This is a genomic window from Picosynechococcus sp. NKBG15041c, from assembly GCF_055380235.1.
On sequence record NZ_AP040363.1, the window covers coordinates 574,947 to 632,617 of the forward strand.

Annotated in this window: 50 protein-coding genes (2 of these 50 cut by a window edge); 24 read left to right on the top strand and 26 right to left on the bottom strand. The window is 51.5% G+C overall.

Annotation, left to right across the window (positions count from 1 at the left end; translation table 11 throughout):
- From nusA to recO, 6 genes are all read left to right on the top strand, one after another.
- A protein-coding gene (nusA, locus tag ACZ45B_RS02830) for a transcription termination factor NusA (RefSeq protein ID WP_024544927.1) crosses the window boundary here: on the top strand, positions 1-821 show its 3' portion. The gene continues 400 nt to the left of window position 1, outside the view; 821 of the gene's 1,221 nt are visible here — the last part of the coding sequence; its start codon lies beyond the left edge, outside the window; its stop codon occupies positions 819-821.
- Positions 822-872: 51 nt separating this feature from the next.
- The gene (locus tag ACZ45B_RS02835) at positions 873-1,127 is read left to right on the top strand and encodes a YlxR family protein (RefSeq protein WP_024544928.1); all 255 of its coding nucleotides are present in this window, start codon (positions 873-875) and stop codon (positions 1,125-1,127) included.
- A gap of 236 nt (positions 1,128-1,363) precedes the next feature.
- The gene (infB, locus tag ACZ45B_RS02840) at positions 1,364-4,282 is read left to right on the top strand and encodes a translation initiation factor IF-2 (RefSeq protein WP_024544929.1); all 2,919 of its coding nucleotides are present in this window, start codon (positions 1,364-1,366) and stop codon (positions 4,280-4,282) included.
- Between the two features lie 179 nt (positions 4,283-4,461).
- Positions 4,462-4,551, top strand: a complete 90-nt coding sequence (petN, locus tag ACZ45B_RS02845; protein WP_071990922.1) for a cytochrome b6-f complex subunit PetN — start codon at positions 4,462-4,464, stop codon at positions 4,549-4,551.
- A 322-nt stretch (positions 4,552-4,873) separates the two neighbouring features.
- Positions 4,874-5,560 (top strand): deoxyribose-phosphate aldolase, encoded by a 687-nt coding sequence (gene deoC, locus ACZ45B_RS02850; protein ID WP_024544930.1) that lies wholly within the window; start codon positions 4,874-4,876, stop codon positions 5,558-5,560.
- 46 nt (positions 5,561-5,606) lie between these two features.
- Positions 5,607-6,425, top strand: coding sequence for a DNA repair protein RecO (gene recO, locus ACZ45B_RS02855; protein ID WP_464675023.1), 819 nt, complete (start codon positions 5,607-5,609; stop codon positions 6,423-6,425).
- 55 nt (positions 6,426-6,480) lie between these two features.
- On the opposite strand, the gene ACZ45B_RS02860 is transcribed toward recO, so the two are convergent.
- Positions 6,481-7,602, bottom strand: coding sequence for a hypothetical protein (locus tag ACZ45B_RS02860; RefSeq protein ID WP_024544931.1), 1,122 nt, complete (start codon positions 7,600-7,602; stop codon positions 6,481-6,483).
- Between the two features lie 99 nt (positions 7,603-7,701).
- Positions 7,702-9,309: a PhnE/PtxC family ABC transporter permease gene (locus ACZ45B_RS02865; RefSeq protein WP_236612384.1), complete on the bottom strand. Its 1,608-nt coding sequence runs from the start codon at positions 9,307-9,309 to the stop codon at positions 7,702-7,704.
- A gap of 97 nt (positions 9,310-9,406) precedes the next feature.
- Between ACZ45B_RS02865 and psbX the strand changes: the two genes are divergently transcribed.
- The 4 genes from psbX to ACZ45B_RS02885 all read left to right on the top strand — a co-directional run bounded on the left by psbX (position 9,407) and on the right by ACZ45B_RS02885 (position 11,557).
- The gene (gene psbX, locus ACZ45B_RS02870) at positions 9,407-9,526 is read left to right on the top strand and encodes a photosystem II reaction center X protein (protein ID WP_024544933.1); all 120 of its coding nucleotides are present in this window, start codon (positions 9,407-9,409) and stop codon (positions 9,524-9,526) included.
- A 140-nt stretch (positions 9,527-9,666) separates the two neighbouring features.
- Positions 9,667-10,560, top strand: a complete 894-nt coding sequence (locus ACZ45B_RS02875) for a Ycf66 family protein (protein WP_024544934.1) — start codon at positions 9,667-9,669, stop codon at positions 10,558-10,560.
- 39 nt (positions 10,561-10,599) lie between these two features.
- Entirely contained in the window at positions 10,600-11,130 is a 531-nt protein-coding gene (locus tag ACZ45B_RS02880) for a TolB family protein (RefSeq protein ID WP_038027752.1), read from the top strand.
- A 211-nt stretch (positions 11,131-11,341) separates the two neighbouring features.
- Complete coding sequence (locus tag ACZ45B_RS02885) at positions 11,342-11,557, top strand: hypothetical protein (protein ID WP_024544936.1); 216 nt, start codon at positions 11,342-11,344, stop codon at positions 11,555-11,557.
- Between the two features lie 19 nt (positions 11,558-11,576).
- Here the strand turns inward: ACZ45B_RS02885 and ACZ45B_RS02890 are convergent, their stop codons facing one another.
- Positions 11,577-12,671 (bottom strand): YheT family hydrolase, encoded by a 1,095-nt coding sequence (locus tag ACZ45B_RS02890; protein ID WP_024544937.1) that lies wholly within the window; start codon positions 12,669-12,671, stop codon positions 11,577-11,579.
- An 18-nt stretch (positions 12,672-12,689) separates the two neighbouring features.
- On the bottom strand, positions 12,690-14,390 hold the full coding sequence (locus ACZ45B_RS02895) for an ABC-F family ATP-binding cassette domain-containing protein (RefSeq protein ID WP_029681660.1): 1,701 nt from the start codon (positions 14,388-14,390) through the stop codon (positions 12,690-12,692).
- 72 nt (positions 14,391-14,462) lie between these two features.
- On the opposite strand from ACZ45B_RS02895, the gene ACZ45B_RS02900 reads away from it, so the two are divergent.
- Positions 14,463-15,125, top strand: coding sequence for a class I SAM-dependent methyltransferase (locus tag ACZ45B_RS02900; RefSeq protein WP_024544938.1), 663 nt, complete (start codon positions 14,463-14,465; stop codon positions 15,123-15,125).
- A 7-nt stretch (positions 15,126-15,132) separates the two neighbouring features.
- Here ACZ45B_RS02900 and ACZ45B_RS02905 read toward each other — a convergent pair whose 3' ends face one another.
- The 9 genes from ACZ45B_RS02905 to ACZ45B_RS02945 all read right to left on the bottom strand — a co-directional run bounded on the left by ACZ45B_RS02905 (position 15,133) and on the right by ACZ45B_RS02945 (position 22,272).
- Entirely contained in the window at positions 15,133-16,074 is a 942-nt protein-coding gene (locus tag ACZ45B_RS02905; RefSeq protein WP_029681661.1) for a glycosyltransferase family 2 protein, read from the bottom strand.
- Positions 16,075-16,104: 30 nt separating this feature from the next.
- Positions 16,105-16,677, bottom strand: a complete 573-nt coding sequence (gene lepB, locus ACZ45B_RS02910) for a signal peptidase I (protein ID WP_024544940.1) — start codon at positions 16,675-16,677, stop codon at positions 16,105-16,107.
- A gap of 29 nt (positions 16,678-16,706) precedes the next feature.
- The gene (locus tag ACZ45B_RS02915; protein ID WP_024544941.1) at positions 16,707-17,078 is read right to left on the bottom strand and encodes a hypothetical protein; all 372 of its coding nucleotides are present in this window, start codon (positions 17,076-17,078) and stop codon (positions 16,707-16,709) included.
- 140 nt (positions 17,079-17,218) lie between these two features.
- A complete protein-coding gene (lptB, locus tag ACZ45B_RS02920; protein WP_024544942.1) occupies positions 17,219-17,962 on the bottom strand; it encodes an LPS export ABC transporter ATP-binding protein in 744 nt (247 codons plus the stop codon).
- A gap of 3 nt (positions 17,963-17,965) precedes the next feature.
- Positions 17,966-18,436 (bottom strand): LptA/OstA family protein, encoded by a 471-nt coding sequence (locus ACZ45B_RS02925; RefSeq protein WP_024544943.1) that lies wholly within the window; start codon positions 18,434-18,436, stop codon positions 17,966-17,968.
- Between the two features lie 124 nt (positions 18,437-18,560).
- Positions 18,561-19,772: a molybdopterin molybdotransferase MoeA gene (locus tag ACZ45B_RS02930; RefSeq protein WP_024544944.1), complete on the bottom strand. Its 1,212-nt coding sequence runs from the start codon at positions 19,770-19,772 to the stop codon at positions 18,561-18,563.
- Positions 19,773-19,820: 48 nt separating this feature from the next.
- On the bottom strand, positions 19,821-20,402 hold the full coding sequence (locus ACZ45B_RS02935) for a DUF4126 domain-containing protein (protein ID WP_096416564.1): 582 nt from the start codon (positions 20,400-20,402) through the stop codon (positions 19,821-19,823).
- A 138-nt stretch (positions 20,403-20,540) separates the two neighbouring features.
- A complete protein-coding gene (locus ACZ45B_RS02940; RefSeq protein ID WP_024544945.1) occupies positions 20,541-21,326 on the bottom strand; it encodes a DUF1350 family protein in 786 nt (261 codons plus the stop codon).
- Positions 21,327-21,354: 28 nt separating this feature from the next.
- Positions 21,355-22,272, bottom strand: a complete 918-nt coding sequence (locus ACZ45B_RS02945) for a DUF6282 family protein (protein WP_236612387.1) — start codon at positions 22,270-22,272, stop codon at positions 21,355-21,357.
- Between the two features lie 135 nt (positions 22,273-22,407).
- Here ACZ45B_RS02945 and ACZ45B_RS02950 point away from each other — a divergent pair, with 135 nt between their 5' ends.
- The 4 genes from ACZ45B_RS02950 (at position 22,408) to ACZ45B_RS02965 (ending at position 24,745) form a co-directional block, all read left to right on the top strand.
- Positions 22,408-22,524, top strand: coding sequence for a photosystem II reaction center protein I (locus ACZ45B_RS02950; RefSeq protein ID WP_015132356.1), 117 nt, complete (start codon positions 22,408-22,410; stop codon positions 22,522-22,524).
- Between the two features lie 148 nt (positions 22,525-22,672).
- The gene (locus ACZ45B_RS02955) at positions 22,673-22,960 is read left to right on the top strand and encodes a hypothetical protein (protein ID WP_024544947.1); all 288 of its coding nucleotides are present in this window, start codon (positions 22,673-22,675) and stop codon (positions 22,958-22,960) included.
- Between the two features lie 192 nt (positions 22,961-23,152).
- Positions 23,153-24,367, top strand: a complete 1,215-nt coding sequence (locus tag ACZ45B_RS02960) for a DUF3747 domain-containing protein (RefSeq protein WP_464674974.1) — start codon at positions 23,153-23,155, stop codon at positions 24,365-24,367.
- Positions 24,368-24,745, top strand: coding sequence for a VOC family protein (locus tag ACZ45B_RS02965; RefSeq protein WP_029681664.1), 378 nt, complete (start codon positions 24,368-24,370; stop codon positions 24,743-24,745).
- Between the two features lie 3 nt (positions 24,746-24,748).
- Here the strand turns inward: ACZ45B_RS02965 and ACZ45B_RS02970 are convergent, their stop codons facing one another.
- Positions 24,749-24,985: a hypothetical protein gene (locus tag ACZ45B_RS02970; protein WP_024544951.1), complete on the bottom strand. Its 237-nt coding sequence runs from the start codon at positions 24,983-24,985 to the stop codon at positions 24,749-24,751.
- A gap of 155 nt (positions 24,986-25,140) precedes the next feature.
- Between ACZ45B_RS02970 and ACZ45B_RS02975 the strand changes: the two genes are divergently transcribed.
- Positions 25,141-25,473 (top strand): DUF3082 domain-containing protein, encoded by a 333-nt coding sequence (locus ACZ45B_RS02975; protein WP_024544952.1) that lies wholly within the window; start codon positions 25,141-25,143, stop codon positions 25,471-25,473.
- Between the two features lie 60 nt (positions 25,474-25,533).
- On the opposite strand, the gene ACZ45B_RS02980 is transcribed toward ACZ45B_RS02975, so the two are convergent.
- Complete coding sequence (locus tag ACZ45B_RS02980; RefSeq protein ID WP_024544953.1) at positions 25,534-26,850, bottom strand: sensor histidine kinase; 1,317 nt, start codon at positions 26,848-26,850, stop codon at positions 25,534-25,536.
- 48 nt (positions 26,851-26,898) lie between these two features.
- Positions 26,899-27,378, bottom strand: a complete 480-nt coding sequence (gene ispF / locus ACZ45B_RS02985) for a 2-C-methyl-D-erythritol 2,4-cyclodiphosphate synthase (RefSeq protein ID WP_024544954.1) — start codon at positions 27,376-27,378, stop codon at positions 26,899-26,901.
- Between the two features lie 166 nt (positions 27,379-27,544).
- Between ispF and ACZ45B_RS02990 the strand changes: the two genes are divergently transcribed.
- The 4 genes from ACZ45B_RS02990 to mnmE all read left to right on the top strand — a co-directional run bounded on the left by ACZ45B_RS02990 (position 27,545) and on the right by mnmE (position 31,691).
- Positions 27,545-29,062 carry a hypothetical protein gene (locus ACZ45B_RS02990; RefSeq protein ID WP_038027754.1) on the top strand — a complete coding sequence of 506 codons (1,518 nt, stop codon included), beginning with the start codon at positions 27,545-27,547 and terminating at the stop codon, positions 29,060-29,062.
- 161 nt (positions 29,063-29,223) lie between these two features.
- Positions 29,224-29,754, top strand: a complete 531-nt coding sequence (locus ACZ45B_RS02995) for a hypothetical protein (protein WP_024544956.1) — start codon at positions 29,224-29,226, stop codon at positions 29,752-29,754.
- A 71-nt stretch (positions 29,755-29,825) separates the two neighbouring features.
- Complete coding sequence (locus tag ACZ45B_RS03000) at positions 29,826-30,293, top strand: single-stranded DNA-binding protein (protein ID WP_024544957.1); 468 nt, start codon at positions 29,826-29,828, stop codon at positions 30,291-30,293.
- Positions 30,294-30,296: 3 nt separating this feature from the next.
- Positions 30,297-31,691 carry a tRNA uridine-5-carboxymethylaminomethyl(34) synthesis GTPase MnmE gene (gene mnmE / locus ACZ45B_RS03005; protein WP_024544958.1) on the top strand — a complete coding sequence of 465 codons (1,395 nt, stop codon included), beginning with the start codon at positions 30,297-30,299 and terminating at the stop codon, positions 31,689-31,691.
- An 8-nt stretch (positions 31,692-31,699) separates the two neighbouring features.
- Here mnmE and ACZ45B_RS03010 read toward each other — a convergent pair whose 3' ends face one another.
- The 6 genes from ACZ45B_RS03010 to ftsH all read right to left on the bottom strand — a co-directional run bounded on the left by ACZ45B_RS03010 (position 31,700) and on the right by ftsH (position 46,631).
- On the bottom strand, positions 31,700-33,139 hold the full coding sequence (locus tag ACZ45B_RS03010; RefSeq protein WP_024544959.1) for a CmpA/NrtA family ABC transporter substrate-binding protein: 1,440 nt from the start codon (positions 33,137-33,139) through the stop codon (positions 31,700-31,702).
- 37 nt (positions 33,140-33,176) lie between these two features.
- Positions 33,177-35,093 (bottom strand): 1-deoxy-D-xylulose-5-phosphate synthase, encoded by a 1,917-nt coding sequence (gene dxs / locus ACZ45B_RS03015; protein WP_024544960.1) that lies wholly within the window; start codon positions 35,091-35,093, stop codon positions 33,177-33,179.
- 186 nt (positions 35,094-35,279) lie between these two features.
- Positions 35,280-43,436 carry a hybrid fatty acyl-AMP ligase/type I polyketide synthase gene (locus ACZ45B_RS03020; RefSeq protein WP_024544961.1) on the bottom strand — a complete coding sequence of 2,719 codons (8,157 nt, stop codon included), beginning with the start codon at positions 43,434-43,436 and terminating at the stop codon, positions 35,280-35,282.
- A 164-nt stretch (positions 43,437-43,600) separates the two neighbouring features.
- Positions 43,601-44,506, bottom strand: a complete 906-nt coding sequence (locus tag ACZ45B_RS03025) for an alpha/beta fold hydrolase (protein WP_024544962.1) — start codon at positions 44,504-44,506, stop codon at positions 43,601-43,603.
- A gap of 56 nt (positions 44,507-44,562) precedes the next feature.
- Complete coding sequence (gene yidD, locus ACZ45B_RS03030) at positions 44,563-44,802, bottom strand: membrane protein insertion efficiency factor YidD (RefSeq protein WP_096416602.1); 240 nt, start codon at positions 44,800-44,802, stop codon at positions 44,563-44,565.
- Positions 44,803-44,807: 5 nt separating this feature from the next.
- Entirely contained in the window at positions 44,808-46,631 is a 1,824-nt protein-coding gene (gene ftsH, locus ACZ45B_RS03035; protein ID WP_236612392.1) for an ATP-dependent zinc metalloprotease FtsH, read from the bottom strand.
- Between the two features lie 321 nt (positions 46,632-46,952).
- Here ftsH and ACZ45B_RS03040 point away from each other — a divergent pair, with 321 nt between their 5' ends.
- Together ACZ45B_RS03040 and ACZ45B_RS03045 are read left to right on the top strand one after the other, a co-directional pair.
- Positions 46,953-48,605, top strand: a complete 1,653-nt coding sequence (locus tag ACZ45B_RS03040) for a mechanosensitive ion channel family protein (protein ID WP_024544965.1) — start codon at positions 46,953-46,955, stop codon at positions 48,603-48,605.
- Positions 48,606-48,673: 68 nt separating this feature from the next.
- Positions 48,674-49,963, top strand: coding sequence for a DUF3747 domain-containing protein (locus ACZ45B_RS03045; RefSeq protein ID WP_024544966.1), 1,290 nt, complete (start codon positions 48,674-48,676; stop codon positions 49,961-49,963).
- A 97-nt stretch (positions 49,964-50,060) separates the two neighbouring features.
- Here ACZ45B_RS03045 and ACZ45B_RS03050 read toward each other — a convergent pair whose 3' ends face one another.
- Positions 50,061-50,705 carry a hypothetical protein gene (locus ACZ45B_RS03050; protein WP_464674980.1) on the bottom strand — a complete coding sequence of 215 codons (645 nt, stop codon included), beginning with the start codon at positions 50,703-50,705 and terminating at the stop codon, positions 50,061-50,063.
- A 311-nt stretch (positions 50,706-51,016) separates the two neighbouring features.
- Between ACZ45B_RS03050 and recN the strand changes: the two genes are divergently transcribed.
- A complete protein-coding gene (gene recN, locus ACZ45B_RS03055; protein ID WP_024544968.1) occupies positions 51,017-52,786 on the top strand; it encodes a DNA repair protein RecN in 1,770 nt (589 codons plus the stop codon).
- Here recN and glmM read toward each other — a convergent pair whose 3' ends face one another.
- Complete coding sequence (glmM, locus tag ACZ45B_RS03060) at positions 52,787-54,193, bottom strand: phosphoglucosamine mutase (protein WP_029681666.1); 1,407 nt, start codon at positions 54,191-54,193, stop codon at positions 52,787-52,789.
- Between the two features lie 183 nt (positions 54,194-54,376).
- Positions 54,377-54,982, bottom strand: coding sequence for a Uma2 family endonuclease (locus ACZ45B_RS03065; protein WP_024544970.1), 606 nt, complete (start codon positions 54,980-54,982; stop codon positions 54,377-54,379).
- A gap of 213 nt (positions 54,983-55,195) precedes the next feature.
- Between ACZ45B_RS03065 and ACZ45B_RS03070 the strand changes: the two genes are divergently transcribed.
- A complete protein-coding gene (locus tag ACZ45B_RS03070; protein ID WP_024544971.1) occupies positions 55,196-56,587 on the top strand; it encodes an NAD-dependent malic enzyme in 1,392 nt (463 codons plus the stop codon).
- A gap of 113 nt (positions 56,588-56,700) precedes the next feature.
- Here the strand turns inward: ACZ45B_RS03070 and pheT are convergent, their stop codons facing one another.
- Positions 56,701-57,671, bottom strand: the final stretch of a protein-coding gene (pheT, locus tag ACZ45B_RS03075) for a phenylalanine--tRNA ligase subunit beta (protein ID WP_024544972.1). Its footprint extends 1,456 nt past the window's final position; the window shows 971 of its 2,427 coding nt (coding positions 1,457-2,427); its start codon lies beyond the right edge, outside the window; it ends in the stop codon at positions 56,701-56,703.

The following is a 57,671-nucleotide window of genomic DNA, read 5'->3' on the forward strand; positions in this document are numbered from 1 at the left end:
TCCAAAAGCTACGGGATCAGCAGCGCAAACTGGTTCAGGAAGAATTTCAAGAACTTGAAGGGGAAGTGCTCCAAGCCCGGGTACTTCGTTTTGAGCGCAATTTTGTCGTCATGGCGGTTACCAGTGCCTTTGGCCAGCCGGAAACCGAAGCGGAGTTACCCCGCCGAGAACAGCTCCCCAATGACAACTACCGCGCCAACACCACTTATAAGGTTTATCTCAAAAACGTCAAAGAAGGCTCCCATCGAGGACCGCAGCTCGTCGTTTCTCGGGCCGCTGCAGATCTCGTGGTTTATCTGTTTGCGAACGAAGTACCAGAAATCGAAGAAGAAATTGTCCGTATCGTCGCGGTCGCCCGGGAAGCAAATCCCCCCAGCCGCTATGTAGGCCCCCGGACTAAAATTGCCGTCGATACCCTTGAGCGGGACGTAGATCCAGTCGGTGCTTGTATCGGGGCGCGGGGTTCTCGAATTCAGGCGGTGGTCAATGAGCTGCGCGGCGAAAAAATCGATGTGATCCGTTGGTCTCCTGATCCTTCGACCTATATTGCGAATGCCCTCAGTCCAGCCCGGGTTGATGGGGTAATTTTGGTCGATGCAGAAGAGCGGCAGGCCACAGTACTTGTTCCCGAAAATCAACTGAGTCTCGCCATCGGGAAAGAAGGGCAAAATGTTCGTTTGGCCGCCCGTTTGACGGGATGGAAAATCGATATTAAAGACAGTGCTAAATACGAGGCGGAACAGCAGCAAACCCCCGCTCCAGAGGTTGAAGTGGCGATGCCAGAAGCACCGGTAGAAGAAGCCGCATCGACGGAAGTCTAAGGGTTGAGAACATTTGCTTGAGATCAGGCGATCGCCCCAGGAACGATTACTATGGAACCAAATCTACGCCGCTGTGTAGCCTGTCGAAAACTAGCCCCGAAGGAATCTCTTTGGCGAGTCATTCGAGTCTATCCATCCCAGCAGGTACAATTAGATCGGGGTATGGGGCGTTCTGCCTATCTCTGCCAGGACCACCGTTGTTTGGAAATGGCCCAGCGTAAGGATCGGCTCGGGCGATCGCTCAAAAAAAATGTCCCCCCCACTATTTATCAAACCCTTCAAGAACGCTTATCTTCCCTAGATTAAGACCTGAGGGTCTGGCCCAAAATCCTCGGCATATATCTGCTATAGATCAAGGATTTTAAATAAAATTATTCTCAAAATTATTCAGATCAAATTTTTATTTTTACTGTTGAACTCTAGTGCCCCCGGAGGCCCCTCCATTCTTCATTTTTACCTAAGCTAACTGGATTTAGATTGCCACAATCCAGGCCTATCCCCCACCCCCATCCGTACGACTAGCAATTTAAGGACATTATTGAATGAATAACGAAAAAGTTAGAATTTACGAACTCTCAAAGGAATTAGATCTCGAAAACAAGGATATTTTAGAATTTTGTGCTCAGCTGGCCATCGATGTGAAGAGCCATAGCAGTACCATTACCGTTGAAGAAGCAGATAAAATCCGGGCGATCGCCACACAAAAGCGCCCCCATCCCCCGAAGGTCCAGCGTCCCCAGAAAAAGAAAAAGCAAGAAATTCTCTCTGTACAACACCAATCTTCGACAGAGCAAGCGCAAACTGGTACTTCAACTGTCGCTACTCCCCCCAGTCCCCCAGCCCAATCTCCCAAAAAATTAGAACGCCCTAAACTACAAGCTCCGCCGCCCCGGAGTGCTGCTGTGCCAAAACAGGACACAACCCCAGTTGTTGCGCCCCCCCCCAAAGCAGAAACAACCAACCCCCCAGCCGAACCAGCTCCAGCCGTTGCTAAGCCGAAGCTCATGGGCCCTCCCCCGCGGCCAGTCGCTAAATCTGCCACCAAAGCCGAAGGCTCTCCAGAACAGGCGAGCGGTGCAACCCAAGCGGATGTCCGGGCAAAATCTCTGTCAAAAAATACCGCTGAGCCCCCTGCAAAACCACCAAAACTCCGGCCCAAGCCCCAAATTGTTGGTACTGTTAGCAAAAAAGTAGCTGCTCCCGTACCTGCAATCGAGCCTGACCTAGATGAAGAAGTAACCGCAGCTCCAGACCTCGATGGAGATGACGGGGCAACCCCAGACGTCCTACTCGCTCCCCCCAAGCGTCCCGTCGCAAAACCGAAGAAAACCATTGGTGGGCCCATTAAGCCCGGTAAACGCAAAGTCTGGGAAGAAGAGGAAGAGGACGAATCAGAGGCGAATAAAGCAAAAACCACCAAACTTAAGCGTCGTCCAGTTGTCATTGATGATGACGATGATGATGAGTTCGGTACATCTCTCAATAACAACGCGGATATTCCCTCCGTTAGTCTGTCAATCGCACGGCCTCCGAAGCCAAAGGATCTATCTGCTGGAGCGCCCAGTAAGCCAACCCCCTCTCGGCCTAAAAAGCCCGCCGCAAAGCGAGGGAGTGGTGGCAGCCATCAGCAGAAAGAACAACGACGCGATCGCCGGGAAGTCCAAGCCCCGCCCACCGAGATCTCACTCACTGAAACCATGACCCTGCGGGAAATGGCAGAGGTCCTTTGTATCCCAGAAACAGATATTATCCGCCGCCTCTTCAGCAAAGGGATTGCGATTAATATCACCCAAACCCTGGACTATGACATCGCCCAGATGGTAGCCGAGGAATTTGAAGTGAAGGTTGTTGTGGCAGATGTAGAAGCCGCTGCCACCAAATCTACCGAAATGGTTGAGTTCGACGATCTAGAACACCTCCAGCAGCGTCCTCCCGTCGTGACCATCATGGGACACGTTGACCACGGTAAAACGACTCTCCTCGACTCGATCCGCGAAACTAAAGTCGCCCAAGGGGAAGCTGGTGGGATTACCCAACATATTGGGGCATACCATGTGGACATCGAACACAATGGTAAACCGGGACAAATTGTCTTCCTAGATACCCCTGGCCACGAAGCCTTCACCGCTATGCGTGCCCGGGGTGCCAAGGTTACAGACATTGCGATTCTTGTGGTTGCCGCCGACGATGGCGTTCGTCCCCAGACCCTGGAGGCTATCCGCCATGCCCAAGCCGCAAAAGTGCCCATCGTTGTTGCCATCAACAAAATGGACAAAGTCGGCGCAGAGCCTGATCGCGTAAAACAGGAACTCTCTGAACAGGGACTCCTTTGTGAGGAATGGGGCGGTGACACAATCATGGTTCCCGTCAGTGCATTGAAGGGCGAAAACCTCGATACATTACTGGAAATGATCCTGCTTGTATCGGAGATCGAAGAACTCTCTGCCAACCCCGATCGCCTCGCAAAAGGCACAATTATTGAGGCCCACTTGGACCGCGCCCGCGGGCCTGTGGCCACTCTCCTCGTCCAAAACGGCACATTGCGCGTGGGCGATATCATCGTTGCGGGCTCTGTGATGGGCAAAATCCGGGCAATGATTAGCGATCGCGGCGAAAAAGTTATTGAAGCGACACCTTCCTTTGCCGTGGAAATTCTCGGCTTAAATGAAGTCCCTGCCGCTGGGGATGAATTTGAAGTTTATCCCTCCGAAAAAGAAGCCCGGGCGATCGCCGACGAGCGGGCCGAAGGCAAACGTCAGTCCCGTCTCCAACAGGCGATGTCCTCCCGTCGGGTCAGCCTCAGTAGCCTTTCTGCCCAAGCCCAGGAAGGGGAGCTCAAGGAGCTCAATCTTGTCCTCAAGGGTGATGTTCAAGGTTCCGTTGAAGCAATTCTCGGCTCTTTGCAGCAGCTCCCCCAAGATGAAGTTCAGATCCGTGTACTCCTGTCGGCACCTGGTGAAATCACCGAAACTGACGTAGATCTCGCCGCGGCCAGTGGTGCAATCATCATTGGCTTCAACACCACCCTAGCCCCGGGTGCTAGACAGGCCGCTGAGCAGGAAGGGGTTGATATCCGTGAATACAACGTTATCTATCGTTTCCTAGAAGAGATTCAAGGGGCGATGGAAGGTCTGCTCGATCCCGAAGAAGTAGAAGAACCCTTAGGTCAGGCGGAAGTGCGGGTCGTCTTCCCCGTGGGCCGTGGTTCCGTAGCTGGTTGTTACGTCCAGTCCGGCAAGGTGGTACGGAACCGGATGATCCGCGTCCGCCGTGGCAACACCATTGTTTATAACGGCTCCCTCGATTCCCTGAAACGGGTCCGGGAAGATGTGCGGGAAGTCAGTGCTGGCTATGAATGCGGCATCGGCGTTGATAAGTTCAGTACCTGGAAAGAAGGGGACATCATCGAAGCCTACGAAATGATCTTCAAGCGCCGCACCTTGGCTGGCCGCACCAGCTAATTGACTTTCATGAAACAGAAGTCATTCTAAACTTGCTGCAATACCTCTCAGACCATGGGGGGTATTTTTTTTGTGGGCGATCGCCTGGGAGCATTAGCCCGGAATGACCGGGTTTTGGAGCGACTCTTTGATAAGATATGGGATGATTATTCTGTTGCAATATCAAGGCGTTATTAAAAATGGATGTTCTTTCTTTAGGTTGGGGCGCAATGCTCGCTCTCTTTACTTGGTCGATCGCCATGGTTGTTTGGGCACGTAACGGTTTCTAGGATTGTGGAAACAGTTTTTTTAAATTCGCTTTTTTTGGGAGCCCTTGCCCTACTTCTGCTGGTCAGCGGTGGCATCTCCTACTTGACCTTCGTGGAATGGCGTGATCGCCGTCGTCAGGATCGCGATAAACGAGGCCAATGAATGTCCTTTGCCCATGGCTCATCTGGGTTGGTTTTTCAGACCCATCTTGATAAAGATCAATAATCTCCTGCTCAACCAGGGGATTTTTTTATGGCGGCTACGGGGTAAAGTTTCCAAAACTATGCTCCCAGAACAACGATTATTTCTGCCACAATCAAAAGAGCCCCCTCCCCAAAAACCATGGTCATTCCCGCGAACGAAATTGATTTAGCCCAATATCTTGAACATTCCCTGCTGCATCCAGCGGCAACCTATGAGCAGGTCAAAGAATGCTGCCAAGTGGCAGAGCAATTTAACTTCCCGGCCGTCTGTCTTTACCCGACAGCGATGCGGACTGCCCGGGATTTTTTGAAACAACGCTCGATTCAACTGTGCTGCGTGGTGGGATTTCCGGCTGGGGCACACACCATAGGCACAAAACTCTATGAAGCCCAGGAAGCCGTCGAAAATGGTGCCACAGAGTTAGATCTGATGTTAAATCTGGCCCTGCTCAAAATGGGAGACTCGGAAAAGCTCTACCAGGAAGTGGCCCAAATCGTCGAAATGACCAAGGTTCCGATTAAAGCCATTTTAGAAACAGCCCTGTTAACGGACACAGAAAAACGCCTTGCTGCGGAAGTTTGCCTGGATGCTGGAGCCAGTTATCTGAAGACTTCAACGGGTTGGTTCGGGGGCGCCACCACCGCTGATGTGAAGCTGCTCTATGGGATTACGAAAGGAAAAATTGGCATCAAGGCAGCTGGGGGCATTAAAACCGCAGATCAGGCGATCGCCCTCATCCAAGCTGGGGCAAACCGCTTGGGTACATCCCGCAGCCTCAGCATCATTCAGGAACGGGAACGGCAGAGCGATGATGAAGCTTGGTAAAAACGGGGTTACTGTTGACCTAAGCCAAGCCGATGGGAAGCGGTAAATTATCATGTCTTTTAAAGTCACTGGCATCATCATCAAAGGAGCCCCCCTGGGGGAAGCAGACCGCCTCGTGACCATTCTCACGCCAGACCAGGGCCTTGTCAGGGCCGTCGCTCCAGGGGCCAGACAGCACCGCTCAGCTTTGCGAGGCCGGACAGAACTGCTGGTGGTGAATGATTTTTTGTTAACTCGGGGGCGATCGCTCGACCGAATTCAACAGGCAGAAACGATCACTTCTTACGCTGGCCTAAGCCGTGATTTTGCAAAACTAGCGGTGGGTCAGTACCTGGCAGAAGTGGTGAATCACCTCGCCGTGAGCCAAACGCCCCAGCCAGAACTATATGCCTTGCTCTTAGAACACCTAAGGCGAATTGAGCTTATTGAGTTAACACCTCCAGAAAGGGTTTCCCAGGTGATTGCTCACCTCACCCAAGGCTTATTTCATCTCGTGGCGATCGCTGGTTTTGCGCCTCAAGTACAGCGCTGCAGTGTGACCCAAGTGGCCATTGAACCGAATTTTGCTGATCCCCGTTGGCGCATCGGCTTTAATCACGAGATGGGGGGGATCATGACCCTGGGGTCAGGGAATATCCCCCCGGATCAACGCTTAACGGCCCTAGAACTAGACCTCTTACAGATATTACCGGACCGTGATTTACCTGGCTTACAACGTTGGTCTGTCGATGAACAAATGATTTTTCCTTTAGAAACGGCTTGGCTCCGGGTGGAAAATTTATTGCGGCAGTATCTTGAACACCACATGGGCAAACGTCTCAAGTCGGCGACCCTCATCGATACCCTAGCGCCCCTCGCTTTTTAGGGACAATATTTTAGGAATGCTCCCTTGCATGGGATCGCTAACTATCAGGATTTCCCTAGGGCGACCCCACACCTGGGGGATTTGTGATGGTCTCGGCAACTTGGGCCGCTTGGAAGCGCTGCTGGGCGATCGCCAAATTTTCCCTATAGTTGATGAGTTTTTCCTGGGCAAAATCATGGTAGAAATCCGAAGGAGGAATTGCTTCTAGGGTTGCGATCGCCCCTTGCCATTGCTGGACGATTTCTTGCCACTGGGCTGCCCCAAGGGACTGATTTTCAGCAAGTTGAGCAGCCTTGGCCGCTTGGGAAAGACCATTGATTAGGGCAGCGAGGCTAGCATCGAGGGATTGATAGTCCAGCAATTGCCCTTGAATCTCCGCAGCCCGGGGCGACCACTGGGGAATGTCTTCTAAGGTGGCGATCGCCTCGCGTAAATTGGCTTGAGCTTGAAAAATTTCTTGGCCGGAAGGGACTTCAGGGGCGGTAAATAACTCTCGAGCGGGGGCGGCCAGTTGACTCGCCCTTATCAAAGGTTGACAGGGCCCAACCACACAAGGACGGCTCAAAACATAGCCTCCTGCGCCAATAATTGCGACTAAAATACCAACCCCCACAAAAACGAGACCCTTCTTTTTGGGGCGATCGCCGATGGTTTGTACCGATGCGGCCAAATCATCCGGGGTGGCATCAGCAGAGATCAAGCCCTCAAAGTCCTTTTGAATTTTTGGTTCCGCCTCAGGTACTGTCTCTGCTTCCCCATTCGTCTCAGCAAAAAACGGTTCAGCGAGGGTGTCAAACCCAATATCTGTGGCAAATTCTGTTTCCAAGTCTGCCCCGTCCAGGTCAGTTTCGGGGAACGGGGGGAATGTCGGGGAGCCCATTTCGCTAGCATCTAAAAGGTAGAAGGCATAGGGTTCACTCGCACCAATGACCCGCAAGTAAATGCCGACCTGGGGCTGTTCAGAAAAACTTGCGGCCTGGAGGCGATCGCGAATCAGCCGAAAAATTGGCCGTTGGGCCACCGCTGCCGGAGCCGAATGCTGCACGAGGACAAGGAGTTCTCCCGCCTTAAAAACACACCGCACTTGTACCGGATTTGTGGGGAAGTATGACGCCTCGAGTTGGGCGCGGAGATCGACCTGTAAATCCTGGAGATTTAGCGGTGCAACATCGGACATAACCGGAACAATAGCCTATGGACTTGAGACGCCACCGTAAGTAAAGCTCAAAAAAAAAGTCTTGTCAAAAGCCCCGGGCGATCACCTGTTTTTCAACACCTAGCAGGTCTTCTGGCGCAAAAAACTACTCAAACTATCCACCGCACAGGTCAGCAGTAGAAAGCAAACGAGAGTTACACTCACCCCCGCATAGTTAAAACTACTCAATTGCTCCGTGAGTAACCGTCCCAGACCCCCTGCCCCCACCAAACCAACGATCACGGTCTCCCGCAGACACACTTCCCAGCGATAGAAGCTATAAGCAATAAAATTTGGCAAGGTCAAGGGTACAGTGCCGTAGAGCCACACATTAATTTCAGTACTCCCCAGATTTCGCAAAGCTTTGAGGGGTTCAGGGGGCACATTTTCAATTACCTCGGTCATCAAGCGTCCTAAAATCCCGAGGTTATGCAACCCCAGGGCGATCGCCCCCGGCAAAATTCCCGGAAACATCACAAACACAATCACCAAAGCCCAAATCGGCGCGGGAATGCTGCGACAGAGCAACAGCGATAGATGGCTGAAAAAATGTACAGGCCAAGGGAAACTTCCCTGATTTTTTGCAGCCAAAAAAGCGAGGACAAAGCCCCCGAGGCCCGCCAAGGCGATCGCCAAAATCGACATTTCTACAGTTTGTACACAGAGAATTCCCAACTGTTTTAGTTGGGCCCCATCCAGTTGGAGTTGTTGGAGCTGTGTCGCCACCTCCCCCAAAAACCGTTGGCCCCGACCAGACCAGAGCCGGGCCCAATCTGGGGCAATGTACCAAAAACCCCAGGTCACCAATCCTAAACCCAGGACCATCGTTCCCAAGAGCCAGTCACGCCGCCGGACCCCCACTTTGTACTGACGACTATTGAGGTCTAAACGGCTGGTGCAACCCAATCGCACCCGCAGGAGACGACTCGTCCAATCGACGATTCCATTGAGGGCAATCAAAGCGTAAAACAATGTCCAAAGCTGCCCATAACGCAGGGACTGTAAACTGAGGTAAATTTCATAACCCAGGCCCCCCGCCCCAATAATCCCTAGCACCGCCGCCGAGCGTAGGGAGCATTCAAAGCGATAAAAACTATAGGACAACAGGTTAAATAGTGCCTGGGGCAAAATACCATACAAAAAAGCCTGGGCCACGGGGACACCGCTATGGATGAGCGCCGTAAATCCTTGCCTTGGGGTTTCATCAATGATTTCTGCAAAAATTTTCGCGACGATCGCCCCAAAGGGAATGGCGATCGCCCCCAGGGCCACCACCGAATCTAGACCCCAAAAGTTGATCAAAATCAAGCCCCACACCACCTCATGGATCGCCCGGGGAATTGCCAAGATCGCCCGAATCGTCCCATATCCTCCCCCCTTAGCGCCGGGAAAAGCCACTTCCCAAAGTAATTGGGCACTGAGTAAGCCAGCGAACATGCCCAGCACCAAGCTTAAAAAAGTGCCACAGACCGCATAGGCAAAGGTCGTCAAGGTGGCCCGGAGGGTCAATGCGAGAAAATCCACCGTTAGATCTGGCTGGAGAGCAGCCCCAAAAAATCGTTGTAAATTGGCCCAACCTTGGAGATTGACGGCAGCCCCCCCCCGAAAAATGACATCTAACAAGCTGAGGGCGATCGCTAGGGCAAAGCAGCCATATCCCCAAGTCTGGGGTCGGATATCTCGGGGCAAGGGTGGGGAGATTCTAAATATCAGTGGCAAGATCCGGCGGAGAGTATGGCAAAATTATCAACAAATAATTATTAAACACATTAAGGAAACCTTCATTATGACTCCCTCTTTGGCAAACTTTTTCTACAGTCTCTTAGCTGGCACTTTGGTGGTAGTCATTCCCGCCACCGCATTTCTAATTTTCATCAGCCAGCAAGACAAAATCAAGCGTCAATAAATTTCCCCCACACGGGCAAGCTAATGGAGGTGGGCCTTACCCTCGGGCTGTCCACCTCTATTGTCATTGAATAAGATATCGTAGAGGCTGGAAACGGAAGCCGTTACTATAGGTAGTAGTAGAGTCAAGGGAGATCAAAGATGGTTAATTTTGGGCTAAATTCCGCCAGCATTTTAGGGATCGCGTTGGCCGCGGCAGGAGCATCCCTCTATTTTCTCCGGTCGGTGCGCCCAGAACTCTCCCGGGACCATGATATTTTTTTTGCAGCTGTTGGTTTGCTCTGTGGCTTTATTTTACTTTTCCAAGGTTGGCGCCTAGACCCCATTCTCCAGTTTGGGCAATTTCTCCTATCTGGCTCGGCAGTATTTTTTGCCATCGAATCGATCCGCCTCCGGGGACTGGCCACAGAGCAGGCCCGTCGCAATACCCCCATCGTGGATGATGAGCGACCGGTCAGTCGAGTTTACAGAGCAGAACTAGACCAGATTGAGCCCTACCAAGGGGAAGAACGCTATGAACGTCGCCTACGGGGTTATCCGGAACCGCGCTCCAGCCGCAGTCGTGGTTATGAAGATGAAACGCCCCGGGGCAGTGGTAGCCGTCCCAGTCGCAATCGTCCTCCCAGTGATTATGGCGATCGCCCCAGCCGTCCTACCCCCCCGAATCGCCGCCCTAGTCGCCCTGCCCCCCCAAACAATCGCCGTCCTCGCCCAGACCGATATGATGATGCCTATGGTCAGGAAGGAAGCGTGACAGATGTGTGGTCTGAGGATGCATGGAATGAAGGCGATCGCCCAGTAGAGGATGCGCCCCGTCGTCCCCGTCGCCCCCGTCCGGAGGATGACGCGCCCCGCCGTCCCCGTCGCCCTCGCCCCGATGCCTATGGGTCAGCCGATGACGAAGTGGCCACCGTTGATTATCAACCCATCGATGGGGGCTTTGGGGACGATCAAGATTGGGATGATCCGGCCCCGGACATGCCCGATGCCCCTGAAGGCGATCGCCCAAATAACCCCGTAAATTTCGACTATTAGGATCTGGCTTAAAGTTCTTTGTTAGGTCTATCAATTGACGTGCCTAGGCCAATTCTCCGTTTTTTCTGGCTCCTTACGCTCCTCCTGGGGCTGGGAGGCTGCTCCTTTGGAAACACACCCCTGACTCCGGTTTCCCTGAACAGCCGTTTTCACGATGAACAGCCGGCCCTGAGTGGGGATGGCCGCTGGCTTGCCTTCATTTCTAATCGCCATGGCACCAGTGAGCTGCTTTTTTATAATCTAGAGCAACGGCAGTTCGTCGAGCTCCCCAATGTGAATCAAAACAATGCCATTTATGAGAGTCCGAGCCTCAGTCGCACGGGACGGTATTTGGTTTACCTATCGAGCCCCCTCGGAAAACCCGATATTATTCTCTATGACCGGGCAACCAAGCGGTCTGATATTTTGACCCAAGGTTACCAGCACTGGGTACGCAACCCGAAAATTAGTCCCGACGGCCGTTATGTGGTGTTTGAATCGGCGCGCCGGGGCCAGTGGGATATTGAGGTGCTAGACCGAGGCCCGAATATTGAATTTGATCTCCCCCAGGAGGTTTTGATCAATCCCTAGATCAGGGTAAGAGGTAGAGAAATCATTGTGGAGTAATGTAATTTTTTTTCAGGTTGACAAGAAAATTAATCGGAGTATGATTTTACATAACTTAATCTTGTCATTGTAAAATCTTAGTCTGGACTACCCCGCCTTAGCCCCACAGACAGACAAGCATTCTGTTCCAGGCGATCGCCTAATTGTTAGCAACGTCAGCTAGTGCATCTGAAATATGATTAATCCATCGATTTTGAGCCTTGGTATTGCTGCGGGAGCGACCTGTTTAAGCGTCTCCAGTAAAGAAGAAATTGTTAAAGTTGCCACCGGCTTTGTCGCCGTTCTTGCCGGTCTTCTAGCCCTCTGTTATGCGCCCTGGGAAATTAAGGTTTTGGTTGTGGTCGTGCCGGTGATTATAGAACGCCTCAGAGCCCGCGCCTCCGGTCAATAGGGTTCAAAATTTTTATCTTTTAATTTGACGCGATCTCATTAGAAGCTCCCACCACCGCTTTTTTATTCTGGGGATCGAGACGTTGGTCAAACCAGTCTAAGATTCTTTGCCATGCCCACCAGGGATCTGAGTCGCCCCAATGGTCTTGGCATTGGCGATCGCTAACATAGCCCACATGACCCCCAAAGCGAGTAATCCGAGTATCAAGATTTTTATTTTGGCGACTCACCGCCTCTAAGTCGTCCACCAAATCCGGGACAAACAGCGGATCATCCGCTGCATACAAAATAAACGTGGGTCGCTGTAAATCACCTAAAAAATATAGGGGGCTGGTGGCTTCGTAATAGTCTTTTGTGGTCGCAAATCCCAGGGGCGGGATCACCAAATACTGGTCAAATTCCCGAATTGTGGTTGCTTTTTCGATCATCTCTGGTTGGAAAGAATCAGGATGGTATGTGTGCAACTGCCAAGCGAGTTTTTGTAAATTTTTGGCGATCGCCTGCTCAAAGTTGCGCTTGAGGGGGTGTTGTTCCAGATAAGACAAAGAACGGTGCGATTCTAAACTGGGGCAAATGACGGCCCCCGCCAGAATATCTCCGGGTTCTAGACCGAGAGACCGCAGATTTAATTCCTGGGCTTTTTTCAAACCCCAGAGTGCTAACTGTCCCCCGAGGGAGTAGCCCGTAAAGAAAAAGGGGGGTTTTAACCCCAGGTGTTGTTTCCCCTGGGCGGCCAAGCGCACAAAATCTTCCCCCTCATACAGGCCATCACTGGTCAGGTCTGGCGAGAGGGCGGCAGTTTTGCCATGGGCCCGCCAATCGAAGAACAAAATTCCGTAGCCTGCCTGGTGAGCTTTGTGGGCTAGAATTTCGAGAAACCACTGGTCTTCAAGGCTGCCCGTAATCCCATAGGTGGCAACAATGGTTCCTTTCGTTATTTGGGGTTGGCTGTACTGGCAAAAAAGGGGAGTTTGGTTCGCCCCGGTCAGGACCACATCCTGAAATTCGGGGGGACTATCCTTGGTTTGCGATCGCCACCGTTTAGCAGCCCCAAAAGCAGTGTAGATGGTTATCGCAACGCCAGACCGTAACCAGAGGGGCGGTTGATAAAACATAAATCAAGGCTTAATTACTTATTTATTACCAGCTTTTTTTGCCAATTGCTTTGCTTTTTTCGCCGCTTTCTTCGCTGCTTCCTGTTCTGTTTTGAGGCGCTGGCGTTCAGCTGCTTTTTCCTGTTCGATTTTTTCGAGATAGTAATGGTAGTCGCCGTTATAGACAACAAACTCACCATCGCGAATTTCGACGATTTTATTGGCTACCTGGGAAATAAAGTAACGGTCATGGGAGACGATCGCCACCGTGCCGTCGTATTCCTTGAGAGCATCTTCGAGCATCTCTTTGGCAGGAATATCAAGGTGGTTGGTGGGCTCATCGAGAATCAAGAAATTGGCTGGGGTGAGGAGCATTTTCGCCAGGGCAAGGCGAGCTTTTTCGCCCCCACTGAGAGCTCCCACTTTCTTAAAGACTGTATCGCCACTGAATAGGAACTGTCCCAACAACGTCCGTACTTCGCCGTTTGTCCAATCGGGGACTTCATCATGGATCGTATCCATCACGGTTTTTTCGAGATCTAGAGCTTCGGCCTGATTCTGCTCGAAGTAGCCAGGGATAATGTTGTGGGTTCCCAGTTTGACACTGCCTTCATCGTAGCTTTCCATGCCCATGACCATCCGTAGGGTGGTGGACTTGCCACAACCATTGGGCCCCAGGAAGGCAATGCGATCGCCCCGTTCGATTGCCAGATTTGCCCCCAGGAACAAAAGTTTGTCATCGTAGGTATGGGTGAGGTCTTTGATCGTCACCACCTCTTGGCCACCCCGGGGGGCTGGGGGAAATTTAAACTTGAGGGTACGCACATCACTAATGGGCGCTTCAATGCGTTCCACTTTATCGAGCAATTTCTCGCGGCTTTTTGCCTGGGTGCTGCGGGTGGCACTGGCCCGGAATTTTTCGATAAATTCTTGCTGTTTGGCTAAATCTTTTTGTTGCCGTTCAAAGGCAGACAGTTGAGCGTCTTTATTTTCGGCTTTCTGTTGGAGGTATTGGGAATAGTTGCCCAGATAGGTGGTGGAAACTCCCCGCTCCGTTTCGACAATTTTGGTGCAGAGGCGATCGAGAAATTCCCGGTCATGGGAAATAATCACCATCGGCGTTTTTAGGCCGCGCAGGTAATTTTCGAGCCATTCAATGGTTTCTAAATCTAGGTGGTTGGTCGGCTCGTCCAGGAGTAAAATATCGGGTTCCTGGAGCAGGATTTTACCTAAACTGATTCGCATCTGCCAGCCGCCACTAAAAGAGCTGACCAGGCGATCGCCATCCTCGATTTCAAAGCCCACTTCCGGGAGGATTTTTTCAATCTGCGATTCTAGACGGTAACCGTCGAGGGCTTCAAACTTCCGTTGGGCCCGGTCAAGCTGGTGAATCAGATCATCTAAATCTGCATCAGGCTCGGCCATCTCATGCTGGATCCGGTGCATATCATCCTGCACAGCGTTGGCTTCTACGAACACCGTCCACATTTCTTCGCGTACGGTGCGGGTCGGTACCACATCAAATTCTTGGGTCAGATGGGCGATGCGCAGATCAGCAGGACGCACAATTTCCCCATCGGTGGGCTCAATTTCCCCCATAATGATCTTCATCTGGGTCGATTTTCCGGCCCCATTGACCCCCACGAGGCCAACCCGTTCGCCAGTTTTTACTTCCCAGTTAATGTCCTTGAGAACTTCGCCGGTGGGATAAATTTTGCGGATGTGCTCAAGTCTCAACATTTAGAAAGAACTCCTGTTTGGGATTAGCATCAGTCTATAACAAATTGTAAACTTTTTTCGTTTCTCCCCATCATGACCCGTAGCACCCTCAATCTTGATGAAAATCTTTATAACTATCTATTGAATATTTCCTTACGGGAACATCCCATTCTTCAAGAACTGCGGGAAATCACCGCCCAGCATCAAGCGGCCCAGATGCAAATTGCCCCGGAACAGGGTCAATTTATGGCCTGGCTCGTGCAATTAATGGGGGCAAAGAAAACCTTAGACATTGGCGTTTTTACCGGATATAGTGCCCTCGCTGTGGCGATCGCCCTCCCCCCAGATGGCCAAGTCATTGCTTGCGATCGCGACCCCAGGCCAACGGCGATCGCCCAAACCTACTGGAAGAAAGCCGGAGTTGCCGACAAAATTGATCTCCGTCTTGCCCCGGCCCTAGACACCTTGGCGCAACTCCTTGAGCAGGGGGCCGCAGAAAGCTTTGATTTTGCCTTTATTGATGCGGATAAGGGCAACTACTTAAACTACTTTGAAAAATGCTTCGCTTTGGTGCGACCCGGGGGCGTTATTGCCATTGATAATGTGTTGTGGTCCGGGCGGGTCGCCGACCCCCATGACCAAGACAAGCGCACCCTAAAAATTCGCGCCTTTAATGAATTTTTGCATCAAGACTCTCGGATTAGTTTAACGGTGTTGCCCATGGCTGATGGTCTGACCTTAGCCCGGAAGTTGTAGGGATTTTTTAGGGATTTTTTCCAAAGCCCACCGCTTTTTTGATCGTAAAAATCGGCCGCTGTTTCACTTCATCGTAAATTCGTCCGATATATTCCCCGAGAATCCCTAAACAAATAAGCTGTACTGCCCCGAGAAAGAAAACGGCAATAGTAATCAGGGTATAGCCGATCAACTGGGGCGGCGCGTCATAAATCCGCCAGAACAGCACCAGAATGATCATGACGATCGCCACCAATGCCGCCATTAAGCCTAAATAAGTGGCAATTTTGAGGGGTTTACGAGACAGGGAAATAATGCCATCAATGGCGAGGTTTAAAGATTTACGAAAAGTGTACTTCACCTCACCAGCAAAGCGGGGATCCCGGTTAAATCGAACGGCAGTTTGGGGAAAACCAATCCATGCCCGTAACCCCCGGATATAACGGTGTTTTTCTGGCATGCTGTTGAGAATATCCACCACTTGGCGGGACATTAAACAAAAGTCACCCGTGTCCGTTGGAATGGGAATCTCTGTAAACTGATTTAAGATGCGATAGAAGCCGTAGGCCATCAGTTTTTTCAGCCAACTTTCCTGGGCCCGGCTCAGGCGCTGGGCATAGACTACATGGTAGCCACTGCGCCATTGCTCAATCAGTTGTGGCAGTAGTTCTGGCGGATCTTGGAGATCTGCATCCATGATAATGACCGCTTCTCCTTGGGCATATTGCAGGCCGGCGGTCACCGCGATTTGATGGCCGAAATTCCGGGCTAAACTAAGGTAATGGACGCGAGAATCGCTTTGATGGAGTGCTTCAAGGATTGCGAGGGAACGATCCTTGCTGCCGTCGTCAACTAAAACTAACTCCGTGGGGCCATCTAATTGGTCAATCACCTGGACAACCCGCCGATACATTTCGCGTAGATTGTCTTCCTCGTTATAAACCGGAATGATAATGGAGTAAGTAATCATCAAAGAACACGTTCTAGGAAGCCATGACAATTAAATGATGCTTCCAAAGTGATTGAAGGGCCAGAATTTAAAAATGGCATGGCCAATGATATGTTCTGCGGGGACAAAACCCCAGATATGGGAATCATTACTATTGTTGCGATTATCCCCTAGGACAAAGAATGTGTGCTCAGGAACTGTTAATTCCGGCAATTCGTAGTCTGGCTTTGCGGCGATAAAAGGCTCTGTTAAGGGCTCTTGATCCACATAAACACTGCCGTTGTGCACAGACACCGTTTGCCCGGCGGTGGCAATGACACGTTTAATAAAAGCCTGTTGGGGATTGTAGCCCAGGAGTTCGAGTTGGGGGGGCGTCCGAAACACCACTACATCCCCCTGGTGTACGGGCTGGAAATGGTAGGACAATTTTTCGACCACAATGCGATCGCCTAAATCAAGGGTCGGCAACATGGAGCCGGAGGGGATATAACGGGGTTCGGCGATCAACCAGCGCACCACAATGGCGATCGCCAAAGCGATGAGCAAAACACGAATATTTTCCCAAAGGGCAGCCCACCCCTGCGATGGCTGGTTAGCAGATGTTTTTTCGCCCTGGTTAGCCATAAATTGTTTCAGACCTTGGTGATACGGCTTTATATTGTGGCACGTCCACGCTGGTTCAGAACAGACTGCCACAACCACAACAGAAAGCGGCGTAAGGAATTGGGAGATTGCGTTCCCCAGAGGTTAATCGCCACACAAACAGCCCCAAAAGCCGGTAGGAGAAACGTCGGGATCATCACGACCCCGATCAAAAACCAGGTGCTCACATGGAGTACCATCAGCGTCACCCCTCCATAGACCGCGATCGCATTTTTTTGGATGAGACTAGGGGGAGCCTGGCGCACCACGTAGACCAGGGTCAAGAAACTCAAAATCAGATTAAAAGGGACAAGGCCACCACAGATGGCAATGCAGTGACACCGGGAAAATTCGCACAACTGCTCAAAAATACTGCTCAACATAGGCACAATAAGGGGTTCAACCGGGAAAAATCTGGTTCCTCTAGCTTTGAGCCTAACCAATTCTTAGGAACTTTTGCCTAACGTTTTATGAAGGTAGCGCCTTGACGAAATCTCCAGTGAGGCGATCGCCCCGCTGGATTTCAACTGGAAAAAATATTCCGCTCAAAATTTTCCCCGAGGTAATACTGGCGCACGAGGGGATTGTTATAGAGCTCTTCCGTATTGCCAGCGGCGAGGATTTCCCCGTCTCGCATGATGTAAGCGCGATCGGTAATCGCTAACGTTTCTCGCACATTGTGGTCAGTGATTAAAATACCCATGCCCCGTTCCCGCAGTTGGGCGACGATCTGTTGGATTTCGGCCACGGCGATCGGATCGACCCCCGCAAAGGGTTCATCAAGTAAGAGAAATTTTGGCCCCTTGCCCCCCACCGCTAAGGCGCGGGCCAATTCGGTGCGTCGCCGCTCTCCCCCAGAAACCAGACGTCCCTGGGTATTGACGATGCGATTGAGGCGGAATTCCCCGAGCAGTTCCTTAAGGCGATGTTGCTGTTGCCGAGGGGAAAGGGGCGATTGTTCTAAGACCAATTGGATATTTTCCTTAACCGTGAGATTGCGAAAAATACTCGGTTGTTGGGTGAGATAACCAATGCCCAATTGTGCCCGTTCATCGAGGCTGAGGGGCGTAATATTTTCCCGTTGCAGCCAAACGCGGCCCTCATTGGGTTTAATCAAACCAGTCGTAATGTAGAAAGTTGTCGTTTTTCCGGCACCATTAGGTCCTAAAAGACCGACGATTTCCCCTTGATTAACTTTGAGATTGACACGATTGACAATGACACGTTTGCCATAGGTTTTACGGATATTTTCGAGAACGATGGTCACAGTTTATTCGTCGTCAGGGAGGGTAATCGGGGCAGGGGTGGAAGATTGGCCATTCTGAGACTCTTGTTCAACCACGAGATAACGAGCCTCTACTTGTTCATTGGAGTTCGGAGTGGCAACGAAACGGCCTTCATCAATGGCATAGGTCATGCGTTCAGCGCGGAGGCTATTGCCTTCTTGGAGGACATAGACATTGCCCGTAAGCACCAGTATACGTTCCTCTGAAAAGTATTGGGCTTGGGCCGCTGTAGCTTGGATGTCGCGGGCTGGGTAGTTGATGCGGACATTGCCCCGGGCTGTAATGATGCCGCTCTCTGTGTTGGCCTCTTGGATATCGGAGAGGACGGTGAGGGCATTGGCTGTTTGGGCTTGGACTGCCTGTTGTCGGGGAAATTGGCTGAAGCTTGCGGCGATCGCCAGGGTAATCCCCCCCAAGCCATAAATGATCTGATTCCGAAAGCCCTTGACGGTCATAACTGCTATCCTTACTGCAAACAATGCATTAGCGTTTAATCTCAAGACGCAACCATAGATGTTTGGGTTGCCCATTCACCTTTCTATAGTAAGGCGGCTGTTTCTGTTTTTTGCAACAATTTGTTCAGGTCGAAAGCAGCATCACCTGGAGGCGATCGCCTGGGGTGATTTCTGGGGTTCCGGTGGGGACAATGGCGAGGGCATTGGTTTGGGCAAGATTGACCAAATTTGCGGAACTATGGCCGCCCCCCGCCGGCTGGAATACATAGCCTGTGGCCTCTGTCCGTAAAGTGCCCCAAAGATAAGCATCCCGCGAACCAGCCCCTTTGAGGGTTTGGCCGCAGGTGGCCCAGACAAAGGTAGGAGCATAGGCCCCTGTATAACCAGCAAGTTTTTTCAAGGCCGGTTGCACAAAACGCCAGCAGCCCACCAAGGCCGATACGGGATTCCCTGGTAACCCAAAATAGAGTTTATTTCCTGGGAATTTCGCCACAGTCAGGGGTTTACCCGGACGGATTGCGACGCTGCGAATAAAGATTTCGCCCCCCAATGTTTCGAGGAGTTTTTCTACATAGTCGAAATCTCCCACCGAAACGCCCCCCGTAGAAAGCACCACATCGGCACTGGCGATCGCCTCAGCCATGGTCGCCTTTAACTGTGCCGGATCGTCAGGGACAATGCCGAGGTTTTTGGCGATCGCCCCTTGGCTCTGGACAAAGGCCGTTAGGCCATAGCGATTGGAATCAACAATCTGGCCCATGCGTAAAGATTCTTCAGGCGATCGCAACTCATCCCCCGTAGAAAAAATCGCGACCACTGGCCGCCGATAAACGGGAAATTCAACACATTGACAGGCGGCCAAAACGGCTAAATCCGCTGGCCCTAGCCGTTGCCCTGCCTGGAGAATGGGTTTGCCTGCCTGGTAATAATCGCCCCGCTGCCGGACAAACTGTCGGTAGGTGGGGTTTTGTAAAATTTTGACCAGGGTTCCCTGGTGCTTAGTATGCTCTTGCATCACTACTGTGTCGGCCCCCTCCGGCAACATAGCCCCCGTAAAAATGCGCGCTGCCTGACCCCCTTGGAGGGATTGACTGGGGACTTGGCCAGCGGGAATGGTTTCAATCACCTCTAATTCAACGGGTGTTTCCTTGAGATCCACAAATCGGATTGCATAGCCATCCATCGCCGCATTGTCCCAGTGGGGAATGTCTAATTTCCCTGTAACTTCGGTGGCTAAAATTCGCCCCAGACCTGTTTCGAGGGTCGCTGTTTCAGTGCCCGTCAGGGGGGCGATCGCCTGGAGAATTAATGTTTGAGCCTGGTCAACGGGAAGCATTGATAAAACAAGATTTTTGCCCACCAATCATAGCAAGTTCAGCTGCAGTTAATCGGGGCGAGCTTCTGTGTCCGGGGCGACTCGATTTTCGTCGTAATAGCGTTTCCATTCCGTTGAACTGCGCACCGCTAACCAGAGCAAAATCATCGCAATAATCCCTCCCTGTTCTGGCGACTGAAAGGCAAACAGCACCAGCACCACACAGAGAAAATCCTCCAGAAACGACCACCATAGAGGCAATCCCCGGAGACGAAAAAACCAGCCTGTTAACGTTAATTTCAAGACAAAGGCCACCAGTGCTCCGATTAGTCCCACCAACCAGAGGGGCTCAAATTCTAAACGGATCACTTGGGCTACTGTTAAACTCAAGACCGCCCCGGCAATGGGACTAAAAACAAGGGCGATCGCCTGCAGAATCCGTTGTCCTAAAAGCCGCTTCGAGCCAAACAGTTCAAACACCGCCCACATGGTGAAAATCGCCACCAAAACCCGGGGGGGCAACCACCCAATGACAGGTAAATTGGCCACCAGTTCATCACTGTAGAGCAGCAAAATAATCAGCAATGGTAAACCAATGCGCATTCCTGCCGCCGCCGCTGCCGACAATACCGCCAAAAATCCGATGACCATGCAAGAACCACAAATTTGTATGCGACACAGTGGGCAGGGAAATTGTTCCTAGTCTATCGTGTCCCTTTCACCATAGACTTCTATCTTTTTACGGAATTGGCAAGGGGAAAATTAGGCGATCGCCCGCGGGGACAAAACCTACGATTGGACTAATGGAAAATCAGCGGGTTTAAGCCAGCGACAAATCTCTGTTTTTAAACCATTTAAATCCTTGGAAAGCCCCTGCTTGAACCACTGACCGAGGGTATCGAGGGGCGAAAAGCCGGCGCTAAATTGCCAATCGAGGTCTTGACCGAGGGGGGTGAGGTGATTGCCAGTTAAGGTGCGAGCAGCCACCATCGCCGGGAAGCGCTCTAACAAAATGGGAGTGAGATCTTGGGTTTGGTCGAGGGTGTCATTGTTGAACTGAATCAACAAATTGCGGCGAATCTGGTAACTGGTTTGGATAATTTCTGTGGTCTCTGGGGGGGAAGGGGTAAACTCAAAATTAATGTTGTTATCGGGGTCAAATTGCTCGAAAAAGGGAATCGATTTTTTCACCGGAAAATTGTTGTAGGACATGAGAATATTCCCTGCCCGTTGTACGTTGAATAAGCTGCCGATTAGTAGGTGAATTTTGCAGCCCATGCTGTGGCCTACCCCATAAACAGGCAGATACCGATAGCCGAGTTGATTAGAATTTTGCAGGCGCTCTAGAATATTTTCGAAGCGGTTCAACACCTGCCGGGCGATCGCCAAATGGTCAAAGGTATTTACAAAGGGCGTGGTGATGATGGCGTAACCTTCAGCGGCCAATTGTTCCAGGAGCCACTTGTAGGTCAATTGCGGCGCGGTTCCCACGAAAGCCCCCCCCAAAAAATGAATAACGCCCACCGGTTGTACCGGGATCAAGATCCAACTGCCACCAGACTCTTGCCAAATCATTGTTCGCCGTTTACTGCTTGTAAGACTTTTATTGTAGAAGCTTTTCAGGGTTGCTGTGGCGCATCAAATCCAGTTCAGACTGTGTAATCCCAGCAGCGGCAAGCTGGTCTAAAAAAGTTTGGTACCCCTCAATGGGAGAGGGGTCGAGGGCACGGCCAAGATCAGTGCTGAGGATGAAATGTTTGGCCCCAATGGTTTGGATCGCAGCGGCCATAGCCTCAATGCTCACTGTCTGCCAAGCTTGGTGATCCGCTTCCACAGCATTTTCTCCCATCAGGGTATTCACATAGGTCAGCTCCAAAAAAGCCCCCTGGTTGGCAATCGCCTGCATTTGCGCGAGGGTCAAACCGGGGACAGTGGCCATGGCATGGGTGACCACAATGTTTTTTACCCCCAATTGTTTTGCCACCGGAACAACCGTGAGAATTTCTGCCGGAGAAACATGGCCGGTGCCCAAAACCAAGTCATGATCAGCAATGTATTGCAAAATTTCCTTCATTTCCGGCACCAGATGGCCATAGCGGGCGACCCGTAGTCCACCAAAGGTCTGTTTTAGGGTTTGACGGTGGTGGGCCGCATCGATGGTCGGTAGCCAGACCACTTTCCCCCGGCCTTCCCCCAGACGGTCCATCGTTTCTATGGCCTTGAGGTTTAAACCACCCACGGTTTCATTCAGGACGACGCCCCCATACACTTCAATATTGGGGATAACCTTGTGGGCAACCACGGCACGATCGGCAGTAGGGGTGACATGGTTTTTTAAAACAAGGGCGGCCATCCCGGCCTCAGCCGCTTTTTGTACGAGGGTTAGATCGTCATACAAACGGGGCGTCACATCGGGGGCCGAGTGGACGTGGAAATCAATACTGCCGTTGAAATTGTCTAAATTTGCGGCGATCGCCCAAAAGTCACCCACTGCCCAAAAACACAGGCCCAGGTATCCCACCAGCAACCCTTTAAAAAGAGCGAAAATTCTAGGATGAAGGGTGGATCGCATCGTATGATATGTTACGTTGATTAAACTATCCTCATAAAACCAATTGTACCCTCTGGTTTTGTGTCCACAGGAGACCTATAAAATATGCTTACCCTTAAAATTGCCGTTTACATCACAGTCATTTTCTTTGTATCTCTGTTTATCTTCGGTTTTCTATCCAGCGACCCGACCCGGAACCCCGGTAGAAAAGATTTCGAATAAATTGCCATGGGCTACTCATAACAAGAAGCCAACCTGGTTAATGACAACAAATGACGGTGGGGCAGTGTCCTAGGACAACCCCATTTTTTTGTGGGCAAAAACCCCTAGTTCGCTACATTGGAAGAAAGAATTTGATTTGAATTTAACGATGGTCAGATCTGCCCTGCCTTTAACTGCTTCTGTGTGGATCCTCGCAGCTCCCTTCGCGATCGCCCTGCCGCCCCCTGAGGATCTTCCCGAAGAAGTGCTCCGCACAGAGATCATTACCGAAGGGCGATCGCCCGTAGATGGATCTCCGGTCACAGCCCAGGAATACGCCGAAATTCAGCAAGAACAGGGGGAACGAAATTTGCCCCCCACCGTCAATGCAGACGTTCAACACGTTATTTTTCTGCTGCGTATCCGTAAGCTTGTGCAGACGATACTCCCCCTCTAGGAGTTGAGGAAAATTGCGTTGAGACGTCGCCCCAAACCATAAACTTTTGTTGACTAATCATGAGAAAAGGGGAGAGGCGACAGAAAATCCAGTGCTAAAATGCTGGAAATTCTAGGGGAAATAGCCTAACACTAGAGCAATTAGGTGGCCCCACAAAACTCGCAAAAGTTGTCCATTTTGGTGAAGAGGATCATGAACATTCGCGCAGGTCTCACGGCCCTAGGGGTAGGTATGGCAGCCCTAGGACAACTGGCCCTCCCCCCCGCTGCCCAGGCTAATGGTAGTTTATTCGGCGCGCAGCATTTAAACCCAGGGGATGTGGTGGCGATCGCTGTCCCATTTTCTAGTGGCGCGGCCTACAATCTGTTGATTGTGGAGCAATTAAGCAATAGTCGGGCCTGCTGGCGAGAGCAAGGCGGGACACCCACAACCATTGATCCTCTCCTGTTGCAGTTTGATTTCACCGGGGTTTGCAGCCGCAGCACCGATTCCAATGGCTATTCTCTCCGGTTGGGAGAACAAGACCTCGGTTGGCGCTATAATCTCCGCCTTGTGCAAGAACGGGGAATGCTCGTCCTCAAGGCATTCGATGTGGAAAATCCCTCGCGATCGCCGATTGAGGTGGGAAACACCGGGGGGCTGGGGGAAGGAATGCTGAAAATCAACCTCAATCCTGGTTGGCGTATGGCAAAGCGCACCTATGAAGGAAGAACCCTCGGCCACGTTTATCTCGTCAACGATCAAGGAGTCGATCAGCTCATTGCCGCGACGCCCCAAACAGCAGCCCCCCAATCAAGTCCGCCCCCTACGCCAATCGCCACAGCAGCGGCCGCTCCTACCCCCATCACCATATCTACCCCGGCCCAAACCCCGAGTACCACACCGGATGTGACAGTTAGAACAACGGAGCCTCTCTTCCCCGGGACAGGCCCGGTACAAATTTTCGTCCCCCCCTATGAAGAAAGCCAAGGTGGGTCTAGTGAAACCCTCGTTGCCGCTGTCCCCGTGTCCCCGGCGCCGGCAGCACCCACAGCCATAACATCAACCCCAGCGCCCGTTGTCATTAGTGGCAATGTATTACCTGTGCCTCGCACCTCAATACCCACCTTGAGCTCCAGTAACACAGGCATGATTCGCCTAGAAGAACCGACAGGCCAAGTGCCGCCGCCGCCCAATTCCACTTCCCTGGCCCAGAGTTTGGGTCTGCGTTACCGAGTTGTGGTCGATGCCCAAACCCCAGATCAACAGAACCGTCTCAAGGGGATTATCCCCGATGCGTTCAATATCCGGGTGGGCGATCGCCGGATGATGCAAGCGGGAGCCTTTGCTGAAGAATTTGAAGCCCAGGAACTCCAAGCCCGTTTGAATCAAGTCGGCTTAGCGGCGCAAATTGTCCCCGTGCAATAGATGCTGAATTTTTCGGACATTTTTGTGACGATCGCCGCCGAATCTTGGTCAGAAGTCGTCGTTTTTTATAGAGGACTTTTTGGCTGTGACCCGGTGGTATACAGCTCGGAGCGTTATGCAGAGTTCCGAGTACAGGGCGTCAAGCTCGGAATTTTTAAACCCAGTGCTCACCACAGGGCCGAATTTCAAAAGCCAGCCGGAGCCCTAGGTTTATGTCTAGAGGTGGAAAATTTAGAAGAGGCGATCGCTACTATCAAGCAATTAGGGGGCGCAGTCCAAGGTGAAATTACCCAAGCCTCCCATGGCCGTGAATGCTATGCCTATGACCCAGCTCGCAATCGCCTAATTCTCCACCAGGCATGGGCTGATAAGGCTTAGAAATTAGCGTCCTATCGTCTCTTCAACCTCTTCTACCGCTTCTTCTGTGCGTTCATTGGGGTTTTGAAATCCTTTCTGCGGAAAAATGCTCAAAATTGCCTCATTTAAAGTTGTCTTAATTTCCTTACTCGCTCCCTTTAAAGGCTCTGGTAAAAACAAATCTCCCACAGCAATAAAAGCAAGAAGTAAAAAAACACTGAGCTTAATAATGCCACCTGTACTCAGAAATTTTACTTTCATTGATGATTTTCTCCGCTCAAACCGACCCAAATGTTCTCTCTCAAATCAATTCTAGACCAGGGATTGAACCTAAACTAGCCGACTGCCCTGTGGCCACAAAACCCCGAGGCCGTACAATATCAACCATTCCCATTCTTGTCGTACCAGTAATCACCATGAGCGAAGAAACCCCTGATCTAAAGCCGGAGAAAGCCCCCGCTAGCGAGGCTCTCCCGAGTCCTCTCCGCTGCTGGTATGGCACAGCGGTGGCAGGTGCGATGTCCCTTGCGGCCTATCTTTTGACCAGTAAAGTCATCGCTGGGTTTGCGAGCAAACCACCCACAGGCAATGAGCTGGCCGTCCAGATTGGGATCACGGTGCGCACATTAATTATGGGTCTCTTCACCATGGCAACGGGGGTTTTTGGGTTGATTGCGGTGGGTCTGTTTATTCTTGGGCTCCAATCTCTCTTCAGTGGCCAAAAAACGAGCCCTCCGGGGGATGCCTAACCCCAACGCAAAAAAGGCTAGTTTTGCCCCGAAGATTTGGTGGGCAAACCAGTGGGGATATCAGAGACTGCGGGGTAGATAGACGGAAAAGACTGTGCCTTGGCCTTTACTATCAACGGTGATTTTGCCGCGATGGTTATTGGCGATCGCCATGGCGATCGCCAAACCTAAACCGGAGCCTGTACTACTGTCTCCAGGGCTGGTACGGGCTGGGTCGAGACGGTAAAAACGGTCAAAAATATTCGGCAGATTTTCGGCAGGAATACCAATACCGTTGTCTTGGACAGTGATTTGGAGGGTTTCCCCAGAGGTGCGGCTTGTTTTTTCCTTCACCTGCATGGTGACGGTAATTTGTTTGGGTTTTTCGCCCCAATCTTGGGGGAACGCATAGGCGATCGCATTGCCGATTAAGTTAGTAAAAAGGCGTGCCATTTGATCCCAGTCTCCCAAAATCAAGTAAGGCTCTTCTAGGGCGGCTTCCCCCAAGATATTGAGCTGGAGGTCAATGTTTTCTTGACGACAAATCGCCCGCTGCTCTTCGATCACTTCCAACAGCAGCGCATCTAAGGGCAGCGGTTCAAATGCAGCTTGGAGCACACCGCTGTCGCTGCGGGCTAAAAACAGGAGATCATTGACCAAACGCCCCAGCCGTTGGGTCAGTCGCTCGATCACCTTGAGGTTTTGCTGCCTTTGGTCAGGTTCTGGGTAGGCGATCGCCATTTGGACATTGGTCTGGATCATGGCGATCGGGTTACGCAGTTCGTGGGAAGCATCCGCCGTAAATTGCCGCAGTTGCTGATAGGACTCTTTGACGGGCTCCATGGCAATGCCCGACAATAGCCAACCGATCACTGCCCCACAGGTAATCATGATAGCGATGCCCAGGCTGAGATCGAGGACTAGTTTGCGAATGGGCCGGGTCACCTCAAACCAGGGATGGCTCACCCGGAGATAGCCGAGAACGTAACGGTCTACTTCAAGGCGATCGGTAATTTGCCGCAGTAGATAATCGCCGCCGAGTCGTACCGTTTCGCCGCGGGGATGCCACTCCAAGGGCAGGGCTAGGGGTTCGGCAAAAGTAGACCAGAGCATTTCTCCGGTGGGGCTAAAAAATTCTAGGTCAATGCGGTCATCCTCCCCTGTCGGCGATCGCTGACGAAAACTTGCCTCCAGATTAATGCGGTAGCCCAAAGATTCATCGGGTTCGATGATGAGCGATCGCTCCACCACCTCCACCACATGTTTGAGGGTGTCATCAATCCGTTCGATCAAGGTGTAGCGCACGTAGAAGTAAACCCCCGTCGCAAAAACCAGTAACAAAATTGCAGTGATCGCCGTATACCAGAGCGCAAGACGATTCCGGGTCGTTTGAAACATGATGATTAGACCATTGGCACGGTGATTGTAACGGGGGTGATTCAGGATTTAGGGCTGCATCAAAAGGACAACGGCATGGACACAAATACCTTTTTCTTCCCCCATGGCATCGAGTTTTTCGTTGGTTGTTGCTTTTATGCCGACTTGGTCTGGGTTGATACCCAGAACCGTGGCAAGGCGATCGCCCATCGCTTCGATATGGGGTTTGAGTTTCGGTTTTTCCGCAACAATCACCGTATCAATATTGCCAATGTGCCAGCCTTTCGCTTGAATGAGCCCATGGACCTGCTTGAGCAATTCAAGGCTATCAGCTCCCTTCCACTGGGGATCTGTGGGGGGAAAATAATGGCCAATATCCCCCAAGCTTAGCGCCCCCAGCATCGCGTCCATGATTGCATGGGTGAGCACATCCGCATCACTGTGGCCATCTAAACCGAGGTGATGGTCGATGGAAATGCCGCCGAGGATCAACGGGCGACCAGAAACAAGGCGGTGGACATCGTAACCATTGCCAATGCGGATTTTCATAGGGGTGCTGCAGTGAACATAAAATCAATGGTTAGGGTAGCATATCCATCTAAACGACCCAGGGGGCCGCAGGGGATGTGCTTGGGTGAAAGCGGCAGATAAAAGTACATTTAAAGGCAATTTGTTGTTTATCCCTGTTTGGGTGTAGTCGTGCAGGAGAAAAAAGATGGTGGTAACAGGCCGATGGTGGCAAAGATCGATAATTGGTACTTTAATCTGTGGCAATATCAGCATTTTTGGTGTGGTTGCCCCTGGGGCGATCGCCGCCAATCGCGTGTTAGCGCAGTCGACATCTGAAACCATTAGTACCCAGTCGTTGTTCACGGAGTTGTGGCTCCTGAATCAAAATTTTTTGGCGATCACCCTGGCTCTAGAAACAATCCCAAGGGATTTGGCGGCGGTCAATGGGGGCACTCAGGAGTTTGATCCCCAAATAGTTCAGGACTATAGTGCAAGTCTGCAACGGCTCCAAGCCCAAGTCGGTCTGCTCGAAACGCAACTGGCGGGGGTCGAGGATCAGACCCAACGGGCCGCTTTAGGGGAAGCGATCGCCGATTTTGATCGCCATCTCAAAAACCTCGCAGATCTGATTCAACCCCTAGAGACAGGCTTTAACCCCGAGGCGATCCGCCGTATCCAGGAATTTTTAGATTTTTTTGAACAGCGCAATCTCAGCGAGGCGGACTATGGTTTTTATGGCAGTGTGACCCAAACAGAACTGGAAACCTACCTCAATCAGCAGCTCTCGGAGCTCAGGGAAGCCCTCAAAACCCTCAACGAAACAGCGACCCAGGGGGCGATCGCCCCAGATTTAGAAACCAGCATTAACTTTCTCTACACCAGCTTGAGCCTGGGGGCTGCCCTTGATGATAGCGACGCGACCTTTCCGGCCCTCATCCAACAGCTGCAACGGGATAACCTCGCCCTCCAGCGTCGCCTCAATACCACCCATTTCTTGTTTGCTTTGGTTCTGTTCCTAACGGGGGGAACCCTTGCCTTTCTATATTTTCAAAAAGCACCACAAACAAAACACCCCGGTCGACAATATTTTCCAGATGCCGCCCCAGAGCCTTTTGATCTCGATCACCTCGAAGCGACGATCATCAAACGGCTCCAACACACCTATGAGCTCAAACCCAGGCAAAGTGAGTCGACGCCCACATCAGGGCTAAGGCAAGCTTTTGTCCCACCGGTATCCCCTGAGTTAGACATAGAAACTGTGGCAGCAACGGAGTCGAATGTCACGTCAGATTTTGAAGCGGCGTTTCCGGTGCAGTTTTTAAACCCCTACGATGCCCTGGTAGACACCTACAATGCAGATGCCCAGGCGCTGGAATCCCAGGCGATCGCCCTTAGGCTCCAACCATCATCAGCCATCATTGCACCGCCGGCGGATGAAGCGGAACCTTTTTTATCAAACCTCATGTTTCAAACCCATGACCAGGGCACTTATTGGGCGATCCAGACCCAAGGCCATCACTACCTCGTTCCCCGCGCTGACCTACCGATTGCCACCGGTGATCAGGCAATGTTCCAACAGGTTTTTGTCTGCTACGGGAGCTTTGGGCCGACACCCCAAAAGATAAAACTCTTGAAGCCAGCTCGTGTTGCTAGCAGCGATCAAGCAAACCTTTGGGAACTGGTACAACCAGGAATTGTGGTCCTCGAAAATATTGAAACATAGGGCCTTTTAAACGCTATTTTCGCTGGTGGCGGAACATTAAGGGCGATCGCCCAGACAATAGATCCCGTCCAGGCCCTGTGGTGGAAAGCTAAAATTTACCTTAAAATAGCAGCAACTACGGGCAACATTTGCCTCGCTTTATGGTTTTGAGGAGTTTCAATATGAGCCGCGCTAGCATCGCTACGAAGCAACTCGGTGGTTTGGCGATCGCCACGATCCTTTACACAGGACTGGGGAGTCTCTTCCAACCCGTTGCCCAAGCCCAAGCCGCCTACGGGAGCTATCTTGGGGCGGGTGCCAGCGTTGGTGTTGGTGCTGACTGGAACGGTGAAGGTCACCAACTTGGTGCTGTTTTGGCCGCCCGCTACAAATTCTTACGCTCTCCCATTTCTCTCCGCACCCAAGCATTTATTAGTTCCGGAAGCACGGCGATCGTGCCGACGATTTCCTACGATATGCCCTTGAGCTGGCAGCTAGATGCCTATGTGGGGGCGGGCTATTCTTTCGCGACAGGAGATAAGCCTTCTCCCGTGGGCGACAGTAACAGCCTGGTGATTCAACCGGGCCTCGATTATGCTCTCCCCAATAGTAATACAGTAATTTTTACCAATGCAGTCTGGGCCCTTGATGCCTACAAAGGGGAAAATTCCAGCGCCTTATCTCTCCAGGGTGGTCTGGGACTCCGATTCTAAGCGGCGATTTGGCCCATAAAAAAGTACAATTGAACCGTATTGAGGCGATCGCCGGAGGAAACTGAACTGAAATGAATAGCTGTGTCTTCGTAGCCCGTATCCTTGGGGAACCAGAATTGCGCTACACCCCCGAGAACACCCCCCTGACCCAAATTACAGTGGAAGTTCCGGCACTGCGAGAAGGGGATCCTGCTTCTCAACTCAAGGCGATCGGTTGGGGTGATAGCCTCAGCCAAGAAATTCAGCAAAATTACCACGATGGTGATCAGGTCATTTTAGCTGGACGCTTAACCATGAATACCGTAGAGCGGCCAGAAGGCTTTAAGGAAAAAAAAGCAGAATTGGTGATCTCCCAGATCCAAGCCCTCGGTGCTGGGTTACCTGCTATGAACAATACTTCTCCAAGTTACACAAGCCCGGCAGTAGCGGCCCCCGTAACTCCCAGTAATGTTGTGCCCATCAATCCCATGGCAGCCGCTCCGACCCCAGCTTCTGTTCCCAGTGAACCAGAACCTAACCTTGATGACATTCCCTTCTAAGCTGTGAATCTAGGGGATACTATTGTGGCGATCGCCAGTGCGGTCGTGCCGAATCAAGGCAGCATTGGCATTGTACGCCTATCGGGGGAGGCCGCCCTACCCATTGCCCGCCAGCTTTTCCAGGCTCCGGGCCAACAAGTCTGGGAAAGTCACCGTATTCTGTATGGCTATGTGCGCCAACCGCAAACCCAGGCGATCATTGATGAAGCCTTGCTACTGCTGATGTTGGCCCCCCGTTCTTTTACTGCGGAAGATGTGGTGGAATTCCATTGCCACGGCGGGATTATGCCAGTGCAACAGGTGTTGCAGCTCTGTGTAGAGGCAGGTGCTCGCCTAGCTGAACCCGGCGAATTTTCCCTACGAGCTTTTTTAAATGGCCGTATTGACTTGACCCAAGCCGAAAGCGTTGCCGAACTGGTGGGCGCCAAATCACCCCAATCAGCCCAGGTTGCCCTTGCGGGAATCCGGGGTAAACTGGCCCAGCCAATTCGTCAGTTGCGGGATCAATGTCTAGATATTTTGGCCGAAGTGGAAGCCCGCATCGACTTTGAAGATGATTTGCCTCCCCTCGATGAGACGCAAATTCAACGGGACTTGACCCGAGTTCTTGGGGAAGTGGCGCAAATTTTGCAGACTGCTGACCGGGGAGAGCTGTTACGCACAGGTCTAAAGGTGGCGATCGTCGGCCGGCCCAATGTGGGAAAATCTAGCTTATTAAATGCCTGGAGTCGCAGCGATCGCGCCATTGTAACCGACTTGCCAGGAACAACACGGGATGTGGTGGAATCGCAGTTAGTTGTGCAGGGCATTCCGGTGCAAGTGCTGGATACAGCGGGCATTCGGGAAACGGAAGATACCGTTGAAAAAATTGGTGTGGCCCGTTCTTTGGCGGCCTCCCAGCAGGCGGATCTAATCTTGTTTACCATTGACGCAGCGGTGGGTTGGACTGGCGCAGATCAAGCAATTTTTCAGCAAATTACGGCTCCCACCACTCCAGAAACTCCCCCGAAACCGCTTATTTTAATCCTCAATAAAACGGACATCGCCCCAGGAGAAATGGTTGAAATTCCGCCCCAAGTGCAACGGGTAGTCAAAACAGCCGCAGCCCAACACCAGGGTATTGAAGATCTCGAACGGGCGATCGCCGAACTCGTCCAGGGAGGTCAAGTGAGAGCCGCAGACCTTGACTTTGCGATCAACCAACGTCAGGCAGCAGCCTTGACCCAGGCCCAACAGGCTCTCCTCCAAGTGCAGGAAACAATCGCCCAGGCCTTACCCCTCGATTTTTGGACGATTGATTTGCGTAGTGCCGTCCAAGCCCTTGGGGAAATTACCGGGGAAGGGGTAACAGAATCGGTATTAGACCGTATTTTTAGCCGTTTTTGTATCGGGAAATAGCCTCTTCCTTAAGTGCGAATTTCAAACTGATTGAGATAACTGTCCACTTGGTTTGGCAAAAAAGCCCGCTGATCGATGAAGTGCAATTCTGATTTGAGGGGCTCCGGGGGCAGTCGGAGGCCGAAGGCTGGGGCGATTTCTTCGTAAATTTCCGTGGGATAGGCCGCCGCCACCACCTCCAGGGCATTTTCTGGATATGTCCTTAGGTTAAAGTGTTGCCACCGGACCATCTGGGTCAGGAGCCAGAGTCCGTGGGACTGCCAACAATAATTGGCTTGATCCGGAGTCGGCAATTGTCCCCCCTGGCCAAACCAAATGGGACTGTCCCGCCGAGGGATGGGGCGATCGCCTATGCCCCCATAAAAATATTCCCCTCCTAAGAGAGCAATGATTTGGGTGGGCTCAAGCCCTAAATTTGTGGCGAATAAAGCACCGACCGTGGTCGCATTCAGCGGATTTTGGCAATATTGGCAGCCCTCTAGGGTGGCAGCTATCAAGGCTTTGGCGGTGTTGGGATTGGTTTCTAACCAGCCCGCACTGGTGGTAATCACAGGCCCAGGATGTCCTTGCCACACATCTCCTGAAAGGTACTGCACAAATCCGGCCCCGTTGGCGATCGCCTGTTGCCCCCAAGGCTCTTGGCTACAGTAACCCTGGACGACCCCCGCCTGGAGTTTATGGTGGAGTTCTGTGGGAGCAAAGGCCAATAGCTCTAAATCACGGTCTGGATGGAAACCCATCTCGGCCCACCAATATCGATAAAGATAGGCGGCTACGCTATATTGATCATCGACAGCAAAGGTTTTATCCGGTAGAGCCCGCACATAACTGCGGTAGGCATCCGCAAATTCTGGGAAGTTAGCATAATCGATCCCCGCCCGGATATTACTGTCCCAGGTGCGCTGGCGGCCACAAAAAACGCCCCCATGGCGATAGAGCTGCATCAGGGCCACCAGGTTTACAGCGGGGGTTTTGAGCTGATAGATCAGGGGCGTTGTAAAAGCGGTGATCGCCGCATCAAAACGCGCTTCCAATAAACCCTGTTCCACGGCCTCTTGATCTGCTTGGGGGTAGAATTGTACTTCGAGGCCATATTGGGCGAAAAAACCTTGTTCCTGGGCGACGAGCCAAGGGGCGATCGCTAAATTGGCCACATAGCCCACATTTAAAGTCTGCTTTTCTGGGGTAGGGAGGTCGAGGCGTGGCCCAGATTCCTCGATAGCCGATGGGGCAGAATTTGTCGGCCAGCCCATCTCCGGCAGTTGGGCACAGGCTGTGAGGCCATAGCCCCAGGCGGCAAAGGCTCCGTATTTGAGTAGGTGGCGACGTTTCATCGGCAAAATATAGACAGACTCCCAAATTTTACGAGTTCCCCCGGGCGATCGCAATTTCCGGGGATAGATCTTATTGCTGGCGATCGCCAAAAAAATCCCCAGAATTGTGATCAAAATCTTGGGGATCTCTCTTCAATGATTTGGTTGGTCTTTAAACGGTGGTAGCGGCGGGGGATACTCCTGTCTGGAAAAATGCCGCCCGAATCGACTCTGCCATCTGGGCTGGCGTTAACCCATGGGCAACCTTCGCTTCGGTGGGAGTGGCGTGCTCAACGAGCACATCTTCAATGCCAAAACGCTTTACGGGAACCAAAACATTATTATCCTGGAGTGCTTCACAGACGGCTGAACCAAAGCCACCCATCAGACAACCTTCCTCAAAGGTGGCCACCTTGCCGATTTGTTTGGCGAGGGGAGCGATGAGATCTGTGTCGAGGGGTTTTACGAAGCGGGCATTGATCACCGTGGCTCCAATGCTATGTTCGCTGAGGATTTCCGCCACTTGGAGGGTCGGGTGTACCATCGAGCCATAACCGATCAGGAGGATATCGTCCCCGTTGCGGAGAATTTCCCCTTTGCCGATGGGCAGGGGTTCCCAGCCGTCTTCCATCAGGGGCGCGCCGACGCCACTCCCCCGGGGATAACGCATGGCGATCGCCCCCTCTGTGTATTCAATGCCCGTAATGAGCATCCGCTGCAATTCCGCCTCGTCCTTCGGTGCCATCACCACAATGTTCGGAATCAAGCGCAGGTAAGCAATGTCGTACATTCCTTGGTGGGTCGGTCCATCAGCCCCGACGATGCCAGCCCGGTCAAGACAGAAAAAGACGGGCAATTTTTGAATGCAGACATCATGGATGATTTGGTCATAACCCCGTTGGAGGAAAGTCGAATAGATCGCCACCACGGGCCGGATGCCTTCACAGGCCAGACCCGCCGCCAGGGTGACCGCATGTTGCTCGGCAATCCCCACATCGATGTATTGCTTTGGTAATTTTTGTTGGAGCTTATCTAAACCTGTCCCCGTGGCCATCGCTGCCGTGATACCAATGATTTTCGGGTTATTTTCGGCCAGGGTCGTCAGGGTATGGGCAAAAACCTTGGTATAGCTAGGGGGCGTGGGGGTTTTGGACGGAAATGCTTTCCCAGTGGCCAGATCAAAGGGAGATTGGGCATGGTAGCCCACTTGATCTTTTTCGGCGATCGCATAGCCTTTCCCTTTGACTGTGGCCACATGGACGAGGGTCGGGCCTTTGGCCTTGTGGGCTTGTTTGAAGGTGCGAATTAATTCCTCTAGGTTGTGGCCATCTACAGGGCCAAAGTATTTAAAGCCTAATTCTTCAATCACGGCCCCCACTTTAGAGACCGCCAAACGCTTCATGCTGTCCTTGAGTCGTTCCATTTCTGGGGTGAGGGAGTCACCGACGAAAGGTAAATGCTTTACCTGTTCTTCAAGGTTGTCCGTAAGAAACTGCACCGGATCGCTGAGGCGGACTTTGTTCAAATAACGGGAAATAGCGCCCACATTCGGCGAGATGGACATTTCATTGTCATTGAGCACCACCATCAGATTTGTATCAGGAAGATGACCTGCATGGTTAATCGCTTCCAGGGCCATGCCCCCCGTTAAAGCGCCATCACCAATCACTGCGACACATTTAAAATCTTCTCCCTTGGCATCTCGGGCCAGGGCCATCCCTAGGGCTGCCGAAATACTGGTAGAAGCATGACCCGCCCCAAAGTGATCAAAGACATTTTCGCTGCGTTTGAGATAACCTGCGACCCCATCTTTCTGGCGGAGGGTATGAAACTCGTTGTAGCGTCCAGTGATCAGTTTATGGGGATAGGCTTGGTGACCCACATCCCAAATGACTTTATCGCGGTCAAGATCGAGGGTTTGGTAGAGGGCAAGGGTCAGTTCTACTACCCCTAAACCAGGGCCCAGGTGACCGCCGCTGGCGGCAATGGTTTGGAGGTGCTTTTCACGAATCTGCCGGGCAACCTCCTCCAACTGACGGATCGATAAACCGTGGAGTTGGTTGGGATGGGTAATTTCACTAAGATGCATGGGTTTTTCTCAAAGGCCATCTGATAAAGGGGTCTAGTTCTCAGGATATCAGGTCTAACAATTTTCATCAGAACATGTGAGATTGTACCGGATAGCCCAAGGGAATTTTGGAAGCATTCAGGAGTAGTAAGTCATAGATCAGAATCCAATATTTTCTGCCTTGACGATCGCCCCCTGAAATATTTTTTATTGTGTTTGGGGCAGTTTATTCGGGGCGAGCTGTTGGCCGATAATTTGGGCGATCGCCTGGGGATTTTCAAAATGGAGATTGTGGCCACCAGATACGGTCAGGCGCTGGGCCTGGGGGAGGGCCATTTGGATCGCCTGGAGATCGGCAGGGCGGTTAAATTCACTCTGATCACCGTAGATCAAAGTGAGCGGCGCCGTGATGTCTTTGAGCAACGCCAAATAGCGGCGCCGACTGATGCCGTTAAATTCAATCCCTGCCCGGGTGCGGAGAAAAGGATCCCAGCGCCATTGCACGCCATCATCTTTGGGAATAGTACTGCGGGCGGTTAGGGCCACCGATAGGTCTTGGGAGAGGTGGGGGGTGGCTTGGCGCAAACGGCGGGCGGCCACGGCCACACTCGGAAATGTGGGGTGTTGGGGGGGCTTAGCGAGGTAGTCCAGGTGGGTGATTAAGTGATTACCCGTTTCAGCGTCGTCGATGTCGTTGGGGACGATGGTTTCCACCAAAATTAAATTCTGCACATTTTCTCGGCGAATCCCGGCATACATGGCGCCAATCACCGACCCCATGGAGTGGCCCACAAGGGTGAAGGGCTGCGTTGTTAATTGCTTGCTTAGATCATCTACATCGGCAAGAAAATCCAACATGCTGTAGGACTGGCCATGGGCAGATTTGCCATGACCCCGCAGATCCGGTGCGACCACCCAATAACCCTGGGCGGCCAGCTGGGGGGCAATGAGCTGCCAAGAGGCTCCCTGTTCGAGGATGCCGTGCAGCAAGAGGATCAACGGATGCTGGCGATCGCCCCACTCACAGAGACAGGTTTCCAAGCCCCGCACTTGAATGAACCGTTCCCCCATGGCCTGATGAGCAGGCTGAGTTTCAACGGCCTTGGTATCGTCCTGGGGCAGCTCATATCTGAAGCGATGGGCCAGGTTGATGGTGCGCGGTTGCAAGGGGCGAGGCAAGCCAATGGATCGCCATTTTTCTGCCAAACTCGGATCAATACTTTTGTGCTGGAGAAAATTAGGATCACCGACTCCCATGGACTGTTCATGGAGACCATCGGTCAGGCGATCGCCGCTGTAGGGATTGAGGAGGGCTTCGTTAAAATCAACCCCAAGAAACGCACAAATTTGTGTTAAAACAGCACGGGGATCGCGCACCAAATCTTCATAAATAACCTGGAGATATTGATCGCCATTAACGCTCTCACCCAAGCCTAAAACATTGTAATTACTTTCGGTCCAAATTGATTCTGCTAAGGCATAGGGATTCTGTTTTTCTGCTCCCAAAAGTTTATCCATCCGTAGCCGGGTAAAGGATTCGATCACAGCATAGGGATGGCGGACCAGGTGGATATATTTTGCCTTTTCAAAAAGGATTTCACTGTGGTCTAGAATATGGCGATCGCTGCCATAACTAGGGGATTTATCAATGAGTAAACGATCGCCCGCCTGCTGTTGCAGATAGGCATAAATTTCGGCAATGGATTTATTGTCTCGTACCCATTGTTTGACCTTTTTTTGACTTTCTGGGGCAGTTAATTGCTCCAAGTCCATTAACGCCCGTTGCAGCCCTTCGCCCAGGTGAGATGGCCCCAGTTCCCCATGGCGATCGCCCATGGTTTCAAAGGGAAGCAGATGCAGTTCTGGGGGCGAATAGAGCGCCGGATGCCCTGCCAGCATTACCCGCAACAATGTCGATCCAGACCGGGGACTAGAGAGAATAAAGGCAATGGGATTGGGATTTTTGCGGGCAGGTTTCTGCCACTGTTGTTTTGTTTTTACCGTGAGGCCCTGGGCGGGGGCCACTGCCGTTCCCGTCGCCGCCTTGGGGTCATGGGCTTTGGTGAACTCCGCGGCCAGATAAGCTGTCAGCACATCCAATCGGGGCCGTTCATAAATTTCCCGGGGATAGAGCATCAGTTGTAGATCTTGCTTGAGGGCGGCGATCGCCTCCATCACCATCAGGGAATCCATTCCCAGATCTAAAAGACTATCGTGGGGTTGAATTTTTTGGCGGTCTAACTTGAGAATTTGCGCCACAGAATGACGCAGATATTCCAATAGGTAAGCTGCTCGTTTTTCTGCTGTCAGGGTGAGTAACTCACTGAAAATTGAGAGATTTTTTTGAGGTACTTGTTCCTCTGTAATTACCGCTTGGAAATAGTCGCTATGGGTCAGGTCCGGGAACTGTTTTGCCAGGGTAGACCAGTCGGCTTTAAAGACACCAATCTCGCCCTGTTTACCTAACAGTGTTTCAAGTATGTCTAAACCCTGTTGTGGTTGAATTAGGTCTAGGGCTTGGTTCGTTAATGCTGTTGCCATTCCCCCCGCGGCCCAAGGCCCCCAATGGATCGCTAGGGCGGGTAAGCCCTTGGCCTGCCGATGTTGGGCGATCGCCGTCATAATGCGATTAGCCGCCGCATAATTACCTTGGCCTGGGGAACCCAACACACTTGCAACAGAGGAAAAAAGGACAAAAAAATCGAGGTTTAAGTTTTGACTATGGCGATGCAAATACCAAGTTCCGTTAACTTTTGCGGCCGCAACAGCTTGAAAATTTTCCCAGGTTTGTTTTTGCAGTAAGCCATCGGCTAACGCACCCGCTGTATGGAAAATGCCACGAATCTGAGAATAGATTTGAAACAGTTTTTCAACCTGGCTTTCATCTGCCAAATCACAGGGATAAACAATGGCATTTTGCGGCAGATCTATAGAAATTTTGGGGTGACGATGGCGGCTGAGAAGGATAATTTTTTCGGCCCCTTGATCGGCGAGCCAGTGGGCAATTTTACGCCCAATCGCCCCTAAACCACCCGTCACTAGATAAGTTCCCTGGGATTGAACTGGCACCTTCTTGATGGCTCTATGGGCTTGGGGCTGCAGCTGAGCCCCATAGAGTTGACCCCGGCGCATTGCTAAATGTTGAAACTGATTTTGCTGACAAATTTGGACGAGATTCGGCAGGGTTGTATCTAGGTCGATAATTCCCCCCCACAACTCTGGATGCTCAAGGGCGATCACCTGGCCTAACCCCCATAGTCCGGCCTGGGCAAAGCCTTCTACAGAATCACTTTCGAGCACCCGCTGGCTTTGGTGGGTCACAAACCAGCAGGGCACAGCAAATTTTTGTTGATCAAGGGCTTGGATGAGCTTCAAGGCCGTGGCGCTGGTCGAGCGTTGGCCTTGTTCTAGGTCTGATGTCGGCACTATTGGGGGACAAATCTGAAGAACCCCCGCTAAATGTTCGCGCTCGATATGACTGAACAATTCGTCAAAACTATCGGGAGAGACCTGCCAGAAATCATCCCCAGAAAACTGATTGTTGGTCCCCAGATAAACAAATTTGGCCTTGGTGAATTGCTGATAAATAGCTTCACTAACGGGATGGCGATCGCCTAAAATCAACCATTGTTTTTCTGGCTGTTGAGCTATCCCTAAACTTTGAATCGGCTTCCAGACCGTGCGATAAAACCAACCATGACTATTTTCCGCTGGTGCGGCATTAGACTGTGTCCAGGATTGGGGATTAAACCAGTAGCGCTGCCGCTGAAAAGGATAGGTCGGCAAAATGAGTTTCCGGTGACCAAAACCCGCTTCCACGACTGGCCAATGCACGTCAAAGCCCTGTTCATAAAGTTTCCCGAGACTGATGAACATCTCCTGGAGGGGGTCACTTTGGGGACGCAGGCTCGGTAGCCACAGGGCGGCCTGTTCTGGGAGACAATGGCGTCCCATACTTAGGAGCACTGGTTTCGCTCCAATTTCGAGGTAAACATTGACCCCAAACTGGGCTAGGGTCTGGATGCTTTGGACAAATTTAACAGGCTGAGATACATGGTTGACCCAATAGTCCACCTGGGCAATTTCTGTCCCGATTTCTGTTCCAGTCACGTTGGAAATCAGTGGTATGCGGGGTGCTTGGAAGGAAATTTGAGCGGCAACCTGGCGAAACTCTGCCAACATCGGCGCCATGAGGGGCGAGTGGAAAGCATGGGAAACGCGGAGAGACTTGGTTTTAATCCCCTGGCTCTGGAGCTTACTAATACTTTCTTCGAGGCAAGGGGTTTTCCCGGACAGGACTAGATGGGAACCATTTTCTGCCCCAACGGTTAAATTTTCTGACAAATAAGGCTTAATTACGGTTTTATCCGCAAAAACTGCTGCCATGCTGCCATTACTGGGGAGAGCATGCATCAATTTGCCACGAGCTGTGATCAGTTTTAGGCCATCGGCTAAGGAAAAAACCCCCGCGAGACAAGCTGCTACATATTCACCGACACTGTGGCCCATGCAGAAATCGGGGGTAATCCCCCAACTGAGCCACACTTGGGCGATCGCATATTCAACGGCAAATAGTAGGGGCTGGGTATAGATTGTTTCATGGACGAGCTCAGGGCTGTGGTGGCCATAGAGCAACTCGATCAGGCTGGGGGCATCGGGGGCATAGATTTGCCAAAGGCGATCGCATTCATCTAGGGTCTCTTTAAACAGAGTCTGGGTCTGGTAGAGTTGTCGCCCCATGCCATGGTATTGAGAGCCCTGGCCCGTGAACAAAAAAGCTGTTTTGGGAGACTGAATTTTCAGCAGGGGCGCAGGGGGGCTCTGGTTTAATTGCCGTTGTAACTCTGCTACATCTTGAAAGACAAAAAAACACCGCTCGTTCAAGGGCGATCGCCCAGTATTAGCAGATAAACAAAGGTTCTGCAAATCTATTTTTGGATGTTGGCAGAGATAGGTTGAATATCGTCTCTGTAAATCATTTAAGGCAGCACGATTCTTTGCCGAAACTGTTAACAAATGCCAAGGGCGTGTTTTTGAGGGCTGGGGTTCTCGTTCACCGATTTTTGCGGCATGGTCACCGATAATGAGGTGGGCATTAGTTCCCCCAAAACCAAAGGAACTAACCCCAGCTAAACGTTTTTTTTCGCCCCGCCGCCAAGGTTGAACCGCTCGGGGAATCGTCACTAAATCTTCTAGGTCAATGCGGGAATTTAATTGCTGAAAATGTAGATGTTGAGGAATTTGCTCGTGCTGCAAAGAGAGCACAACTTTGATTAAACCGGCGATGCCAGCCGCTGCTTCTAAGTGCCCAATATTGGTTTTAACAGAACCTAACACACAGGGGGCTTGGCGTTTTTCTGTCTTTAAAACTGCCTTGAGGGAATTCACCTCAATGGGATCACCGAGGGGGGTCCCCGTACCATGGGCCTCTACATAGTCGAGCTCCGCTGCCGTAATTCTGGCCTGGGCCAAAGCCTGACGAATCACAGCCTGTTGCGATCGCCCGTTGGGGGCCGTCAGACCATTACTACGCCCATCCTGATTTACCGCCGAGCCATGGATCACCGCGAGAATATTGTCGCCATCCTGTTCTGCCTGGGCCAAGGGTTTGAGGAGTACAACGCCGCAGCCTTCCCCGCGCACGTAACCATCGGCTGCTTCATCAAAAGTTCTGCACCGTCCGGCTTCACTCATCATCCCTGCCTGAACGAATGTCTGGGTCACATCGGGAGTCAAAATCAAATTTACCCCTGCGGCGATCGCCAACTCTGATTCATGATTGATTAAGCTTTGGCAGGCTAGATGAACTGCAACTAAAGAAGAGGAGCAAGCCGTATCAACGCTGAGAGAAACCCCCCGTAAATCTAAAAAATAGGACAGGCGATTGGCGGCAATACTATGGGCGTTACCTGTACCTAAATAGGGATTAATTGGGTTATTTTCGCGTACTTGCAGTTGGGCATAATCACTATTACTAATGCCGACAAAAACACCTGTCCGAGAGTTTTTTAGGCTCTCTGCGGGGATATTTGCCCGTTCCAGCGCTTCCCAGGTAACTTCTAAAAGCAGCCGTTGCTGGGGATCCATTTGTTCCGCTTCCCGGGGGGAAATTCCAAAAAATTGGGGATCAAAGCGATCGATATTGTCCAAAAAACCGCCCCACTCTCCCGTTGCCCAACGATTTTTTAGCTGTTGGATACCATCTTTTCCCTGGTTGAGCAGTTCCCAGAATGCCTCTGGGCTGTCTGCTTGGGGAAAACGACAACTCAAGCCCACAATGGCAATTTTTGTCCCTTGATTTGTTTGGGGTGTCGGGATAATTTCAGGCGCTTGATCTCCTTGGATTAAAAAATAGGCGATCGCCCGAATGGTGGGGTAATCATAGGCTAAGGTGGGGTCTAGTTTGATGCCAAGCCAATCCTCTAGATCAGCCGTCACCTGTACCGCCTGGACAGAATCTAAACCATAACTGGCAAAGGGCTCATCAACATCTAATTGTTCAGGCCTAATCCCCAGTCGATGGGCAATATTTGCCTGTAGCCAGGTTTCAATATCCTGTTGTTTTTGTGTCAGGTGCAACTCCGCAATGGATAGCGATCGAGAAGGAGTAGAGGGTGACTGGACCGGCGAAAATTTTGCCATGGTTGCCGTGGCTTGCCACTCCCCAATCACCGCTAAAGTATGGTCTAAAAAACCAGCTTTACAGGCATGGCGACGAATCTTCCCACTAGAGGTTTTCGGGATGCTACCCGGTTTAATCAGACAAATGGCATGGGGTTGCAGGTGATGCTCTGCGGCGATCGCCCCCCGGATCGCTTGGCTCACTGCGGCGACATCAAGCTTACGGGCATACTGACGTTCGACTTCCTGTACGATCACCAGTTGCTCTTCACCGTCAACTTCCACAGAAACCGCAGCACCAGCCCCTTGGCGGAGGGCAGGATGGGCTACCTCCACCGTTAGCTCGATGTCTTGGGGATAGTGATTGCGGCCTCGAATAATCAGCAGATCCTTCAAGCGGCCCGTAATGTAGAGTTCTCCGTCCTGTAAAAAACCCAAATCGCCTGTCCGGAGAAAACCAGTTTCACCCGCAACCTGAGCTTGGAATTGCGCTTGGGTCAGTGCTTCTTTTTGCCAATAGCCTTGGGCGACACTTTCCCCTTTCACGCACACTTCACCGATGTTGCCGGGAGCACATTCTGTCAAATTCTGGGGATCAACAATTTTGACAATTTGGTCACCAATAATCTCGCCGCTCCCCACCAAAGTCACCGTTGCTTCCGTTGCTGCAGCTGGGCGAACCTCATTAGCTTCGATGCCCTGTTTACTGACGGTCACCGCCTGGGGGAGTCGGGCCGAGTGATGACCACCGGAGACAATCAATGTTGTTTCGGCCATCCCATAGCAAGGATAAAATGCTGATTTTTGAAAGCCCGCCGCCGCAAAGGTTTTCGCAAAATTTTCGAGGGTCACGGCGCGAATTGGTTCGGCCCCCGAAAAAGCCAGCCGCCAGCTACTTAGATCTAAGACTGCAATTTGTTCTGGGGTGATCTGGCTACTACAGAGATCGTAGGCAAAGTTCGGGGCACCACTGGTAGAAACCTGGTAATCACTAATCGCCTTTAGCCAGCGGAAAGGACGCTGTAAAAAGGCGACGGGGGGCATAAGAATTTGCGTGGCGCCCACATAGATCGGCTGTAAGATGCCGCCGATTAACCCCATGTCATGGTATGGGGGCAACCAGGATACACCTATACTGGCCTCAGTGTCTTGGAATCCTTGGTTAATGAGGGCAGAATTGTGAATTAAATTGTGGTGGGAAACCATGACCCCTTTGGGATCCCCCGTAGAGCCGCTGGTATATTGCAAAAAAGCGAGATCTTCTCCTGCAATCGGTTTTTCTTGCCAGTCTTGGGCGAGGCTGAGATCTAGGTGATCTGTGGCGAGGCAGTGGAAATCTGCTCCTTCTAAATCTTCAAGGCGATCGGCGATTTTGTCTTTAAGTTCTGTTGTGGTCAGGGCAAATTTCGCCTGGGCATCTTGGATAATGCGATGGAGACGGTCAAAGGATTTATTCGGGCGCGGTGGGTAAGCAGGCACGGCGATCGCCCCGGCATATAAGCAGCCCAAAAAAGCACCGATGAATTCTAAACCTGGCGGATACAAAAGGAGTGCCCGTTCCCCTTGGGCTTGGTTACGCTGCAAAAAAGCGGCGATCGCTTGGGCTTTTTGGTCCAATGCAGCATAGGTCAGGGCAGCAGATTCCGTTTCGCCATCAGCCAAAAAACTAAACACAGTCTTCTGGGCCTGGGATGCAGCTCTGTATTGGAGCAGATCGACGAAATTTGCAAATTGACCAACCATTTATGCCTTAGCAACTCCTGTGAATAGAAATTTTTGGACTCCGTATCCTAGCAAATTTTGCGAGTACCCTCGGACCATAGCCTAGTTAACCATATTAAACCGTGAGTTCCCTCCCCACGGTAAATCCCTTTGAAATCCCCTCGTCCTTGGGTGATTTTACGAAATTAGCCTCCTGGGGACTGTTGCCGACTCAACCAATCGAGCAAATAATCGTTAACAAGATCTGGGGCTTCATCCTGGGGACAATGGCCAACATTTTCAAAGGACTGAAACTCAATCTGAGGATACTGTTCCACGAGGGCACGCCCTAGGGTGATCGGCTCCCAGGGATCTGCTGTGCCCCAAGCCACCGCCGTTGGACAGGTCAATTGGGGTAGGAGGTCATCCGGTAGTGGCCCCTGGGAGTAGCTCGTGAAGGCGAGGAAAACAGCGGCGGCGCCTGGATCTTTCGCTGGGGCCAAAATCATCTCTACCAGTTCATCGGTAATCGCGCTTTTGTCGGCATAGGCCTGGCCCAGGACGTTACGGACTGTTTTTGGCTGGGCTAATTGCTTGAAGAAAAGGGAGCCGAGAGGCGTTTGGGTGAGCATTTTTTGAAATAAAGGCACACCCCACCGTTGATAGAAAGGGGCTCTAGATAAATTACGTTCATGGAATAGGCGCAGGGAAAAATTCAAAGCAACAATGCCCTTCACCCAATCGGGATAGGAGACTGCCGCTTGCATCACCACCACACAGCCGATGGAATTACCAATTAAAAAGGCTGGCTCTCCAATCACCTCGGCGCAAAATGCCTGAACTTGGGCTGCCCAGGTATCAAAGGTATAGTCTGCCTCCAGTTTTGGCTGGGGTTTAGCTGATTTTCCGAAGCCCAAAAGGTCGATTGCATAGCAACGGTAATGTTCCCCGAGGACAGGCAAATTTTTGCGCCAATGGCCCACCGATGCCCCAAAACCATGTACGAGTAGAATGGGTGCCCCCTGGGTTCCCCATTGACGATAGTTGATCGCAAAGCCTCGCCATTGCCAGGTGTAGTCGGTTTGGGGGTCGGTCGGAGAAATAACGGTCATGGGGATCGGTTGAGCAGACAAGAACAGTGGGTCAGAAACAGGCCTTAGGCGATCGCCTAAGGGTTTTTGGGGTCATGGCCACCACAGGGGGGCACTGGGTCATAACCACCGGGATGGAAGGGGTGGCAGCGGCCAATGCGTTTAACCGCCAGCCAACTGCCCCGCACTGGACCAAACCGTTCCACCGCTTCGAGGGCATATTGGGAACAGGTGGGCTGAAAGCGACAACTGGGGGGAAAGAGGGGCGAGATCCAGCGGCGATATCCTTGGATGCCCCAGAGGATGATGGTTTTCATCGGGATTAGGCGAGGGCAGCGGTTTTCTGGAGATCAATTGTCTGGTTGAGGGCTTCGTTGACCAGACGGCTAAATTCTTCTCCCTCGATGGTTTCTTCTTCAATGAGACGATCTACCAGGCGATCAATCAGTTGCCGATTGTCGCGGATGATTTGTTTAGCCGTGTCATAACACTCGTTGATAATTTCCCGCACCTTGTGGTCAATGCGTTGGGCGATCGCCTCGGAATATTCTGGCCGCTCTCCCAACCAATCATTGCGCAGGAACACTTCCCCCCGGTTCGTTTCGAGGGCAAATTGACCAAGCTCCGACATCCCGAATTTAGTGACCATCTGGCGAGCAATATTCGTGAGCACCTGGATATCCTGGGAGGCCCCGGAGGTGATTTCGTCATAGCCAAAGACAATATCTTCGGCGGCTCGTCCTCCGAGAGCGACGGCGATCTGGGCATGAAATTGTGCTTTGGTGGTGAGGCCCTGTTCTTCGTTGGGGGTAAACCAGGTTAAACCTTGGGCGCGACCCCGGGGAATAATCGTCACTTTTTGCAGGGGGTCATGGTCCTTGAGTACCGTGCCGACAATGGCATGGCCCACCTCATGGTAGGCGATGAGACGTTTGCTTTTACCGTCCGTGAGGGGAGTGCCCTCCATGCCCGCCACAACCCGGTCAATGGCATCATTGATTTCGGCACTGGTGATCGCTTCCTTGCGACGACGGGCGGTAAAAATAGCGGCTTCATTGAGTAAATTGGCCAGATCTGCCCCCGAAAAGCCTGGGGTGCGCCGGGCGATCGCCTCAAGATCCACATCTTCAGCAATTTTCTTATCCTGGGCATGGACTTCAAGGATCGCCAGACGACCGGGGCGGTCAGGATAATCAACAGTCACCTGACGGTCAAAGCGGCCCGGTCGCAGGAGGGCTTGGTCGAGCACATCGGGGCGGTTTGTCGCCGCAATCACGATAATGCCAGAATTCCCCTCGAAGCCGTCCATCTCCGTGAGCAATTGGTTAAGGGTTTGTTCCCGTTCATCGTTGCCCCCACCAATGCCCGCACCCCGCTGACGGCCCACTGCATCGATTTCGTCGATAAACACCAGACAGGGAGCATTTTCCTGGGCTTTGCGAAACAGATCCCGCACCCGAGAGGCCCCAACCCCCACAAACATTTCCACAAATTCTGAGCCAGAAATACTAAAGAAAGGCACGCCGGCTTCGCCGGCGATCGCTTTGGCGAGGAGGGTTTTTCCTGTTCCAGGGGGGCCGATCAAGAGCATACCGCGGGGGATTTTCGCACCGATAGCAGTAAATTTATTCGGCTCCTTCAGAAAGGTAACTACTTCGCCGAGTTCTTCTTTCGCTTCTTCTACCCCGGCCACATCCTTGAACATGATGCCTGTCTCTGCATCCATCTGGAAGCGGGCCTTCGAGCGGCCAAAGTTCATGGCGTTATTTTGCATGCTGGCGGAGCGACGGATGATCAAGACCAGGCCGCCAATCAAAATCCCAAAGAGCAACAGATTTGTAAACAGGGCGATCGCCACGGAGTTGTCCTGGGAAGGAACCACCTCAAAATCTACATTATTTTCTCGCAGAGCCGTGAGTAACTCCTGGTTGTTGTTGAGAAGCTGCACCGTTTGGGCTTCCTCTTCTGTTTGGCCCCGGAGAATCACTGTGGCGGTGTTGGTCTCCGGGTCAAGGACAAATTTCTCGATTTGATCCTGGCGGATATCTTGGATTAAATTGCCGTAGTTTAACTCCTGCTTGGGCTCGGTTTGGGCGATCGCCCCTGCCCCCCAAAACAATGCCTGACCCAAAAGAAAGCTAGCCATGCCAGCCCGCCATCCGGAGAAAACGCGGGGGCGATCTTGGGTTTGCTGAGGATGACGATGATGAGGATGGTGGGACATAGCTTGACGAAAACAACAGAGAAACTGTCTTTATTTTAGGGTTTTCCTCTGGGAATCGCTGCCTGTGGGCGATTTCTCCCCTAACTTTCTGCTCCAATGCCTGCTCTATAACTGCTTCTTTCGCCAAAATCGTCCTCATCTATCGTTATACCGGGCTGGGATTTGCTAAGTTGAAGCGGGCCTGCCCTGTGGAAACCCCCCTCCCCTAAGCGTTGCCCAAAATTTAAAATTCAATCTAAAAAAATGAATGGTATTCTGTTCGATTTTGGCATCCTACTTGCTGAAATCGCTCTATTTTCAATTTTGATTATCCTTGGCCAGTTTTTAATCATCTCGACCCTCAAGCAATTAATCCAGTGGCTGCCAGGGAAACAGGGTGAAAATCTGTTGACTCTGACCCAAAAAATTCTTAAAAAGCTATTTCTATTACTCGCTTTTGGTGGCGTTGCCACTATTCTGGCGCTCAATGGTTATTTATTATTACAGGGTCGGTCTATCTATCGCTACACCCTGGGAATTCTGAATGACATTTCGGTAGAACAGTGGCGCAATCTAGCCCTCGGCCTGGGCCGCAGTATTCTTCTTCTCCTCTTGGTGAGTTTGATTATTGCTAGTCTCAAACCGCGTTTAAGGCAGTTGGGCGATCGCCTCAAGGCTTGGAAAAATATCAAGCAAAACAATCACAGTATCGATACGCTCTTTATGGCCTTAGATTTAGCCATTACTAGTGGCTTATGGATCCTGGCTTTGGTTGTTTGTCTGGACTTTTTGTTTGTTCCCCCTTGGATCACCCAGTATTTTTATTTGGGAATTCAAGTTTATTTCTGGATCTGTTTGGCTATTATTAGTGTGCGAGCTGCGTTTTCTTTGATTGAAACTCTCGATGGTTTATCAACAGAATTTATCGCCAAAAATCCCGAGTCTATTCTGCGATTTTATCCTCGCTTTCAGCATCTATTGGGGCTACTAAAACGCTGTTTAGAGGCGGCAATTTATGTGGCAATTACTGGGACGGTTTTTGCTCAACTTCCTTGGGTTAATCCCCTTGCCAATTATGCCATTTCTATTAATCAAATTATTTTTATTATTCTGGTCGTTGCTTTTAGTATCGCCCTGGGTGACATTGTTGTTGAAAAGCTATTGCTGCGATCGCCTGACCTTAGTCCGATTCAATACCGTCGCCGCCTGACCTTTATTCCTCTAGTCCAAAATGGGGTTCGATACTGCATCTACTTTCTCGGCGGCGTCTCAGTGCTCTATGTCTTTAACATTGACCCCACACCAATTCTTGCTGGGGCGGGGATTGTGGGGATTGCCGTTGGTCTTGGGGCGCAAAATTTAATTAATGATCTCGTCAATGGCTTGTCGATTTTGTTGCAGAACTATTATTTAGTAGGAGATTTTGTCCAGACCGATGATGCCACTGGGATTGTAGAGGCAATGGACTTGCGGGTTACCCGTATCCGCGATCCGGGGGGGCGTCTCCACATTATTCGCAATGGTGATATTAAAACCATCGTGAATTATTCAAAAAAATATGTTTATGCGGTGGTGTATGTCGGGGTGGATTACGACTCTAATTTAGATCATGTGTATCGCGTCCTTGAGGAAGTAGGACATCAAATCAAAGAGTTACATCCCGATGTGCTCGAGCCGACGCGCATTGATGGTTTAGATGATTTTGCAGAATCAGAGCTAACCATTCGCACGGCGACCAAGGTCAAACCAGGGAAACATCTTCCAGTGCAACGGCTACTCCGAAAATTGATCAAGGAAGCTTTTGACCGTGAACAGATTGAAATTCCCTTTGCCCGTCGGGTGCTGATCCTGAAAAATGAGGGGACTTTGGAGAATCTGGATAGCGAAGCAGAAAGTATGTCAGACTTTTCTCAGTGATTGGGCTCAAAATAGGCAAAATTTAGTCTAATAAGAGCAGTAATTGTTTAAATTTCAGATTAGTGGCCATGTCTCAAGCGACCTTATCCAAAAAAATGTGGGCGATCGCCCTTGCGAGTATCAGCTGTCTGCTTCCCCTACGGCCAGCACAGTCCCAGAGTATTTTTGGTGAAACCGAAATTGATCCAAATAACATGGCGGCGATCGCTGTACCTCTGAACAGTGGCGGCTACAACTTACTGGTAGTGGAACAGTTGGAACGACCGGATCGGCAGGAATGTTGGGCTGAAACAGGGAGTAACCCAACCACCGTTGAGCCTCTGTTGTTAAACTTCGATTTCACGGGTTTTTGTCGCCGCAGTACTGACAGCAATGGCTATTCCATGCGCGTTGGCGGTGAAGATTTCGGCCAAAGCCATCTGCTGCGGATTATCCCCTGGGAAAATGAAATGCTGCTGGTGGCAACCCCCAATGTCAATACCCAAGATGAAATTGTCATCGGCCGTACCAATGGCCTTGCCGATGGCTTCCTTAAGTTCAACCTCCTGCCGGGCTGGGAATTTACCCGGCGCACCTTTGAGGATCGACCCTTGGGTCACTTCTACTTCTCTAGCAATGGCCGTCAGATTGCTATTATCAAAAAGCCCACCATCGATGAACTGGTCGCAGGCATTACCGGACGATCCATTGTGACGTTGGATTCTTTTCCTGGTATCGAACCCCCCGCCCCAGAAACGACCAATCCCGATGATCCAGGTGTCGCAGCAGGCTTTACGGATATCAGCGGTGATATTTACCGTAATGAAATTGCCCAGGCGGTGAATGTTGGCTTTATTGCAGGTTTTAATGACAATACCTTTCGTCCTAATGATGTCCTAACACGGGAACAGTTAGTTTCGATGGCGATCGAAGGTTTATTAACGATCCCGAACACTAATCTTAATGTTCCAACCCAAGTTGCCAGCGATCCCTATCCCGATGTGGCGGCTGACCGCTGGAGTGCGGCGAAAATCGCCTGGGCCCGGGCAAATAACATTGTCAGTGGTTATCCAGACGGTACATTTCAACCGACCCAGCCGGTAACTCGCGCTGAACTATTGGCGATTCTCCGTCGTACTGCTGAATATGCCCAGGCCGCCCAGGGACGCCCAACAACCCTTGTCGCCACTAACAATCCGGTGGCCTTTAGTGATACAGCAACCCATTGGGCCGGTGCATTAACAACGCAGATGTCGGCTTTCTGTCGGGTAGCGTCTCCTCTCAATGAAAGTGGCGATCGCTTCTTCCCCGATACCGCATCTCAACGGAACTACGCAGCGGCAGCCACCCTCCGGGCGCTCCAATGTAGCACGCGCTAAGTTGTCCTGAGGCGCTCAGTAAAATCAAAAAAATAGCCCTGATGTCTAAGCATTTGGGCTATTTTTTGGTTTGTTGAAGATTCTAAGGTTGAGCGATTTAAATTGGGGTGATGTCCGCCGAATCAAAAAATGCGTCCACCTCTGGGCTATCAACGCGATCGCCTTCTGTCACCACCAGAATTTGGTGGAGGGTAGGCCCATTGGGATCAATATAAATTTCGGCCCTGGTGGTATAAATCGTTCCATCATCTTGGGTGGCGCTCATCACCAAGTTTGTCCCCGGAATCCCAAAGCGATCGCTCGCCTCATCCAGGACGATAGTAGAGCCAGAATTACTTGCGGCACCTTCTTTAGCCGCTTCTAATCCTTGGGCGGCGTCATACTGATCTGGCGCAACTGGATAAGTCACACTGCTCACCATGAAAAATTGTTGGTTGGCATCATCCGCATAGGAAGTCATCGTAAATTCCAGTTCACCTAAATCAGAAGGTGTTGTTTGCGTTTCTGTTTCGGGTGTACCCGGAAATTTCACCGTCAAGTTGCCATCTTCTGTCTGAAAATCAATCCAATCTGCCGTCAAAGCCGCCGAGTCATCCCCCGTAGCATCACCCTCTGTCGTTTCCGTGGTTGTTGTGCCACCAGAGGTATCACTATCGGCATTGTCATTGCTCACCAGCCCACAGCCAAATATGGCCCCTTGGAACATGGCCAGACTCAAAAAAAGTAAAAGTTTAGATTTCATAGGGGTTTTAAACCGATATTTCAATAAAGCCCAGTCAATATTGAGCTTGCTCAGTATTCAATCATGGACTACTTTTTCTGATCCTAGACGTTCTCTCTGAGAGTCGCATCTTTTCTTCACGGAAATTCGACAGCAGGCAGAAAGGCGGCTTGAGCATATCTAAAAATTTCTCACCCCTGGGAGCGAGATAAAAATCATTCACAGAGTGAATCATGCTTTTACACTAGAGGTTAGCGTAGGTTGTTTGCCCGTTGTGAGTTACAGCCAATCTACCCATTCTTTTATGCAGACGCAGATTGTTACAAACATCTATGCTTTGTTTTCTCCGAATCGAAAATTTCGCGCTGATTGATCGCCTAGAGCTGGAACTGCAGACTGGGTTAATGGTTTTGACAGGGGAGACGGGGGCCGGAAAATCGATTATTCTCGATGCCCTAGACCTTGCCTTGGGGGGAAAAGCCACTGCTCGGATGGTTCGGGCCAAAAATACCCAAGGAGACTCCCAAGGAGAGCGGGCATTCATTGAAGCAACTTTTTTGCTTACGCCAGGCGTTAAGGAATGGCTGCAAGCACAAGAGATTGATCTTTTAGAAGATGAAACGGTAGTTTGTAGCCGAGAACTTAGTCTCAATCGCACGGGATTGCGATCGCGCAGCCGTGTGAATGGGGTGATTCTTACCCAGGGGCTGATGGTGGCCCTACGGGAGCAGTTGTTAGAAATTACTGCCCAGGGTCAAACGGTAGAGCTGTTAATCCCGGAACGGCAACGTATTCTGTTGGATAGCTACGGTGGTGCTCAGTTGCAGCAGCAGCGACAAAAGGTGGCTACTGCCCATCAAATTTATTTTAAAGCAAAGCATTTACTCGAAAACCGTCGCACCTCGGAACAAGAACGACTACAACGGCTTGATTTACTGCAATATCAACTTCGAGAGCTAAATGAAGCGAATTTAAGCGATCCTGAAGAGTTGGAACAGCTCCAACAGGAAGGCGATCGCCTGTCCCATGTGGTGGAATTACAACAGCTCAGTTACCAGACCCATCGCATTCTCTACCAAAATGATGACCCCGAAACACCAGCAGTGGCGGATCTCTTGGGAGATGCCGAAAGTCTGCTCCAGGAGATGGTCGGCTATGATCCGCAATTGGGCGGGATTTTAGAGATGGTGCGCAATGCCCTGACGGAAGTGGTAGAAGCCGGCCATCAGATCAGTGCCTATGGCAGTGACTTGGAGGCAGACCCAGAACAACTAACGCAGATTGCTGAACGGATTCGGACGCTGAAGCAAATTTGCCGCAAATATGGTGCAACTTTAGGGGAGGCGATCGCCCACCGAGACAAACTTCAGGGGGAGCTAGATGCCCTCACCGCGACAGATCAATCCATTGAGGCCTTAGAGCGCGACTGTGCGGTTAAATATCAAGAACTAGAGGTTCAATGTCAGGAATTGACCCAATTGCGCCAAAAAGCAGCCCAAAAGTTGGAAAAGCAACTTGTTAAGGAATTAAAACCCCTAGCGATGGCCAAGGTGATTTTTGAATGTCGCCTCAGCCCAACTCCCCCCACAGCAGTCGGCTCCGATCAGGTGATTTTTTACTTCAGCCCAAACCCAGGGGAAGCAGCTCAACCCCTCGCCGAAATTGCCTCCGGTGGGGAAATGAGTCGTTTTCTACTGGCGCTCAAATCCTGCTTTACCCAGCAGCAAAGCACACCGAAAACCCTGGTTTTTGATGAAATTGATGCAGGGGTTTCGGGGAAAGTTGCCCAGGCGATCGCCGCCAAACTCCACCAGCTCAGTCAGCATCATCAGGTACTCTGTGTGACGCACCAGCCCCTAATTGCAGCCATGGCTGATGGCCATTTCCGGGTCACAAAACAGGTGCAGTCTAAGGGGAAAAAAGTCAAAGGAGAAGCAGGCGATCGCACAATTGTCTCCGTAGAATCTCTCCAGCATCCCCACACCCGCCGCGATGAACTCGCACAGCTCACAGGGGGCCATGCTGCTGAGGAAGCAATTTCCTTCGCTGAGTCTTTACTCACCCAAGCCCAGAGCCTTAAGGAAACCCTCAAAAGCAGTTAGTTAGGCGAGATTGCTTTGGGCCACATTCACCAGATGTTGGGTCCAATATTCCGCAAGATACTGTTCTTCTGCTTCCACCATCACCCGTACCACCGGTTCTGTACCAGAAGCGCGTACTAATACCCGGCCCCGATCACCCATGGCGGCTTCGGCTTTACTGATTTCCGTCTGGAGGCGATCGCAATCTTGCCAATTTAAACGGCGATCGCGGTCTTCTACCCGGACATTTCTGAGCAGTTGGGGATAGGTCTGAAAACTTTGGTCAATCAGCTCGCTGAGGGGAACCCCTGCGGCCTGTATCAACGCTGCTAAATGAAGTGCTGTTTGAATCCCATCCCCAGACACACTGTGGTGATGGCAGAGAATATGACCCGACTGCTCCCCACCGAGCATTGCCCCCGTTTGCCACATGGCCGCTTGCACATGTTGATCACCGACAGCGGTACGACGAAGTTGTCCTCCCAGTTTTTCCCAGGCCCGCTCAAAACCCAGGTTCGCCATCACCGTACCAACAATTAAGTTTTCGGGTAACTGACCTGCTTCCTGGAGCTGTTTGCCCCAGAGGTAGAGGGTGTAATCTCCGTCTACAACCCGCCCTTGGTTATCCACAGCGATCACCCGGTCTGCGTCCCCATCAAAGGCAAAACCAAGATCGGCTTGGTGGTATTGCATGGCGGCTTGGAGCTGATCGATATGGGTAGAACCGCAGTTCACATTAATCTTGCTGCCATCGGGTTGGTGGTGCAGGGCGATCACTTCAGCACCAAGGGCTTGGAAAAGTTCGGGGGCCAAATGAACGGAAGCACCCCAGGCTAAATCCAGGACTACTTTTAAACCGCTCAGGGATAAATCTCGGGGCAGGGTGGCAAAGACGGCATCACGGTACTGTTGGGTCAGCTCCTTTTGGTGTTGGTAGGAACCGCAGTTCTGGTGACTCAATTGGAACGGTTCTGGGTGTTGACCCCGCAGGCCGGCTTCAATTTTTGCGCTGAGATCCTTGAGCAGTTTTGTACCAGCATGGCTAAAAAACTTAATGCCGTTATCTTCGGGGGGGTTGTGGCTGGCGGAGATCATAATGCCACCGATCGCCTCGGTGGTGCGAGCCAGATGGGAAACACAGGGAGTGGGACAAAGACCCACATGCCATACTTCTAAACCGGAAGCGGTTAAACCAGCGGCGATCGCCATCGCCAACATATCACTGGAGTTGCGGGAGTCTTGACCGATGATCACGGGGGCGCGCCGTTCTGCCGTTTCCTGGAGAACTTGGCCGGCCCAGTAACCCACCTGAAGCGCGAAGGGGGCAGTGAGTAGATCACCGGCTTTACCACGAATCCCATCAGTACCAAACAACGAACCTGCGGGCAAATCACATCGGAGTGCGTGGGGCGGATAACTCGCCAACATACGACTCAGGGGATGTCCTTCCTCTGGCATGATCATCATTGGTTTTGTCCTCACAACATACAGACACAACGATATCAGCGATCGCTTCGTCCTGCGCCATGGGGAGGCATTTTCATCAGGGATTGGTATCAATGGGGTCTAATTTAAAAACTTGCGGTAAGGATTACGCCCTGATTCACCGCTTTATTCGCTGAAATCGCCTTCTAAATCGTCATCTGTTTCAGGCAAGGTCACGGTGGCATAAATATCAGCAAGAGAGATTTCTAAGTCTAAAGATTGCAGTTTGAGAAGCGCTTCTTGGCCTTGATAACTTTCAAGAATCCAGAGATCGCCTTCGCCACGCCGGAAGCAGTCCACGGAATATTGGGTGGTGCTCACCAAAACATATTCTTGCAGGCTGGGAATGGTGCGGTAAAACTTAAACTTATTGCCCCGGTCAAAGCCTTCTGTGGATTCCGAAAGTACTTCAATAATGACTCTAGGTTCGGTTACATAGGACAAGCTCAACTCATCATTATCATCGCAACTAACAATTAAATCTGGATAGAAAAATTTTTTTCCTGCCGATAAGCGCACTTTCACATCAGCCATATAGGTGCGGCAAGGGGAATTGTTGAGATGATTGCGGAGGGCGATCGCTAGATTGAGGCTCAAGGTATTGTGAGCACGGGTTGCACCAGCCATCGCATAGACTTCTCCGTGCATATATTCATGTCTAATGTCACTGTCTTGCTCCAGTGCTAGATATTCTTCGGGGCTGAGGTAGTGATCAGTGGTGAGAGCAACCATGATTTTTTTGACTAAACGCAACTTGTTCTTCTATTTTGCCAAGAATCTATGGATCTGTTCTTGACGATAAATTGAAGGGCTCATGTAACAGGCGATCGCCCCGGGACATTTCCCCTTGGGTCACACTTTAGGAAAAGGAAAAAGTAGGGTTAAATGAGATGGGAATTTTCCTATTTTTACTCCACTTTCACCAACACAGTCAGCGAATATCCTATGGTTGCCCTTACCCCGAACCCAAGCTACAGCGTCACCATTCAGTTACGGATCTCCAATCGGGCTGGCACCCTCGCCAATGTGACCCAGGCGATCGCCAATGTGGGGGGCAGCCTCGGCAATATCGACCTGGTGGAACGGGACCTGAAGTTTTTAATCCGCAACATCACCGTCGATGCATCTAGCGAAAAACACGCCGGGGAAATTGTCGATGCGGTGAAGGCTGTCCCTGATATTGAAGTGCTTAAAGTCTCAGACCGCACCTTTGATATCCACCGGGGGGGCAAAATCACCGTGGAAAGTCGCATTCCCCTGACGGTGCAGTCGGATCTCGCCATGGCCTATACCCCTGGGGTGGGGCGGGTTTGTAAGGCGATCGCCGAAGCGCCGGAGCAGGTTTATGACTTGACCGTGAAAAGCAATATGGTGGCGATCGTCACCGATGGCAGTGCGGTACTGGGGCTCGGGAACCTGGGGCCAGAGGCGGCGATGCCCGTGATGGAAGGGAAAGCGATGCTCTTTAAGGAATTTGCGGATGTCAACGCCTTCCCCATCTGTTTGGCCACCCAGGATGTAGAAGAAATCGTCCGCACAGTGAAATATTTGGCGCCGGTGTTTGGGGGGGTGAATTTAGAAGATATTGCCGCCCCCCGCTGTTTTGAAATCGAACAACGGTTGAAAGCCGAAACAGATATTCCCATCTTCCATGATGATCAACATGGCACGGCGATCGTTTCCCTCGCCGCGCTGTTTAACGCCTTAAAGTTGGTGAAAAAAGACCTCCAGACCGTCAAAATCGTGATCAATGGGGCCGGGGCTGCGGGGGTGGCGATCGCCAAACTGCTCCGTCAAGCGGGGACAACGGATATTTGGATGTGTGATTCGAAGGGGATTATTTCTACCCAGCGGGATAATCTGACGGCTGAAAAACAAGAATTTGCCGTTGCTGCCTCTGGAACCCTCGCTGATGCAATGAAAAATGCGGATATTTTTCTTGGGGTGAGCGCGCCCGGTGTGGTGACCCCGGAGATGGTCGCTTCCATGGCGAAAGATCCGATTGTCTTTGCCATGGCGAACCCGATCCCTGAAATTCAGCCGGAACTGATTATGGATAAGGTGGCCGTCGTCGCCACCGGACGCAGCGACTACCCAAACCAAATTAACAATGTCCTGGCATTTCCTGGGGTCTTCCGGGGCGCCCTCGATTGCCGTGCCTCCAGCATCACCACCAATATGTGTCTCCAAGCGGCCCAGGCGATCGCCTCGTTGGTGAGCCCCGCCCAACTGGATCGCGAACACATTATTCCTTCCGTCTTCGATCAACGGGTGGCCCCTGCCGTCGCTGCCGCCGTTGGCCAGGCTGCTCGCCAAGATGGTGTCGCCCGTCGCTAGACTTTTAACGTTGCCCAATTCACCAAAAAACTCCCCAGTCGGTTAAGAAAACTGAATCTGGGGAGTCTCTTTCTGTGGTTGCCCTTGGGAGAGATGTCGTCAGGCAGAGGGGATTAACTTCTCAGGGTGACCGCAAACTGTTTCACCAGAGCATCCCGTACTTTTTGGTGGACGGGATCAATTTCTTCGTCTGTGAGGGTTTTGTCCGTAGCTCGATACCGCAAGCTAAATGCCAAGCTCCGCTGACCTTCTGGAGCATGCTCACCGCGATATTCATCAAACAGTTCCACCCCAGCCAGCAGTTTCTTCGCGGTTTTTTGCATTACCTGTTCCAAATCCCCAACAGAGGTTTCTAGGGGTGCAAAGAAGGCTAAGTCGCGGGTGACTGCCGGATAGGTAGAAAACGCCTTGAAAACAGGAACCTGTTGGGATGGGCGACTGAGTACGGCTTGCAACATCTCCAGTTTTAGCTCAAACACATACGCCGCATCGATGAGATCTTTCTCCTGACGCAGTTGGGGATGCAATTGCCCAAAAATGCCGATTTGTCGTCCCTGGAGCCAGAGGGAAGCGGTACGGCCAGGATGAAGCTTATTATTACTAGAATCAGCACGGTAACTGATCTCTAGACCCAACTGGGTGAAGGCCGCATCGAGTAAACCTTTTGCTTCGTACCAAGACATGGGCTGTCCTTTGCCACCGTTGGCCCAACTGCCATCGGGGTTAAGATTTCCACCAAGAATCCCCGCAAGGTAATCAGCTTCGGCATAATCCTCATTTTCCAGCCAGAAAACTCGGCCAATTTCAAAGGCGTTTAAGGCCCCATTGCCCTGGGATTGGTTGTAGATAAAGGCATCGATGAGCCCTGTGAGGAGTTCTTTGCGCAGGGCCGAATATTCCACAAAGAGGGGATTACTGAGTGTGATATCTGCCAATTCCGGCTTCACGAGGGAATAGTGCACCACTTCCGTTAAGCCGATCGCCCGGAAGCTCTCGCGCAGTTTACGATTCACTTTTTCAGCCGGGGAGAGGAAACCAGCGGCGGATTGACTGGGCAGGGTATCGCAGAAATTGTCGTAGCCAT

Excerpts from the sequence above, each read along its gene's own strand:
- ACZ45B_RS02835 (WP_024544928.1), top strand. The coding sequence starts at position 873 with ATGGAACCAAATCTACGCCGCTGTGTAGCCTGTCGAAAACTAGCCCCG.
- infB (WP_024544929.1), top strand. The coding sequence starts at position 1,364 with ATGAATAACGAAAAAGTTAGAATTTACGAACTCTCAAAGGAATTAGAT.
- petN (WP_071990922.1), top strand. The coding sequence starts at position 4,462 with ATGGATGTTCTTTCTTTAGGTTGGGGCGCAATGCTCGCTCTCTTTACT.
- deoC (WP_024544930.1), top strand. The coding sequence starts at position 4,874 with ATGGTCATTCCCGCGAACGAAATTGATTTAGCCCAATATCTTGAACAT.
- ACZ45B_RS02860 (WP_024544931.1), bottom strand. The coding sequence starts at position 7,602 with ATGTCCGATGTTGCACCGCTAAATCTCCAGGATTTACAGGTCGATCTC.
- psbX (WP_024544933.1), top strand. The coding sequence starts at position 9,407 with ATGACTCCCTCTTTGGCAAACTTTTTCTACAGTCTCTTAGCTGGCACT.
- ACZ45B_RS02875 (WP_024544934.1), top strand. The coding sequence starts at position 9,667 with ATGGTTAATTTTGGGCTAAATTCCGCCAGCATTTTAGGGATCGCGTTG.
- ACZ45B_RS02885 (WP_024544936.1), top strand. The coding sequence starts at position 11,342 with ATGATTAATCCATCGATTTTGAGCCTTGGTATTGCTGCGGGAGCGACC.
- ACZ45B_RS02890 (WP_024544937.1), bottom strand. The coding sequence starts at position 12,671 with ATGTTTTATCAACCGCCCCTCTGGTTACGGTCTGGCGTTGCGATAACC.
- ACZ45B_RS02895 (WP_029681660.1), bottom strand. The coding sequence starts at position 14,390 with ATGTTGAGACTTGAGCACATCCGCAAAATTTATCCCACCGGCGAAGTT.
- ACZ45B_RS02900 (WP_024544938.1), top strand. The coding sequence starts at position 14,463 with ATGACCCGTAGCACCCTCAATCTTGATGAAAATCTTTATAACTATCTA.
- ACZ45B_RS02905 (WP_029681661.1), bottom strand. The coding sequence starts at position 16,074 with ATGATTACTTACTCCATTATCATTCCGGTTTATAACGAGGAAGACAAT.
- lepB (WP_024544940.1), bottom strand. The coding sequence starts at position 16,677 with ATGGCTAACCAGGGCGAAAAAACATCTGCTAACCAGCCATCGCAGGGG.
- ACZ45B_RS02915 (WP_024544941.1), bottom strand. The coding sequence starts at position 17,078 with ATGTTGAGCAGTATTTTTGAGCAGTTGTGCGAATTTTCCCGGTGTCAC.
- ACZ45B_RS02925 (WP_024544943.1), bottom strand. The coding sequence starts at position 18,436 with ATGACCGTCAAGGGCTTTCGGAATCAGATCATTTATGGCTTGGGGGGG.
- ACZ45B_RS02930 (WP_024544944.1), bottom strand. The coding sequence starts at position 19,772 with ATGCTTCCCGTTGACCAGGCTCAAACATTAATTCTCCAGGCGATCGCC.
- ACZ45B_RS02935 (WP_096416564.1), bottom strand. The coding sequence starts at position 20,402 with ATGGTCATCGGATTTTTGGCGGTATTGTCGGCAGCGGCGGCGGCAGGA.
- ACZ45B_RS02940 (WP_024544945.1), bottom strand. The coding sequence starts at position 21,326 with ATGATTTGGCAAGAGTCTGGTGGCAGTTGGATCTTGATCCCGGTACAA.
- ACZ45B_RS02950 (WP_015132356.1), top strand. The coding sequence starts at position 22,408 with ATGCTTACCCTTAAAATTGCCGTTTACATCACAGTCATTTTCTTTGTA.
- ACZ45B_RS02955 (WP_024544947.1), top strand. The coding sequence starts at position 22,673 with ATGGTCAGATCTGCCCTGCCTTTAACTGCTTCTGTGTGGATCCTCGCA.
- ACZ45B_RS02960 (WP_464674974.1), top strand. The coding sequence starts at position 23,153 with ATGAACATTCGCGCAGGTCTCACGGCCCTAGGGGTAGGTATGGCAGCC.
- ACZ45B_RS02965 (WP_029681664.1), top strand. The coding sequence starts at position 24,368 with ATGCTGAATTTTTCGGACATTTTTGTGACGATCGCCGCCGAATCTTGG.
- ACZ45B_RS02970 (WP_024544951.1), bottom strand. The coding sequence starts at position 24,985 with ATGAAAGTAAAATTTCTGAGTACAGGTGGCATTATTAAGCTCAGTGTT.
- ACZ45B_RS02975 (WP_024544952.1), top strand. The coding sequence starts at position 25,141 with ATGAGCGAAGAAACCCCTGATCTAAAGCCGGAGAAAGCCCCCGCTAGC.
- ACZ45B_RS02980 (WP_024544953.1), bottom strand. The coding sequence starts at position 26,850 with ATGTTTCAAACGACCCGGAATCGTCTTGCGCTCTGGTATACGGCGATC.
- ispF (WP_024544954.1), bottom strand. The coding sequence starts at position 27,378 with ATGAAAATCCGCATTGGCAATGGTTACGATGTCCACCGCCTTGTTTCT.
- ACZ45B_RS02990 (WP_038027754.1), top strand. The coding sequence starts at position 27,545 with ATGGTGGTAACAGGCCGATGGTGGCAAAGATCGATAATTGGTACTTTA.
- ACZ45B_RS02995 (WP_024544956.1), top strand. The coding sequence starts at position 29,224 with ATGAGCCGCGCTAGCATCGCTACGAAGCAACTCGGTGGTTTGGCGATC.
- ACZ45B_RS03000 (WP_024544957.1), top strand. The coding sequence starts at position 29,826 with ATGAATAGCTGTGTCTTCGTAGCCCGTATCCTTGGGGAACCAGAATTG.
- dxs (WP_024544960.1), bottom strand. The coding sequence starts at position 35,093 with ATGCATCTTAGTGAAATTACCCATCCCAACCAACTCCACGGTTTATCG.
- ACZ45B_RS03020 (WP_024544961.1), bottom strand. The coding sequence starts at position 43,436 with ATGGTTGGTCAATTTGCAAATTTCGTCGATCTGCTCCAATACAGAGCT.
- ACZ45B_RS03025 (WP_024544962.1), bottom strand. The coding sequence starts at position 44,506 with ATGACCGTTATTTCTCCGACCGACCCCCAAACCGACTACACCTGGCAA.
- yidD (WP_096416602.1), bottom strand. The coding sequence starts at position 44,802 with ATGAAAACCATCATCCTCTGGGGCATCCAAGGATATCGCCGCTGGATC.
- ftsH (WP_236612392.1), bottom strand. The coding sequence starts at position 46,631 with ATGGCTAGCTTTCTTTTGGGTCAGGCATTGTTTTGGGGGGCAGGGGCG.
- ACZ45B_RS03040 (WP_024544965.1), top strand. The coding sequence starts at position 46,953 with ATGAATGGTATTCTGTTCGATTTTGGCATCCTACTTGCTGAAATCGCT.
- ACZ45B_RS03045 (WP_024544966.1), top strand. The coding sequence starts at position 48,674 with ATGTCTCAAGCGACCTTATCCAAAAAAATGTGGGCGATCGCCCTTGCG.
- ACZ45B_RS03050 (WP_464674980.1), bottom strand. The coding sequence starts at position 50,705 with ATGAAATCTAAACTTTTACTTTTTTTGAGTCTGGCCATGTTCCAAGGG.
- recN (WP_024544968.1), top strand. The coding sequence starts at position 51,017 with ATGCTTTGTTTTCTCCGAATCGAAAATTTCGCGCTGATTGATCGCCTA.
- glmM (WP_029681666.1), bottom strand. The coding sequence starts at position 54,193 with ATGTTGGCGAGTTATCCGCCCCACGCACTCCGATGTGATTTGCCCGCA.
- ACZ45B_RS03065 (WP_024544970.1), bottom strand. The coding sequence starts at position 54,982 with ATGGTTGCTCTCACCACTGATCACTACCTCAGCCCCGAAGAATATCTA.
- ACZ45B_RS03070 (WP_024544971.1), top strand. The coding sequence starts at position 55,196 with ATGGTTGCCCTTACCCCGAACCCAAGCTACAGCGTCACCATTCAGTTA.